The 57,432-nt window shown below is 62.1% G+C and carries 52 protein-coding genes (1 of these 52 only partly in view); 29 read left to right on the top strand and 23 right to left on the bottom strand.

What is annotated here, in order from left to right; all coding sequences use genetic code 11:
* The 3 genes in view from trxA to M5B96_RS27500 are tightly spaced (at most 30 nt apart) and all read right to left on the bottom strand, a layout consistent with a single transcriptional unit that may run on beyond the window.
* Positions 1–134: the beginning of a thioredoxin gene (gene trxA, locus M5B96_RS27510; RefSeq protein WP_248800112.1), read on the bottom strand. 739 nt of this gene lie to the left of the window's left edge; 134 of the gene's 873 nt are visible here — the first part of the coding sequence; its start codon is at positions 132–134; its stop codon lies off the left edge, out of view.
* Positions 135–164: 30 nt separating this feature from the next.
* Positions 165–851, bottom strand: a complete 687-nt coding sequence (locus M5B96_RS27505; protein WP_248800111.1) for a class I SAM-dependent methyltransferase — start codon at positions 849–851, stop codon at positions 165–167.
* Positions 848–1,306 carry a YbaY family lipoprotein gene (locus tag M5B96_RS27500; RefSeq protein ID WP_248800110.1) on the bottom strand — a complete coding sequence of 153 codons (459 nt, stop codon included), beginning with the start codon at positions 1,304–1,306 and terminating at the stop codon, positions 848–850. The genes M5B96_RS27505 and M5B96_RS27500 overlap by 4 nt, the downstream gene beginning before the upstream one ends.
* A 141-nt stretch (positions 1,307–1,447) precedes the next feature.
* Here M5B96_RS27500 and nrdR point away from each other — a divergent pair, with 141 nt between their 5' ends.
* From nrdR to M5B96_RS27445, 11 genes are all read left to right on the top strand, one after another.
* A complete protein-coding gene (nrdR, locus tag M5B96_RS27495; protein ID WP_164886258.1) occupies positions 1,448–1,912 on the top strand; it encodes a transcriptional regulator NrdR in 465 nt (154 codons plus the stop codon).
* Positions 1,909–3,048, top strand: coding sequence for a bifunctional diaminohydroxyphosphoribosylaminopyrimidine deaminase/5-amino-6-(5-phosphoribosylamino)uracil reductase RibD (gene ribD, locus M5B96_RS27490; RefSeq protein WP_248800109.1), 1,140 nt, complete (start codon positions 1,909–1,911; stop codon positions 3,046–3,048). The genes nrdR and ribD overlap by 4 nt, the downstream gene beginning before the upstream one ends.
* A 45-nt stretch (positions 3,049–3,093) precedes the next feature.
* Entirely contained in the window at positions 3,094–3,756 is a 663-nt protein-coding gene (locus tag M5B96_RS27485) for a riboflavin synthase (protein WP_248800108.1), read from the top strand.
* Positions 3,757–3,787: 31 nt separating this feature from the next.
* Positions 3,788–4,879 (top strand): bifunctional 3,4-dihydroxy-2-butanone-4-phosphate synthase/GTP cyclohydrolase II, encoded by a 1,092-nt coding sequence (gene ribBA, locus M5B96_RS27480; protein ID WP_248800107.1) that lies wholly within the window; start codon positions 3,788–3,790, stop codon positions 4,877–4,879.
* Between the two features lie 91 nt (positions 4,880–4,970).
* Positions 4,971–5,447: a 6,7-dimethyl-8-ribityllumazine synthase gene (ribE, locus tag M5B96_RS27475; RefSeq protein ID WP_248800106.1), complete on the top strand. Its 477-nt coding sequence runs from the start codon at positions 4,971–4,973 to the stop codon at positions 5,445–5,447.
* Positions 5,444–5,944 carry a transcription antitermination factor NusB gene (nusB, locus tag M5B96_RS27470; RefSeq protein ID WP_248800105.1) on the top strand — a complete coding sequence of 167 codons (501 nt, stop codon included), beginning with the start codon at positions 5,444–5,446 and terminating at the stop codon, positions 5,942–5,944. Before ribE ends, nusB begins: the two co-directional genes overlap by 4 nt.
* 18 nt (positions 5,945–5,962) lie before the next feature.
* Positions 5,963–6,928: a thiamine-phosphate kinase gene (gene thiL / locus M5B96_RS27465; RefSeq protein WP_248800104.1), complete on the top strand. Its 966-nt coding sequence runs from the start codon at positions 5,963–5,965 to the stop codon at positions 6,926–6,928.
* Positions 6,925–7,428 carry a phosphatidylglycerophosphatase A gene (locus M5B96_RS27460; RefSeq protein WP_178130030.1) on the top strand — a complete coding sequence of 168 codons (504 nt, stop codon included), beginning with the start codon at positions 6,925–6,927 and terminating at the stop codon, positions 7,426–7,428. The genes thiL and M5B96_RS27460 overlap by 4 nt, the downstream gene beginning before the upstream one ends.
* A 10-nt stretch (positions 7,429–7,438) precedes the next feature.
* Entirely contained in the window at positions 7,439–8,221 is a 783-nt protein-coding gene (locus tag M5B96_RS27455) for a transporter substrate-binding domain-containing protein (protein WP_248800103.1), read from the top strand.
* 99 nt (positions 8,222–8,320) lie between these two features.
* Positions 8,321–8,938, top strand: coding sequence for a GTP cyclohydrolase II (ribA, locus tag M5B96_RS27450; protein WP_177101683.1), 618 nt, complete (start codon positions 8,321–8,323; stop codon positions 8,936–8,938).
* Positions 8,935–9,354, top strand: coding sequence for an MFS transporter (locus M5B96_RS27445; RefSeq protein WP_248800102.1), 420 nt, complete (start codon positions 8,935–8,937; stop codon positions 9,352–9,354). The genes ribA and M5B96_RS27445 overlap by 4 nt, the downstream gene beginning before the upstream one ends.
* Before the next feature lie 236 nt (positions 9,355–9,590).
* Here M5B96_RS27445 and dxs read toward each other — a convergent pair whose 3' ends face one another.
* The 3 genes from dxs to M5B96_RS27430 all read right to left on the bottom strand — a co-directional run bounded on the left by dxs (position 9,591) and on the right by M5B96_RS27430 (position 12,728).
* Entirely contained in the window at positions 9,591–11,489 is a 1,899-nt protein-coding gene (gene dxs, locus M5B96_RS27440) for a 1-deoxy-D-xylulose-5-phosphate synthase (protein WP_248800101.1), read from the bottom strand.
* Between the two features lie 112 nt (positions 11,490–11,601).
* Positions 11,602–12,489: a (2E,6E)-farnesyl diphosphate synthase gene (gene ispA, locus M5B96_RS27435; RefSeq protein ID WP_248800100.1), complete on the bottom strand. Its 888-nt coding sequence runs from the start codon at positions 12,487–12,489 to the stop codon at positions 11,602–11,604.
* Entirely contained in the window at positions 12,486–12,728 is a 243-nt protein-coding gene (locus M5B96_RS27430) for an exodeoxyribonuclease VII small subunit (protein WP_100944400.1), read from the bottom strand. Before M5B96_RS27430 ends, ispA begins: the two co-directional genes overlap by 4 nt.
* A 745-nt stretch (positions 12,729–13,473) precedes the next feature.
* On the opposite strand from M5B96_RS27430, the gene M5B96_RS27425 reads away from it, so the two are divergent.
* From M5B96_RS27425 to vapC, 8 genes are all read left to right on the top strand, one after another.
* The gene (locus tag M5B96_RS27425) at positions 13,474–14,265 is read left to right on the top strand and encodes a YfaP family protein (protein ID WP_248800099.1); all 792 of its coding nucleotides are present in this window, start codon (positions 13,474–13,476) and stop codon (positions 14,263–14,265) included.
* Positions 14,266–14,300: 35 nt separating this feature from the next.
* The gene (locus M5B96_RS27420) at positions 14,301–16,025 is read left to right on the top strand and encodes a DUF2138 domain-containing protein (protein ID WP_248800098.1); all 1,725 of its coding nucleotides are present in this window, start codon (positions 14,301–14,303) and stop codon (positions 16,023–16,025) included.
* Positions 16,026–16,210: 185 nt separating this feature from the next.
* A complete protein-coding gene (locus M5B96_RS27415) occupies positions 16,211–16,852 on the top strand; it encodes a DUF1175 domain-containing protein (protein ID WP_248800097.1) in 642 nt (213 codons plus the stop codon).
* Positions 16,849–21,420, top strand: coding sequence for an alpha-2-macroglobulin family protein (locus M5B96_RS27410; RefSeq protein ID WP_248800096.1), 4,572 nt, complete (start codon positions 16,849–16,851; stop codon positions 21,418–21,420). Before M5B96_RS27415 ends, M5B96_RS27410 begins: the two co-directional genes overlap by 4 nt.
* Before the next feature lies 1 nt (position 21,421).
* Positions 21,422–23,068 carry a DUF2300 domain-containing protein gene (locus M5B96_RS27405; protein WP_248800095.1) on the top strand — a complete coding sequence of 549 codons (1,647 nt, stop codon included), beginning with the start codon at positions 21,422–21,424 and terminating at the stop codon, positions 23,066–23,068.
* Positions 23,069–23,071: 3 nt separating this feature from the next.
* On the top strand, positions 23,072–23,890 hold the full coding sequence (locus tag M5B96_RS27400; RefSeq protein WP_248800094.1) for a YfaP family protein: 819 nt from the start codon (positions 23,072–23,074) through the stop codon (positions 23,888–23,890).
* A 332-nt stretch (positions 23,891–24,222) separates the two neighbouring features.
* Positions 24,223–24,453, top strand: a complete 231-nt coding sequence (vapB, locus tag M5B96_RS27395) for a type II toxin-antitoxin system VapB family antitoxin (protein ID WP_248800093.1) — start codon at positions 24,223–24,225, stop codon at positions 24,451–24,453.
* Positions 24,453–24,851 carry a type II toxin-antitoxin system tRNA(fMet)-specific endonuclease VapC gene (gene vapC, locus M5B96_RS27390; protein ID WP_248800092.1) on the top strand — a complete coding sequence of 133 codons (399 nt, stop codon included), beginning with the start codon at positions 24,453–24,455 and terminating at the stop codon, positions 24,849–24,851. The genes vapB and vapC overlap by 1 nt, the downstream gene beginning before the upstream one ends.
* 87 nt (positions 24,852–24,938) lie before the next feature.
* Here vapC and M5B96_RS27385 read toward each other — a convergent pair whose 3' ends face one another.
* The 7 genes from M5B96_RS27385 to M5B96_RS27355 all read right to left on the bottom strand — a co-directional run bounded on the left by M5B96_RS27385 (position 24,939) and on the right by M5B96_RS27355 (position 34,227).
* On the bottom strand, positions 24,939–25,196 hold the full coding sequence (locus M5B96_RS27385; RefSeq protein ID WP_248800091.1) for a DUF2442 domain-containing protein: 258 nt from the start codon (positions 25,194–25,196) through the stop codon (positions 24,939–24,941).
* A 186-nt stretch (positions 25,197–25,382) separates the two neighbouring features.
* Positions 25,383–26,525: a DUF3883 domain-containing protein gene (locus M5B96_RS27380; protein ID WP_248800090.1), complete on the bottom strand. Its 1,143-nt coding sequence runs from the start codon at positions 26,523–26,525 to the stop codon at positions 25,383–25,385.
* 213 nt (positions 26,526–26,738) lie between these two features.
* Positions 26,739–27,086 (bottom strand): DUF6124 family protein, encoded by a 348-nt coding sequence (locus M5B96_RS27375; protein ID WP_248800089.1) that lies wholly within the window; start codon positions 27,084–27,086, stop codon positions 26,739–26,741.
* A 477-nt stretch (positions 27,087–27,563) separates the two neighbouring features.
* The gene (locus M5B96_RS27370; RefSeq protein WP_248800149.1) at positions 27,564–29,018 is read right to left on the bottom strand and encodes a leucine-rich repeat domain-containing protein; all 1,455 of its coding nucleotides are present in this window, start codon (positions 29,016–29,018) and stop codon (positions 27,564–27,566) included.
* Positions 29,019–29,396: 378 nt separating this feature from the next.
* The gene (locus tag M5B96_RS27365) at positions 29,397–29,744 is read right to left on the bottom strand and encodes a DUF6124 family protein (RefSeq protein ID WP_248800088.1); all 348 of its coding nucleotides are present in this window, start codon (positions 29,742–29,744) and stop codon (positions 29,397–29,399) included.
* Between the two features lie 444 nt (positions 29,745–30,188).
* Complete coding sequence (locus M5B96_RS27360) at positions 30,189–30,875, bottom strand: response regulator transcription factor (protein ID WP_191486392.1); 687 nt, start codon at positions 30,873–30,875, stop codon at positions 30,189–30,191.
* Positions 30,850–34,227 (bottom strand): ATP-binding protein, encoded by a 3,378-nt coding sequence (locus M5B96_RS27355; protein ID WP_248800087.1) that lies wholly within the window; start codon positions 34,225–34,227, stop codon positions 30,850–30,852. Before M5B96_RS27355 ends, M5B96_RS27360 begins: the two co-directional genes overlap by 26 nt.
* 317 nt (positions 34,228–34,544) lie before the next feature.
* Here M5B96_RS27355 and urtA point away from each other — a divergent pair, with 317 nt between their 5' ends.
* The 8 genes from urtA (at position 34,545) to M5B96_RS27315 (ending at position 42,270) form a co-directional block, all read left to right on the top strand.
* Positions 34,545–35,789 (top strand): urea ABC transporter substrate-binding protein, encoded by a 1,245-nt coding sequence (gene urtA, locus M5B96_RS27350; RefSeq protein ID WP_191486390.1) that lies wholly within the window; start codon positions 34,545–34,547, stop codon positions 35,787–35,789.
* 141 nt (positions 35,790–35,930) lie between these two features.
* On the top strand, positions 35,931–36,848 hold the full coding sequence (gene urtB, locus M5B96_RS27345) for an urea ABC transporter permease subunit UrtB (protein WP_191486389.1): 918 nt from the start codon (positions 35,931–35,933) through the stop codon (positions 36,846–36,848).
* Positions 36,849–36,858: 10 nt separating this feature from the next.
* Complete coding sequence (gene urtC, locus M5B96_RS27340; RefSeq protein ID WP_248800086.1) at positions 36,859–38,046, top strand: urea ABC transporter permease subunit UrtC; 1,188 nt, start codon at positions 36,859–36,861, stop codon at positions 38,044–38,046.
* Positions 38,043–38,801 (top strand): urea ABC transporter ATP-binding protein UrtD, encoded by a 759-nt coding sequence (gene urtD, locus M5B96_RS27335; protein WP_248800085.1) that lies wholly within the window; start codon positions 38,043–38,045, stop codon positions 38,799–38,801. The genes urtC and urtD overlap by 4 nt, the downstream gene beginning before the upstream one ends.
* A gap of 10 nt (positions 38,802–38,811) precedes the next feature.
* A complete protein-coding gene (urtE, locus tag M5B96_RS27330; protein ID WP_248800084.1) occupies positions 38,812–39,501 on the top strand; it encodes an urea ABC transporter ATP-binding subunit UrtE in 690 nt (229 codons plus the stop codon).
* A 107-nt stretch (positions 39,502–39,608) separates the two neighbouring features.
* Positions 39,609–40,838: a formamidase gene (fmdA, locus tag M5B96_RS27325; protein WP_248800083.1), complete on the top strand. Its 1,230-nt coding sequence runs from the start codon at positions 39,609–39,611 to the stop codon at positions 40,836–40,838.
* A gap of 29 nt (positions 40,839–40,867) precedes the next feature.
* The gene (locus M5B96_RS27320) at positions 40,868–41,212 is read left to right on the top strand and encodes an FmdB family zinc ribbon protein (protein WP_248800082.1); all 345 of its coding nucleotides are present in this window, start codon (positions 40,868–40,870) and stop codon (positions 41,210–41,212) included.
* 14 nt (positions 41,213–41,226) lie between these two features.
* Positions 41,227–42,270 (top strand): aliphatic amidase, encoded by a 1,044-nt coding sequence (locus M5B96_RS27315; protein ID WP_248800081.1) that lies wholly within the window; start codon positions 41,227–41,229, stop codon positions 42,268–42,270.
* A gap of 155 nt (positions 42,271–42,425) precedes the next feature.
* Here M5B96_RS27315 and M5B96_RS27310 read toward each other — a convergent pair whose 3' ends face one another.
* Positions 42,426–43,577, bottom strand: coding sequence for a GGDEF domain-containing protein (locus M5B96_RS27310; RefSeq protein ID WP_248800080.1), 1,152 nt, complete (start codon positions 43,575–43,577; stop codon positions 42,426–42,428).
* Between the two features lie 515 nt (positions 43,578–44,092).
* Complete coding sequence (locus tag M5B96_RS27305) at positions 44,093–44,725, bottom strand: hypothetical protein (protein ID WP_248800079.1); 633 nt, start codon at positions 44,723–44,725, stop codon at positions 44,093–44,095.
* A 398-nt stretch (positions 44,726–45,123) separates the two neighbouring features.
* Here M5B96_RS27305 and M5B96_RS27300 point away from each other — a divergent pair, with 398 nt between their 5' ends.
* On the top strand, positions 45,124–46,218 hold the full coding sequence (locus M5B96_RS27300; RefSeq protein WP_248800078.1) for an ABC transporter substrate-binding protein: 1,095 nt from the start codon (positions 45,124–45,126) through the stop codon (positions 46,216–46,218).
* A 24-nt stretch (positions 46,219–46,242) separates the two neighbouring features.
* Positions 46,243–49,968, top strand: coding sequence for an ATP-binding protein (locus M5B96_RS27295; RefSeq protein ID WP_248800077.1), 3,726 nt, complete (start codon positions 46,243–46,245; stop codon positions 49,966–49,968).
* A 333-nt stretch (positions 49,969–50,301) separates the two neighbouring features.
* Here the strand turns inward: M5B96_RS27295 and M5B96_RS27290 are convergent, their stop codons facing one another.
* From M5B96_RS27290 to M5B96_RS27255, 8 genes are all read right to left on the bottom strand, one after another.
* The gene (locus M5B96_RS27290) at positions 50,302–51,060 is read right to left on the bottom strand and encodes a helix-turn-helix transcriptional regulator (protein WP_248800076.1); all 759 of its coding nucleotides are present in this window, start codon (positions 51,058–51,060) and stop codon (positions 50,302–50,304) included.
* 228 nt (positions 51,061–51,288) lie between these two features.
* The gene (ppa, locus tag M5B96_RS27285; RefSeq protein ID WP_248800075.1) at positions 51,289–51,816 is read right to left on the bottom strand and encodes an inorganic diphosphatase; all 528 of its coding nucleotides are present in this window, start codon (positions 51,814–51,816) and stop codon (positions 51,289–51,291) included.
* A 268-nt stretch (positions 51,817–52,084) separates the two neighbouring features.
* Entirely contained in the window at positions 52,085–52,897 is an 813-nt protein-coding gene (locus tag M5B96_RS27280) for a zinc-dependent peptidase (RefSeq protein ID WP_248800074.1), read from the bottom strand.
* Between the two features lie 4 nt (positions 52,898–52,901).
* The gene (locus tag M5B96_RS27275) at positions 52,902–53,558 is read right to left on the bottom strand and encodes a DedA family protein (protein ID WP_248800073.1); all 657 of its coding nucleotides are present in this window, start codon (positions 53,556–53,558) and stop codon (positions 52,902–52,904) included.
* A 280-nt stretch (positions 53,559–53,838) separates the two neighbouring features.
* Positions 53,839–54,297, bottom strand: coding sequence for a GNAT family N-acetyltransferase (locus M5B96_RS27270; protein ID WP_248800072.1), 459 nt, complete (start codon positions 54,295–54,297; stop codon positions 53,839–53,841).
* 103 nt (positions 54,298–54,400) lie between these two features.
* The gene (gene eutC, locus M5B96_RS27265; RefSeq protein ID WP_248800071.1) at positions 54,401–55,231 is read right to left on the bottom strand and encodes an ethanolamine ammonia-lyase subunit EutC; all 831 of its coding nucleotides are present in this window, start codon (positions 55,229–55,231) and stop codon (positions 54,401–54,403) included.
* Positions 55,228–56,622 (bottom strand): ethanolamine ammonia-lyase subunit EutB, encoded by a 1,395-nt coding sequence (locus tag M5B96_RS27260; RefSeq protein WP_248800070.1) that lies wholly within the window; start codon positions 56,620–56,622, stop codon positions 55,228–55,230. The genes eutC and M5B96_RS27260 overlap by 4 nt, the downstream gene beginning before the upstream one ends.
* 259 nt (positions 56,623–56,881) lie before the next feature.
* Positions 56,882–57,432: amino acid permease (locus M5B96_RS27255; protein WP_248800069.1), on the bottom strand; the 551-nt coding region annotated here is incomplete at its 5' end.

The following is a 57,432-nucleotide window of genomic DNA, read 5'->3' as shown; positions in this document are numbered from 1 at the left end:
ATCAAGGCCTTGCAGGGCGCGCACCACTCGGCCCAGAAGTCCACCAGCACCGGCTTGTGGAACGAGTTCTCGATCACCGATTGGTCGAAATCAGCGGTGGTGGCGTCGAAGATGTAGGGGGCGGGCTGAGTCATCGGAATCTCGGAAAACAGGGAATGGAGCCACTATAAAGCCTGCGCGGGATGGCCGAAAGCATGCTGACGCCGGGCGTGGTAGAGACTGACATGGCGAAACTCCTCCGGCTCCGCCAGGTCCGGCAGGGTGAAGGCCTCGAGCATTTCCAGGCGGCGATACAACGGATGGCGGAAATCCCGCACCCGCGAATCCGCCACCAGGGCCTCCTGGCCGCGGCTGAGAAATTGATCGAGCAATGGCAGGTTCTCCCGGTCATACAGCACATCCGCCACCAGGATCAGGTCGAAGCGATCGCCCTCGGCGAAAAAGTCCGCGCTGTAATTCAGCTCCACCCCGTTGAGCGCGGCATTCGCCCGACAGGCCGCCAGCGCCAGCGGGTCGAGGTCGCAGGCCACCACTTCCAGTGCTCCGGCCCGGGCGGCGGCAATCGCCGCCACGCCGGAACCGGCACCGAAATCCAGCACCCGCTTGCCCGCCACCCAGTGCGGGTTTTGCGCCAGGTAGCGGGCCATGGCCAGGCCGCTGGCCCAGCAGAAACTCCAATAAGGCGGCTCATGCAGGATTCGCCGGGTTTCTTCCGGGGTAAAGGCGCGATCCATGTTGTGCGCGTCGATCAGCCACAACTGCAACGCGGTTCCCGGCAATTCACAGGCCACCAGTTGCGCATCGCCGAGCAACTCGCCCAAGGCGCATTGCAGGTCCGCCGGTGTCCTCATGGCGCGCTGAAGAATTGCAACTGGCCGAGGGCCTGGGTGGTCGGCTCGGTGATGGTTCGCGACGGCAGGTGCAGGATCAATTGCCCGGACTGGCTGGCCCGTCCGCGCAGCTCTACCCGGCTGCCCAGCGGGAACACCTCCGGATTGAAGCGCAACTGGAAGGGCAGCACCTGGCCGGTACCTCGGATCTTGCTGCTGGCCAGCAACTGCTGTGGGCGGCCGCGTTCATCGATCACCAGCAACGCCAGCTCCACTTCCGCGCCCGCGGGCACACCTTGCAAGGTGCCGCTCAATTCACGTTGAAAACTGGGCAGCGGGCCGAGTGCTTCATAGGGATTGACTGGTTTGCTTGTCTGCTGCTGGACCGGGACCGCCGGGGCCGGTTTGGGTGGCGGGCTGCCACAAGCGGCCAACAGGCCGGCGAGACTGAGCAAAACAAGCGGTCGTACTGACATGAACGGCTCCAACCCAAGGCGAAATACGCTGCATCTATCTGTATAAAAGGTAGTCGGGCGACTGTATACCGCAAACCCTATGGCTTGTCTTGCCACGGGGATGCGCTACCATGGCCCTCCCATTTTTTGTTGCCTGCCACCATGCACTGTCCCTTCTGCGGTGCCAACGACACCAAAGTCATCGACTCGCGTCTGGTCGCCGAGGGCGAACAGGTGCGCCGCCGGCGCGAATGCCTGGCCTGCGGTGAACGTTTTACCACCTTCGAGACCGCCGAACTGGTCCTGCCACGCCTGATCAAACAGGATGGCAGCCGCCAACCCTTCGACGAAGACAAACTCCGCGCCGGCATGCAGCGGGCGCTGGAAAAGCGCCCGGTCAGTGTCGAACGCCTGGAGGCCGCGCTGGTGCACATCAAGCACAAGCTGCGGGCCACCGGCGAGCGCGAGGTCAAGTCGCTGGTCGTCGGTGAACTGGTGATGGCCGAGTTGCAGAAACTCGATGAAGTCGCCTATATCCGTTTCGCTTCGGTCTATCGCCGCTTCCAGGACCTCAATGAGTTCCGCGAAGAGATCGACCGCCTCGCCCGCGAGCCCGCCAAAGAATGAGCCATTCGACCGAGCAGGCCGTCCTCGACGCCCACTACATGGCCCGTGCCCTGGAGCTGGCCCGCAAGGGCCGCTACTCGACCCACCCGAACCCACGGGTCGGTTGCGTGATCGTGCAGGCCGGCGCGGTGGTCGGCGAAGGCTGGCACGTGCGCGCCGGCGAACCGCATGCCGAGGTGCATGCCTTGCGCGAGGCGGGTGAAAACGCCCGTGGCGCCACGGCCTACGTGACTCTCGAGCCGTGCAGCCACTTTGGCCGTACGCCACCGTGCGCCGACGCCCTGGTCAAGGCCGGCGTGGCGCGGGTGGTCGCGGCCATGCAGGACCCCAACCCGGAAGTCGCCGGGCGCGGCCTCAAGCGTCTGGCCGATGCCGGCATCGCCGTACACAGCGGTGTGCTCGAAGGTGAGGCGCGGGCGCTGAACCAGGGCTTCCTCAAACGCATGGAGCATGGCGTGCCGTTTGTGCGGGTCAAGTTGGCGATGAGCCTGGACGGGCGCACGGCCATGGCCAGCGGCGAAAGCCAGTGGATTACCGGACCGCAGGCGCGTTCCGCCGTGCAGCGCCTGCGGGCCCAGGCCAGCGTGGTGCTGACCGGTGCCGACAGCGTGCTGGCGGACAATGCGCGGATGACCGTGCGCCCCGCCGAGCTGGGCCTCGATCCGGAGCTGACGGCCCTGGCCGAACGCCGTCCGCCCCTGCGGGTGCTGATCGACGGGCGCCTGCGGGTACCGCTGGATGCCGCTTTCTTCATGGCGGCCCCGGCGCTGGTGGTGACCTGTGTCCCAGGCGCCACCGAACGCTATCAGGCCCAGGGCCATGAATTGCTGGAGGTGCCCGGTGCCGAAGGTCACGTCGACCTGCGCCGCCTGCTGACCGAACTGGCCGCCCGTGGCGTCAACGAGGTGCTGGTGGAGGCCGGCCCACGCCTGGCGGGCGCCTTTGCCCGGCAAGGCCTGGTGGACGAATACCAATTGTTTGTCGCCGGTCAGTTTCTCGGCTCCACGGCGCGTCCATTGTTGGACTGGCCACTGGAGCGGATGGACCAGGCGCCCCGGCTGAAAATCACCGAAATGCGCGCAGTCGGCAGTGACTGGCGAGTCACCGCAATACCTGACCCGGCTCCCGGCGTATAATTTTTGGCTTGCGCCACGCGCGGGCCTGTTCTCGAGGAGGACTTCATGTTTACCGGCATTATCGAATCCATCGGCAGTATCCGTGCCCTCAATCCCAAGGGCGGCGATGTCCGCGTCTACGTGGAAACCGGCAAGCTGGACCTGGCCGACGTCAAGCTCGGCGACAGCATCGCGGTGAACGGCGTCTGCCTGACCGCCGTCGAACTGCCGGGCGACGGCTTCTGGGCCGACGTCAGCCGCGAAACCCTGGACTGCACCGCCTTCAGCCAGTTGAAAGCCGGCAGCCGGGTCAACCTGGAAAAAGCCCTGACCCCGACCACCCGTCTCGGCGGGCACCTGGTCAGCGGCCATGTCGACGGTGTCGGCGAAGTGGTTGCCCGGGAAGAAAACGCCCGGGCCATCCAGTTCCGTATCCGCGCACCGAAAGAGCTGGCCAAGTACATCGCCCACAAGGGTTCGATCACCGTCGACGGCACCAGCCTGACGGTAAACGCGGTGAACGGCGCGGAGTTCGAACTGACCATCGTCCCGCACACCCTGGCCGAAACCATCATGGCCGACTACCGTCCTGGTCGTCAGGTCAACCTCGAAGTCGACCTGCTGGCCCGTTACCTGGAGCGCCTGCTGCTGGGCGACAAGGCCGCGGAGCCGTCGAGCGGCGGCATTACCGAAAGTTTCCTGGCCGCCAACGGCTACCTCAAATCCTGACACTCAAATTTTGAAAGAAGGGGGGTGCCGCGTGGCGCTCAATACGATTGAAGAACTGGTCGAAGACATTCGCCAGGGCAAGATGGTCATCCTCATGGATGACGAAGACCGCGAGAACGAAGGCGACCTGATCATGGCCGCCGAATGCTGCAAGGCCGAACACATCAACTTCATGGCCAAGCACGCCCGTGGCCTGATCTGCATGCCGATGAGCCGCGAGCGCTGCGAACTGCTCAAGCTGCCGCTGATGGCGCCGCGCAACGGTTCCGGTTTCGGCACCAAGTTCACCGTATCGATCGAGGCCAGCGAAGGGGTGACCACCGGCATTTCCGCCGCCGACCGCGCCCGCACCGTGCAAGCGGCGGCGGCCAAGGACGCCAAGGCCGAAGACATCGTCAGTCCCGGTCACATCTTCCCGCTGATGGCCCAGCCCGGCGGTACCCTGGCCCGTGCCGGCCACACCGAAGCGGCCTGCGACCTGGCGCGCATGGCCGGTTTCGAGCCGAGCGGGGTGATCTGCGAAGTGATGAACGACGACGGCACCATGTCCCGTCGCGCCGAACTGGAAACCTTCGCCGCCGAACACAACATCAAGATCGGCACCATCGCCGACCTGATCCACTACCGGATGATCCACGAACGTACCGTTCAGCGGATTGCCGAGCAGCCGCTGGACAGCGAACTGGGGCATTTCACCCTGGTGACCTATCGTGATTCGGTGGAAGGCGACGTGCACATGGCGTTGACCCTGGGCAGCTTCTGCGCCGAAGAACCGACGCTGGTGCGGGTGCACAACATGGACCCGTTGCGCGACCTGCTGATGGTCAAGCAACCGGGGCGCTGGAGCCTGCGCGCCGCCATGGCCGCGGTGGCCGAGGCCGGCAGCGGCGTGGTGCTGCTGCTCGGGCACCCGCTGGATGGCGACGTGCTGCTGGCGCATATCCGCGAGACCGCCGAGCAGGTGCCGGCGAAAAAACCGACCACCTACAGCATCGTCGGTGCCGGTTCGCAGATCCTGCGCGACCTGGGCGTACGCAAAATGCGCCTGATGAGTGCGCCGATGAAGTTCAATGCGATATCCGGTTTCGACCTGGAAGTAGTAGAATACGTGCCCTCCGAATAAAGACTGGCTGCTCGCGGCCCTTGATTCGCGGTTCAAATATCCCTGAGGGGCGCGTACTAGGCGCGCCCCGGCTCTTTAAGAGAATTGTCGAATGACCCTGAAGACCATCGAAGGTACCTTCATCGCCCCCAAAGGCCGTTACGCCCTGGTGGTCGGCCGCTTCAACAGCTTCGTTGTCGAAAGCCTGGTGAGCGGCGCAGTTGACGCCCTGGTTCGCCACGGTGTCAGCGAAAGCGACATCACCCTCATCCGCGCACCTGGCGCCTTCGAAATCCCGCTGGTCGCGCAGAAAGTCGCGCAGAAAGGCGACTTCTCGGCGATCATCGCCCTCGGCGCGGTCATTCGTGGCGGTACGCCGCACTTCGAATACGTGGCCGGCGAATGCACCAAAGGCCTGGCCCAGGTCTCCATGGAATTCGGCGTGCCAGTGGCCTTCGGCGTGCTGACCGTCGACTCCATTGAACAAGCCATCGAACGTTCCGGCACCAAGGCCGGCAACAAAGGCGCCGAAGCCGCCCTTTCCGCCCTGGAAATGGTCAGCTTGCTGGCGCAATTGGAGGCTGTGTGATTAGCGACGAAAGCGATCGTTTCAACCCGCGCGAGCCGAAGCCTGAAGGCGCTGGCAAGCCCTCCAAGAGCGTCAAGCGTCGCGAAGCCCGTCAGCTCGCGACCCAGGCCCTGTACCAGTGGCACATGGCCAAGCAGTCGCTGAACGAGATCGAGGCGCAGTTCCGGGTCGACAACGATTTCAGCGATGTCGACGGCGCCTACTTCCGTGAAATCCTCCACGGCGTGCCACAGTTCAAGAGCGAAATCGACACCGTGCTCAAGCCGTGCCTGGACATCGAGATCGAAGAGCTGGACCCGGTTGAACTGGCGGTATTGCGCCTGTCCACCTGGGAACTGCTCAAGCGCGTCGACGTGCCGTACCGCGTGGTGATCAACGAAGGCATCGAACTGGCCAAGGTCTACGGTTCCACCGACGGTCACAAGTTCGTCAACGGTGTGCTCGACAAGCTGGCACCGCGCCTGCGTGAAGCTGAAGTGAAGGCGTTCAAGCGCTGATCCGCGCTTGACCTGTGCATGGGCGAGTTCGAGCTGATCCGCAACTTCTTCGCCGCCGCGCCCTGTGCGCAGGGCGGCGAGGGTGTTGCCCTGGGCATCGGCGATGACTGCGCGCTGCTGAGCGTCCCCGCAGGGGAACAACTGGCGATTTCCACCGACACCCTGGTGGCCGGTGTGCACTTCGTCGACCCCTGCGACCCTTTTCTGCTCGGCCAGCGCACGCTGGCTGTTGCCGCCAGCGACCTGGCCGCCATGGGCGCGATGCCCCTGGCCTTTACCCTCGCCCTGACCCTGCCGCACAACGACGCCAACTGGTTGCAGGCCTTTGCCCGTGGCTTGAACCTGATGGCGCAACATTGCGACTTGCGCCTGGTGGGCGGCGACACCACTCGTGGGCCGTTGTGCCTGACGCTGACGGTGTTCGGCCGGGTGCCCACGGGCCAGGCGCTGACCCGCGGCGGCGCGCAAATCGGCGACCTGCTGTGTGTCGGCGGCGAGCTGGGCAATGCCGCGGGCGCCTTGCCGCTGGTGCTGGGGCAGCGTACGGCGGCGCCGGCGATTGCCGAGCCGCTGCTGGAGCACTACTGGTCGCCCAAGCCGCAATTGGCACTGGGGCAGTACTTGCGCAACAAGGCGACCTCGGCGCTGGATATTTCCGACGGACTATTGGCAGATTGCGGGCATATCGCGGCGGCATCCTCCGTCAGATTGCAGGTGGAGCGCGACGCGCTGCCGTTGTCGTCGGCGTTGCAGGCCTTTCTCGGTCAGGACGGCGCCCAGGAGGCGGCCCTCAGTGGTGGCGATGACTACGTACTGGCCTTTACCCTGCCAGCCGACGAGTGGCCCGGGTTACTGGCCGCGTACCCAGCGGTACGGGTGATCGGCCAGGTACTGGGCGGGCAGGGCGTGGTCCTGCTGGACAGCTCCGGCCGCGACATCACGCCGGCGCGCCGGGGTTACCAACATTTTCCGGAGACACCGTGACAGATCATCCCAAGCAGGTCCCGGCCGAGTTCGTGCCGCCGTCGGTCTGGCGCAATCCCTGGCATTTCCTGGCCTTCGGCTTCGGTTCCGGGACCTTGCCCAAGGCTCCGGGCACCTGGGGTTCGCTGGTTGCGCTACCCTTTATACCGTTATGGCAGATGTTGCCCGACTGGGGTTACTGGCTGATGCTTGGCGTCACCATGCTGTTCGGCTTCTGGCTGTGCGGCAAGGTCGCCAACGATCTGCGGGTACACGACCACGAGGGCATCGTCTGGGACGAGATGGTCGGGATGTGGATCACCCTCTGGCTGGTGCCGGACGGTTGGTACTGGTTGCTGGCGGGTTTTGCGTTGTTCCGCTTTTTCGACATCCTCAAGCCCTGGCCGATCCGCTGGATCGACCGGCATGTCCACGGCGGCGTCGGCATCATGCTCGACGACGTGCTCGCCGGGGTGTTCGCCTGGCTGGCCATGCAAGGGCTGGTGCACCTCTTTACCTGAGGACTCAGGCATGTCTGGCTGTAGGTTGTGGGTCGTGCTGCTCTGTCTGTGGGCGGGTGGCGTTGTAGGCAATGTCGTTCAGGCGCGCGAAGAAACTTCCGCGCCTGGGCTGATCCACCTCGCCAGCGAGGAATGGGTCGACTACACCGGCGCCGACGGTCGCGGCATGGCCTGGGATGTCATGCGCGAGATCTTCGAGCCCAAGGGCGTCAAGGTGCTGATCAGCACCGAGCCCTACGTCCGGGCGATCGGGCTGGTGCAGCGCGGGGAAGCGGACGCCTGGGTGGCGGCTTATCGCAATGAGGTGGCGGGTGCGCTGTATCCGCGCTGGCATTTCGATGTCGATCATCTCTATGCCCTGGGGCTGGCCAGCAATCCGCAGCCGACCCTGGAAACCCTGGGTATCTATCGCCTGGCCTGGATGCGCGGCTACAAATACCAGGATTACCTGCCCAATATCCGCCACTACAACGAAATCGCGCGGCGCGACGGCGTGTTGTCGATGCTGGCCCATGGTCGCGCTGATTACTACATCGATGCGTTGTCCGAGGTGAGTGAGGTGCAAGGTCATGCCGCGCACCCGGAAATGTTCCAGCGCAGCCATTTGCTCGACCTGCCGCTGTACCTGGGGTTCGCCAACAATGCGCGGGGGCGTTCACTGATGGCCCTGTACGACCAGCGCATGGAGGAACTGGTCAAAAGTGGTGAGCTCCGGGCCATTTTCAAACACTGGAAACAGCCTTATCCGTTTGACGCCATGCCGCTGCCGGTGCCGACGAATCAAACCTATTGATAGTTATCATGGATAATTCAGCCTAAGCGTCTGTAGGAACCTACTGTTACAATGCGACCTCTGCGAATTTCCAGTCCTCATACTGATCAGGAGCACACGGTGCCCGTCGTTTTCGTCGCCGCTTCCAAACTGCCAACCCCTTTTGCGACCTTCACCATGAATGGCTTTCTCGAAGAAGCCACCGGCCGTGAACACGTCGTGCTGACCCTGGGGGATGTGGCGGATGGCGCACCGGTTCTTGGCCGTGTGCATTCCGAATGCCTGACCGGCGATGCCTTGTTCAGCCAGCGCTGCGACTGCGGCTCGCAGCTGGAGGCGGCCCTGCGGGCGATTGCCCTCGAAGGTCGCGGCGTCTTGCTGTACTTGCGCCAGGAAGGGCGCGGCATTGGCCTGATGAACAAGATCCGCGCCTATGAATTGCAGGATGGCGGTGCCGACACGGTCGAGGCCAACGAGCGCCTGGGCTTTGCCGCCGACCAGCGTGACTATTCCATCTGCCGGCCGATGCTCGAACACCTGGGCATCAAGTCGCTGCGCCTGATGACCAACAACCCGCGCAAGGTCAAGGCCTTGACCGAGATGGGCATCACCGTGGCCGAGCGCGTGCCGCTGCAAACCGGACAGAACCCGCACAACAAACTCTATCTGGCGACCAAGGCTGGCAAGCTCGGCCATATGATGGGCAACGAGCACCAGAGCGAGGCGGACCCGGCGTGACCCGCGGCCAGGTGAAGCGTCGGCTGTCGCTGGGCTGGTGGAAGCAGTTGGTGCTGAGTGTATTGCCGCTGTTTGTCGCCAACTGGTTTTTCGGCCAGACCGAGCCGTTGTTGCCGGTGCTGGCGATGCCGTTTTTCATTGCCGGGGTGGCTTCGATGTTTGTCAGCCTGCGCTTTTTCGGGGCTTACAAGCGCTCGCTGATCGCGACCCAGGCGGCGCTGGACAGTCCGGAAGAACCGGCGGCCTGGATCGAGCTGGCAAATGTGCGGCGCAAGGCCCTGGTGGTGGCGGCGTTACCGACCTGGATCGGCACCCTGGCGGTGTTCGTCGGGTTGGAGGCGGTGCCATTGATGCTGCTGGTGCTGTCCACGGTGGTGCTGTTCTACCTGTACCGCATTCCGCGACAGCTGGGCTGATCGACACTATCCCTTTGGCTTGGAAGGGTGCTAGGTCAAAGACGATCCTGAGCTGTACTGGGTTTTGTGGCGAGCGGGCTTGTCGGAGCGCCGCGCTCGGCTGTGCAGCAGTCGTAAAACCTGTGATTACCTTCCATTTGACACAATGAGGCTGCCGATTTTAGGGGCGCTTCGCGCCCCAGCGCGGGCAAGCCCGCTCGCCACAAGTCGCTGCGCTCCAGGAGGGCGCAAGGGGCTTACAATCCCAGCAGCTTCATCCGCCCGGTCACCGACGCTTCGATCCCCGCCACATCCAACCCGCACTCCGCCAGCATCTGCGCCGGCTTCGCGTGTTCGACGTACACATCCGGCAGACCCAGGTGCAGGATCGGCTTGAGCAGGTTGTCACGCGCCAGGAACTCGCTGACCGCCGCCCCGGCGCCGCCCATGATGGCGTTTTCCTCGATGGTCACCAGCAGCTCATGGCTGCCGGCAATCTCGCGTACCAGGGCTTCATCCAGCGGTTTGACGAAACGCATGTCGACCACGCTCGCATCAAGCTTCTCGGCGACGATCAATGCCTCGCTCAACTGCACGCCAAACACCAGCAGGGCGACCTTGCTGCCCCGGCGGCGAACCACGCCCTTGCCGATCTCGATCGGTTCCAGATTCTTCTCGATGGTCGCATTCGGCCCGGTACCGCGTGGATAACGCACCGCCGCCGGACCGTTGTACAAATGCCCGGTGGTCAGCATCTTGCGCAGTTCGTTCTCGTCGCTCGGGGTCATCACCAGCATGCCGGGGATGCAACGCAGGTACGACAGGTCAAAACTGCCGGCATGGGTCGGGCCGTCTTCGCCCACCAGGCCGGCGCGGTCGATGGCGAACAGTACGTCGAGGTTCTGCACCGCGACGTCATGCACCAACTGGTCATAACCGCGTTGCAGGAAGGTCGAGTAGATCGCCACCACCGGCTTGGCGCCTTCGCAGGCCATGCCGGCGGCGAAGGTCACCGCGTGTTGTTCGGCAATCGCGACGTCGAAGTAGCGCAGCGGGAAACGCTCGCTGAAGGCCACCAGGTCCGAGCCTTCCTTCATCGCCGGAGTAATGCCCACCAGGCGCGAATCGGCGGCGGCCATGTCGCACAGCCATTCGCCGAACACACCGGAGTATTTCGGTCCACTGGCCTTCTTCGGCGCGGCGGCCGGGGCGTCCAGGGGTTCGAGCTTGGTGATCGCGTGGTAGCCGATCGGGTCGACTTCCGCCGGGGCGAAGCCCTTGCCCTTCTTGGTCACCACATGCAGGAACTGCGGGCCCTTGAGGTCGCGCATATTGCGCAGGGTGGCGATCAGGGTCGGCAGGTCATGACCGTCGATCGGGCCGATATAGTTCCAGCCCAGCTCTTCGAACAGGGTGCCGGGGACCAGCATGCCCTTGGCGTATTCTTCGGTACGCCGGGCGATTTCCCAGGCCCCGGGCAGGCGCGACAGCACTTTCTTGCTGCCTTCGCGCATGCTCGCGTAGGTGCGGCTGGAGAGAATCTTCGCCAGGTAGTTGGACAGGCCGCCGACATTGCGCGAAATCGACATGTCGTTGTCGTTGAGGATCACCAGCATGTTGGCGTCGACTTCCGGCGCGTGGTTCAGCGCCTCGAAGGCCATGCCGGCGGTCAGCGCGCCGTCACCGATAACGGCAATCGCCTTGCGATCGCTGTTCTGCAGGCGGGCGGCGATGGCCATGCCCAGGGCGGCGCTGATGGAGGTGCTCGAGTGACCGACGCCAAAGGTGTCGTATTCGCTCTCCGAACGGCGCGGGAAAGCCGCCAGGCCACCTTTCTGACGCAGGGTGTGCATGCGCTCGCGACGACCGGTGAGGATCTTGTGCGGATACGCCTGATGGCCCACGTCCCACACCAGCCGGTCGTCCGGGGTGTCGAAGACATAGTGCAACGCGATGGTCAGTTCGATCACGCCAAGGCCGGCACCGAAGTGCCCGCCGGTCTGGCCGACCGAATAGAGCAACTCCTGGCGCAGTTCATCGGCCAGGGTTTCCAGCTCGGCTTCACCTAACCGGCGCAGGCCGGCCGGCGTGTCGGCACGGTCCAGCAGGGGCGTGGTCGGGCGCTTGCGGGGAATCTCATGGAACGTCGTGGGCATCAGGCGAATCGTTATAGGTATAGAAGAGGCGGCAGTTTACCTGATGCATCGCACGCTGCCCACGCGGAGCGTCGAAGTTGGCCGATATGCGGCCTTGGGCGCGGCGTTTGGCTCAGCTGCGCCGTTCGACGATATAACGGGCTAGGTCGCGCAACGGTTCGGCACACGCGTCAAACGGTCGCAGGGCGTGCAGCGCCTGGTCGCGCAGTTCCAGGGCGTAGGCCTTGGCCGCGTCCAGGCCGAGCAGGGCCGGGTAGGTCGGTTTGTCGCGGGCGATATCGGCACCCTGGCGCTTGCCGAGGGTGGCGGTGTCGCTTTCCACGTCGAGGATATCGTCCTGCACCTGGAAAGCCAGGCCGATGGCCTGGGCGTAGGCCTGCAGCGAGCGCAGTTCGTCCTTTTGCGCCTGGCCGCTGGCCAGGGCGCCGAGCTTGACGCTGGCTTCGATCAGCGCGCCGGTCTTGTGCCGGTGCATGTATTCCAGGGCCTTCTGGTCGAGCTTGAGGCCCACGGCACCGAGGTCGATGGCCTGGCCGCCGACCATGCCGGCCGGGCCTGCGGCCTGGGCCAGGGTGGTGACCATGCTCAGGCGGATATCGGCGTTCAGCTCGCTCAGATTCGGGTCGAGCAGGGCGCTGAAGGCCAGGCTTTGCAGGCCGTCACCGGCGAGGATCGCACAGGCTTCGTCGAACGCCTTGTGGGTGGTCGGCTGGCCGCGACGCAGGTCGTCGTCGTCCATGGCCGGCAGGTCGTCGTGGACCAGCGAGTAGGCATGGATCAGTTCCACCGCGCAGGCCGCGCCGTTGGCCTGTTCCGGCTTGCCGCCGAGGGCTTCGCAGGCGGCGTAGGCGAGCAGTGGACGCACGCGCTTGCCGCCGTTCATCACGCTGTAGCGCATGGCTTCATAGAGGCGGGCGAGTTCGGCGCTGGGGGCGCTGAACAGGGTGTCGAGTGCGGCGTTGACCCGGGCCTGGCTGCTGGCCTGATAGGCTTTGATCATTCTGCTTGTTCCGCGTCGAAGGGTTCTTCGGCCAGTTCGCCGTCGCGTTCGAGGAGGATCTGCACCTTCTGCTCGGCCTGGGCCAGGGCACCCTGGCAGTCGCGGGTCAGGCGGATGCCTTGTTCAAAGGCGGTCAGCGAGTCTTCCAACGACAATTCGCCGTTCTCCAGGCGTTCGACCAGGGTTTGCAGGTCGGCAAGGGATTGCTCGAAGTCCAGGGAAGCTTTTTTGCGGGCCATGGCGGCGATCTCGGTAGGCGTTGAACGGGCGCGACACTAGCAGACAGCGGGTTTCGGGGCAAATGCGAGGGGCTACCACTCGCTTTGTCCTGAACAGAATAGTGGATCGTTTTCACGCTCTCGGGATGATCACTGTCGTGATCGTGACAGTGCGATACATACCCATGATTGTTTGTGGATACGGCATTGCTGTATTCAAGTCAAAATTTGACAACCTACCTGCCGTGTTCCTGAAGCAATTGAAGGAGGAACTCTTCGATGAATGATGAACTGGAGCAATTCCAGAAGGACTTGCCGGTCTCGGTTCTGCATATGAAGTCGAGTTAACGCGGCGCGGGTCACCAGGGCGACATTGATCGCCGCTGTCGAGGTTCGGACAAAGGTCGGTTTGTCCGAGAGTGATTTCGCCAAGCTTCGGCCGGCGACTCCGGTTGTTTTGTAAGGGGCATCGTGTATCTGTTTCTCGTCGATATGAAAACTGCAAGTCGATCGGAAAACACTGTTTGGATAGTGGCCTTTTGCCTTGTTTTACAAGGCTTTCCGGGGTTCACACGAGGAACCTGATTTATTTGCTGAGCCACCTCACAAATACCGCTTTGTCTCCATTGTCTAACAACCTTCGAATCGCTAACCTCTGCCGCTTCCCCTACCTGTCATCGACAGGTCTTCTCTGACCGATACCGTGTCGGGAGTGCGCTGTGGATCTTGCGCAGGGTTTCTATGATGCATGGCAAGGAGGCTGTTGATGCGCCGGTTTTTTCCCATCCTGATCGCCCTCTGGGCCACGACCGCCTGGGCCGAGCCCTCGGCCGAGCTTCGGGAACCGACCGGCGGCTGGCGTTATGCTGGTCTTCTCGACCGCAAGGATGCGCCGCAGGTGGCCTACCCCACGCCGCCCATCGACCGTGGTATCCAGCGCAGCCGCACGCCCATCGAAGGCCGGATCAATCCGCCCTCCGGGCCGCGTGAGCCGCATATCCTGTCGGTCAACGGCAACCCGCTGAATCTCTACACCGACGACGCCGGCCGCTTCGTCCGGCCCTATGCCTTCGGCGCCGGCTCCAACAGCGTCGAAGTGCGCAGTTCCACGGGCAAGTCGCTCAAGCGCGTGCAGTTCTACGAAGCCAACAAGCAGATCACCCCGGCGCGTATCCGCGTGGTCCTCGGCTGGGACGACCCCAAGGCCGAACTCGACCTGCACATCATCACCCCCGACGGCCAGCACGCCTTCTACGCCCATCCGGCGTTGACCAACGGCGGCGGCCTCGACCCGGACGGCGTCGACGGCCCCGGCCCGGAAATGTTCACCATGACCGCGCCGCTGCACGGCACCTACCTGATTTATGTGAACTACTGGGGCAACTACAGCGCCAGCGACGGCTATAACTTTACCGAGCGCGCCAACCAGAACGAGGTCATCACCTCGCAGATCAACCTGGTGCTCAACGAAAACACCGTCGATGAAAAGCGCGAGAGCTTCACCGTGCCCCTGCGTGCCATCGGCGACCTGCTGCTGGTCAAGACCTTCAACTATTGAACATCCCGCTCCACGGATGAATGGGCTTTGCGAACATGAGCGATAACACAGCTTCCCCGGACGCCGCTGTACCGGCTGCCCCTCAACCTGCCGGCTCGCGCCGTTGGCTGGGCCTTGTGCTCGGGCTATGCGTGGCCGCTACGGTGGCCGGCGGCCTGGGCTGGTTTTTCCACCACAAGCCGGCCGCCCCGGCGCCGGAGCTGGCCCTGGAAAAACTCGGCGTGAGCCGCCCGGACGCGCTGCTGGAAACCGCCTCGCTGAGCCAGTTGCCCAAGGACCTGCTCAGCGTGCCGTTCCTGCGCGACACCCTGACCGAGGATTTCGTCTTCTATTACGAAACCCACGGTGATCGTCTCGGCCTGATCGGCAGCCTGCGGCGGATCATCTACGAGCATGACCTCAAGCTGCAGGACAACCTGATCGAGCAACTCTTCGACCAGCCGGCGGATATCGCCCTGTGGCGTGGTGCCGACGGTCGGCTCAAGGACTTCCTGCTGGTGATGGACCGCGGCGGCCTGGCCAAGCTGCTCGAACCCCTGGCCCATGTCGCGCTGGACGACACCCAACTGACCAAGGTCGGCGAAGTGAAAGTCGCCGGTGACAGCGTGCCGCTCTATCGCCTGGCCTACAACGCCAGCAAAGCCCTGTTGTTCGCCTCCCGTGGCGACAAGCTGGTGGTGCTGTCCAATCCGGAGCGGCTCTATGAGCAAACCAGCGACGACAGCGAATTGTCCCCGGGCGAGGTCTCGACCCAGGCCCTGGCGGCGTTGCTCAACGGCGACAAACTGTTCCCCGAAGCCTTCGGTCTCAAGCCCCGTGAAACGGTCGTGAAGCAGCGCATCTCGATTGCGTCCAGCGTCCTGGCCATGGGTTACCAGCGCTTTATCCCCAACTTCGCCGGCCTGCGCCTGGATATGGACGACAAGGGCTGGCACAGCTTCCTCGCCCTGGATGAGCAGGACAAAGCCGCCGACTTCGACTTCAAGCCGATCTGGCAAGCCATGCCGGTGGGCGCCAGCGCCTGCGTCGCGCTGCCGTTGGCCGCCGAGCAGCAACAACCGCTGCTGGTCAAACTGGGGGCCGACGAGGCCACCGCGAAGAAACTCACCGAGCATATGAGCGGTGCCGCCGGCCTTTGCTGGTACGCCGACTCGCGCCTGTACACACCGTTGCTGGTGGCGAACCTGACCAAGGACAATGACAGTCTCGACGCCGACCTGGGCAAGCTGTTCGGCTCGATGGTCGGGAGCAAGGAAAGCAATGTCGACGGCGGCCTGTTCCCCATCGACGAGCAGCACAAAGACAGCGTTCACCAATGGAAGCGCCAGGTCAGTTCGACCTTTGGCCAGTACGCCGCCAAGGAAGCCGAGAACCCCGACGCCATCACCGGCAAGGGCTTCTTCCGCGTGAGCCTGGCGCGACACGGTTCGACCCTGTTGTTTTCCCTGGATGACAAGCTGGTGGACAAGGCCCTTGGCACCCTAGACAAGCACTTCCCGCCGCTGGCCGACGTGCTGCCCAAGGACGTGCTGATGCCGGTCTACCTCGGCCCGGACTCCCTGGCGCAACTGATGCAGCAGGAAACCCTCGACAGCCTGCCGCAGGACATGGAGCCGGTGTTCCGCAACGCCGCGCAGACCCACCTGATTCCCAAGCTGCAAAAGCTCGCCGGTTTCGGCAAGTACGCCCTGACCCTGCCGGAAGGCAGCGAGCCGGACGGCCACTGGCAGTGGTTGCCGCTGCAATGGCGCGCGATGTGACGCCTATGTTCGCGATTGGCACGGCGCTATCGGGATGGCAACGCTGCACCACTGTGGCGAGTGGGCTTGCCCACGTTCGACTGCGCAGCAGTCGCAAAACCGGCCAACGCATTCCGTCAGATCGACCTCGCTTGCAGGTTTCAGGGCTGCTGCGCACCCCAGCGTGGGCAAGCCCACTCGCCACAATGGGGGGGCGTGCCCGGAAAGGCCTGTGCGTGCTGGCGCTGCTGTTCAGCGTGCCCGCGTTCGCCCTGGAAACACCGCCCCTGGACGTCGAGCAATCGCAGGTGTTCCGCGCCTGGTTCGTGCGTATCGCCCAGGAGCAACTGACCCAGGGCCCGAGCCCGCGCTGGTACCAGCAGGACTGCGCCGGGCTGGTGCGTTTCGCCGCCAACGAAGCGCTGAAAACCCATGACGACAAATGGTTGCGGGCCAATGGCCTGTCCAACCGCTACCTGCCGCCCGAACTGGTCCTCAGCGAGGGCCAGCGCAACCTGGCCCAGCAATGGCAACAGGGCGGCGGCAAGGTCGGGCCCTACGTCAATGCGATCAAGCTGATCCAGTTCAACAGTCAACTGGTCAGCCGCGACCTCAACCAGGCGCGGCCCGGCGACCTGCTGTTCTTCGACCAGGGCGACGACCAGCACCTGATGATCTGGATGGGCCGCAACATCGCCTATCACACCGGCACCACCACCCCCACCGATAACGGCATGCGCTCCGCCAGCGTGCAGCAACTCATGACATGGAAGGACACCCGATGGATACCCGATGCAACGAACCCCAACTTCATCGGCGTCTACCGGCTGAACTTCCTCTCTCGATGAACGGGTCTCCCATGAAGCGTCTGTTTTCCCGAATGGTTTTCGCCCTGGCCGTGCTGCTGCCGGTTGTCGCCGCTGCCGCCGATGACTCGGTGCCGCCGAGCAACTACACGCCGGTGGCCGGCGAGAGTTTCTTCCTGCTGGCCGACAGTAGCTTCGCCAGCGACGAGCAGGCCCTGGTCCGCCTCGAAGCGCCGGGCCGCGACTACCGGCGTTTCCGCATGGAGCCTTACGGCGGTGCGGATATCCGCGTGTACCGCATCGACCAGCCGCTGGAATTCCTCAAGCGGCAGAAGAACCTGCACCGGGTGGTCAGCGACGGCCAGTTCAAGGGCGAAGGGCTGTCCAACACCCTGGCCTACCTGTGGGACAACTGGTACCGCAAATCCCGTCGCGTGATGCAGCGGGCGTTCTCCTACGAGTCGCGCAAGCAAGTGACCGAGGAAGTACCGGAACTGAAAATGGGCCAGGCCATCGCTGCGCCGACCCCGTACGACAATCATCCGCAATACGCGCCGCTGCCCGGCCTGCCAATGGTCAGCCAGTTCCGCTACCCGCTGTGGGACGCCAAGCCGATCCAACCGCCGAAGGGCGTCGACCTGGCCGGCTCCTCCAGCCAGTTCATCAGCGTTGCTCCCGGTAACGTCTATATCCCGCTGGGCAAACTCAAGCCGGGTTTGTACCTGGTGGAAGCGCTGATCGGCAAATACCGCGCGACCACCGTGGTGTTTGTCTCCAACACCGTGGCCGTGAGCAAGATCGCCGGCGACGAACTGCTGGTCTGGGCGGCACGCAAGCATGAAGGCAGCTCGGTGCCCAAGGTCAAGGTGCTGTGGACCGACGGCCTGGGCGTGATGAGCAGCGGCGAGACCGATGCCGATGGCCTGCTGCGCCTCAAGCACGTCAGCCCGGAGCGCTCGTTCATGATCGGCGAGGACGACGAGGGCGGTGTCTTCGTCTCCGAGAACTTCTATTACGACAGCGAAATCTACGACACCAAGCTCTACGCCTTCACCGACCGGCCGTTGTACCGGCCGGGGGATTGGGTGTCGATGAAGATCGTCGGTCGCGAATTCAAGAACGCCCGCGACTCGGTCAACCCGACCACCGCCCCGGTGCGCGTCAGCGTGCTGGATGCCACCGGCACCACCTTGCAGACCCTGGACCTGAACCTGGACGCCAAGTCCGGGACCCAGGGCCGTTTCCAACTGCCGGACAACGCCGTGGCCGGCGGTTACGAACTGCGTTTCAACTACCGCGACCAGACCTACAGCAGCGCCTTCCGCGTCGCCGAGTACATCAAGCCGCACTTTGAAATTTCCATGGACCTGGCCAAGCAGGACTTCCGCACTGGCGAGCCGATCAAGGGCAAATTGCTGTTGCTTTACCCGGACGGCAAGCCGGTGGCCGATGCCCGCGTGCAACTGAGCCTGCGTGCCCAGCAACTGTCGATGGTTGACAACGAGCTGCAATACCTCGGGCAATTCCCGGTGGAACTGACCAGCACCGAACTGACCACCGACGACAAGGGCCAGGCCGTGCTTGACCTGCCGGCGGCGGAAAAACCGAGCCGTTACATGCTCACCGTGTTTGCCAGCGATGGCGCGGCGTATCGGGTCAAGACCACCAAGGAAATCCTGATCGAGCGTGGCGCGGCCCGCTATCGCCTGTCGGCGCCGCAGCGCTTCAGTGCGACCGGCGAGAAGGTCGCGTTCGGCTATGCCAGCGAGTCCACTGTTGCCCAGCCCAATGCCGGCACGCCGAGCACCTATAGCTGGGTCCGCCTGGAAGACCAGTCCACCGGTGGCGGCAAGCTGGCGGCCAACGACAAAGGCTTCAGCGTCACCTTCGACCGTCCCGGCACCTACAACCTGTCGCTCAAGGACGATCACGAGCGCATCCTTGGCGCCACTGGCCATTCGGTGACCGGCGATGGCGTGAAAGCCGTGCCCGGCACCGTGGAAATCCTCCTCGACAAGCCCGAGTACCAGGCCGGTGATGAAGCCCTGGCGCTGATCACCTTCCCGGAGCCGGTCACCGACGCGCTGCTCTCGCTGGAACGCGACAAGGTCGAAGCTACCGCATTACTGTCCAAGGGCGGCGATTGGTTGCGCCTGGAAAAAATCAGCGACACGCAATACCGTGCGCGGATTCCGGTGAAGGACAACTACGCTCCCAACCTGACCTTCTCGGTGCTCTACACCAAGGGCGGCGAATACAGCTTCCAGAACGCCGGCCTCAAGGTCACCACGCCGCAGATCGAGGTGGCCATCGCCACCGACAAAGAAAGCTACCAACCGGGTGACACCGTCTCGGTGGACCTGACCACCCAGTTCGCCGGCAAGCCGATCCCGGCGCACCTGACCGTCAGCGTGGTGGATGAAATGATCTACGCGCTGCAACCGGAAGTGGCACCGAGCATCGACCAGTTTTTCTACCACCCACGGCGCAACAACGTGCGCACCAGCGCCAGCCTGTCGTTTATCAGCTACGACGTGGCATTGCCGGGCAGCCCGGGCGCACCGGGCAAGGCCAACCGCAGCGAACGTGGGGTGAAAGTGCTGGAGCGGCCGCGCCGTGAAGACGTCGACACCGCTGCCTGGCAGCCGGAGCTGGTGACCGACGCCAACGGCAAGGTGCGTTTCACCTTCCGCATGCCGGACTCCCTGACCCGCTGGCGCATCACCGCCCGGGCCATCGCCGATGCCGGGCAGGTGGGGCAGAAGAACCAGTTCATCCGTTCCGACAAACCGCTGTACCTGAAATGGAGCGGCCCGACCCACTTCCGCACTGGCGACCAACCGAAGCTTGGCCTGTTCGCTTTCAGCCAGGCCGACAAGCCGGTCAAGGCCGAACTGGTGATTCGCTACGCCGGTCAGGAACAGCGTCTGCCGCTGTCGCTGAACAAAGGCATCAACTACATCCCGCTGCCGGCGACCCCGCTGAGCAGTGGCGACTGGAGCGCCGAGCTGCAACAGGATGGCAAATCCCAGGATGCCCTGGCGGTACGCTTGAGTGCAGTGGGTGACGGCTGGCAAGTGACACAAAGCCAGAACCTCAGCGTAGCCAGCGGCGACACCCCGCTGAGCCTGCCGGCGGACGCCAGCGATATCCGCCTGCGTCTCGACGACAGCCCGCAAGCGCTGTTCCGCGCCAACCTCGATGATCTGCTCAGCTACCCCTATGGCGGCGTTGAACAGACCGCCAGCCAGCTGCTGCCGTTGAGCATCGCCTACCCGGCGCTGTCGGCCAACGCCCAGGTGCGCGACCGTCTGCGTCTGATCATGCAGAACAGCCGCCTGCGGCTGGTCTCGATGGCCGGGCCGGATGCCTGGTTCACCTGGTGGGGTGAAGATGTCACTCCGGATGCTTTCCTGACCGGTTACGCCTATTACGCCGACTGGCACGCCAGCAAGGCGCTGGGCATCAGCCTGCCGCCGGATCACTGGCAGCGGGTGCTGGATGTCTACGGCAAACAGGCCGCCGTCACGCCATTGCTGCAACGGGCGCTGGTACTGTCGTTCGCCAAGGACATGCAACTGCCGGTGAACACCCTGCTGAGCGGCCTGATGGACGAACTGGCGAAAGCCGGCGAGGGCGCCGACGCCAACCTGATGGACGATGGCCAGGACAGCGTGATCATGAGCGCACCGGATTCGGCCCTGGGCCTGGCCAGTGCGCGAGTGCTGACCGCCGCCCTGGCCCGCCAGAGCAAAGTCGCCTTGCCGGATGCGTTCAGCAAGCAACTGCCCGCGGCCGAACAGCGCCTCGGTGCCAGCTCGCAACCGTTCGCCAGCGCCTTGAACCTGTCGATCAAACCGTTCAACGCCGACCTGGCCCAGGACCTGTTGCAACGTCTGTTGCCGCAGCAATCGACCCTGGAACGTGCGCTGGCCCTGACCTGGCTGCAACGCAGCGTCGAGCAGACCCCGAAAACGGTCACCCTGATCCCGGGCGAAGGCTGGCAAGCGCGTCAGGGCGGGACCGGTGAAAACTACTGGCAATGGCAGGGCACGGGTGTGCCGAGCGTGCTGACCGTGAGCGGTGCACAGGAGCGTCCATTGCGGGCCAAACTGAGCTACCTCAGCCAGCAGAAAGTGCCGGACGACCTGCCGGTGCAGATCAAGCGTCGCTTGCTGGAACTGGTGCCGGGCGACGACGCCTACACCTTCAGCCTCAAGGCCGTGGGCGACAAGCCGTTGTCCAGCGACAGCCTCTACCTGGACGAAGTGATCCTCAGCACCAAGAGCCCCAAACCGTTGCGCTACGGCATGCTCGAAGTGCCGTTGCCGCCGGGTGCGGACGTTGAGCGCACCACCTGGGGCGTCAACCTTGCCGGGCTGGCCGGTGCTGAAGCCACGCCTTTGGAGAAGGCGCATTTCGAACCGGGGCAGATGGCTTACGGTGTACCGGTCAACAGCCTCAACGGTGAAGTGCGCCTGCGCCACCTGATCCGCTTCTCGCAGAAGGGCCAGTTCAAGTTGCCGCCGGCGCGTTTCAGCCAGATCTATGCGCCAGAGCACCAGGCCCAGGAGCAGAAGCCGGCGCTTGGGCAGATCACAGTCGAATAACATGACCCGCCCACTGGCTTGGTTACTGTTGTGTATCGTTCCTCTGCTGGCGACGGCAGAGGAAGCGCCCTTGCGCCTGGCCTGGAAAACCGCAGGTGGTTATGAACTGGTGCAGTTGAACACCACCCAGGTGCTCAACCGCGAGCCGTTGCCGGCGGATCTGCAAACGCCGTTGGGCAGCCTGTGGAAACTCTTCGTCTATGCCTGGTTGGTGGACACCGACCAGAAAGAGCCTGCCTACGATTGTCATGGGCAGGATCACGAGGAAGTCTATTGCTGCACCCCGGGCGGCAGTATTGCCCGGGATGCTGCCTTGGTCCGTTCCTGTGGTTTGTACTTTGATCCCAAGCGTTTGAAGATCGATGACGGTCAATGGCGCGCCTACTGGCAGGCACGGCAGGCGCCCGCTTGGCTACTGAGTTTCAACCAACTGCAACCGCAAACCCGTGTCCCCGTGGTGCAATTGTTGGAAGCGCTGCGCACGCTGCCCGCTCAGGACTCGGCGCGCAAACTGCTGCTGGACGTGGTGCTCAATGCCGCCGATGGTCAGGCGGTGGGGCTGCTCGGCGGGCGCGTGCGGGTCAAGACCTGGAGCTGGCTCGGCGACCAGGATGCGCACTCACGCCAGGGCGGTTTTGCCGGTTGGTTGGAAGACGGCACGCCGCTTTGGGCTGGTGGTCGCGGTACCAGCCAGATGGTGCTGCGGCACTACTCGGATGTGCTGGGTAGCTTCTTGCCATCGCCTTCGTCCGAAGATGCCGGGCGTTGCGTGCAGGTCGATCTGTTTTCCCGTTATCCGCTGAAAGGTGTTACCCGTGCTGATGGCCAAGCCGCTCCCAACGGTGCCTTGCAAGGCCACTATCGGGTCGACTTCGCCAATGGCAACCAGTTGGATATCGAAAGCGCGGGCGAACTCTTCCTGCTGCTGAACGCCGGTCAGCCGCAGTTGGTTGCGCGGCTGGACCGTGAGGAATACGTCGCCCGTGTCCTGCAACGTGAAGCCAAGACCGAACCGGTCGAAGCCGCCAAGGCCCTGGCCGTGGCGATCCGCACCTACCTGTTGCAGAACGCTGGCCGTAGCGGCGACTGCCTGAGCATTGACGACAGCAGCGGCCGTCAGCGCGTTGCTCCACGTCCGGCCACCGCCGAAGCTCGGGGTATCGCGGCCTGGACCAGCGACCTGGTGCTGGCGGGCAGCCCGGTGACTTACCACTCTGATCAGTCGGGCCCGGACAAGCTGTCCTGGCAACAGGCGGTGGAACAGGCCAAGGACGGCGAGCGTTACGACCAGATTCTCCAGCACGCTTATCCGCGTGCGAGTTTGAGCCGCTGGGACAACCCGGTGGCTTCGTGTAAGCCGTTGCCGGCAGCGCAGGAATGGCTGCTGAAACAGCGTCGCGTCTGGCGCCAGCGCCTGGACCAGGAAGTCGGCTATAACGAATTGAGCCAGTTTGCGGTCTGTCGGGTGTCTTACGGTCGGCCTTATGTCGACCGCGAGCGCCAACGCATCTATGTGCGCGGCGTGCTGACCCAGCAGGACCGACTCGACCTGACCCATGAATACCTGCACCTGGCGTTCGAGGCCCATCCGAACGGCCAGGACGAAGATTACGTCGAAGGGCTTGCCCGTCACCTGTTACTGGAATAGGCCATGAAATTGCGCATCTCCACCGTTGTCCTGTTCCTCGGCGCCCTGGTTGTGCTGAACGCGGCCCATGCCGACAGCGGCATCCAGCTGGACACGCCCAAGGGCGGCTGGCATGCCGGCTCGCCGGACGGCGAACACTTCCGCCAGACCGTCAACTACCCGGCCTCGTCGGTTAACACCCCTGCGGGCCAGGCGGATACGGCGCGGATCCGGGGCATGATCAAGGGCGCGCCGAAGAGCGCCAGGATGCCGGGGAATCTGATCGTCAATGGCGTGAGCATGCCGTTGAAGATCGATGAGTCGGGGAATTTTGATCGACCGTTTTCGTTTCCCACTGGCAGTAATAGCGTTGAAGTGCGCAGCCCGGATGGGCAGCAGCGCAAGCGGGTGCAGTTTCTCAATGTGGGCGGCGGGGCGACCCCGGCCAAGTTGCGGATTCTGTTGTCGTGGGATACGGACGGCACTGACCTGGATTTGCATGTGGTGACGCCGGATGGTGCGCATATCTGGTACGGCGACCGGGTCGCTCCGAATGGTGCGGCGTTGGATGTGGACGTGACCACCGGCTACGGTCCGGAGATTTTCTCCATGCCCGCACCGATCAAAGGCCAGTACCTGATCTATGTGAACTACTTCGGTGGTGGTTATCGCAGTGACGATGACGAGAGCGGCGGGCAGGAGAATGCCGTGCAGCCACTGACCACGGCGAAGGTTACGGTGATTACGGAGGAGGGGACGGTGAACGAGAAGATGGAATCGTTCATCGTGCCGATGCGGGCGCCGGGGGAACTGACGTTGGCGAGGCGGTTTAGTTATCCCTGAGAATGCTCAGGTCCTGGCCTAACGTGTCTCTGTTTTGCGGTTTTGACGACACGTGGTGGGGATATGTCGCTGACGGCAACATGAGGGAAGAACGTGTCGCTGAAATCTCGTTTCAGCGACACGTCGGAAACTTCGTTCTTGTCTGGTCCCAAATGCTGATGCTCAACGAGGATGTTGGGCGACAGACAGTCTCGGTGTGATGGGTAACGATGCTTGGCCCAATGAAACGGGAGTCCAGCGAGTCCATTCAAGAAAAATTTGGATATACCGTTGACATATCCCTTCACTGTTTTACAGTGGGATATACGTAAGGCATATCCCTGAGGTGTCACATGGAGCAAGGTTCCGTATTTCAGAGCAATCGTAGCCAGGCTGTGCGCTTGCCAAAGGCCGCTGCGCTACCTGACGACGTAAGGCGTGTTGATGTTGTCGCTATCGGCAGAGCCCGGATTATTACCCCTGCGGGTGAGTCGTGGGATAGCTGGTTTGATGGCGAGGGGGTAACCGCTGATTTCATGGCTGATCGTGAGCAACCAGTTGAGCAGGAGCGGGAGTTGTTTTGATGCTCAAGTTCATGCTCGACACCAACATCTGCATTTTCACCATAAAGAACAAACCCCAGCATGTGCGCGAGGTATTCAAAGCGCACAGTGGGCAGCTGTCCATCAGCACCGTGACATTGATGGAGCTGATCTACGGCGCGGAAAAATCGCTGAATCCAGAGCGGAATTTGGCGGAGGTAGAGGGCTTTGCGGCGCGCTTGGATGTCTTGAAATACGATCAGGGCGCGGCCGCGCATACGGGCCAGCTTCGTGCCGAGTTGGCCAGAGCTGGCAAGCCTATTGGTCCCTACGACCAGATGATTGCCGGACACGCCCGTTCACAGGGCCTGATTCTGGTCACAAACAACCTTCGTGAGTTTGACCGGGTACCAGGTCTGCGCGTGGAAGACTGGATGTAGGAAAAACGTCATGATTTACCTGTGGATGAAGTCGCCGACAGTGGTCCCTTGAACTCACTGTCCAATACTTCGGTGAAGTCTTTGGTCTCAGCCTTCAGGTAATCCTGTAAAGAGGTACAGCGTGTCAGCGCCGACCTGAATATCCAGGTCCGCCGATTCAACGGTCCAGCCACCGTCGCTAATGGCCGCGCAGGCGAACGCATCAGCATCGCTCGATGGCTTCAAGCCTGGGTAGTGCTTGATATCGTCGTTCATATCCAGGTTGAAAACCTGTCCGTCCATGAAGGTCAGCTTCAGTGTGAAACCTGGGTGTGCTTGCACGGCCAGCAGGCGAGGGCGTTTCATGGCTGCCATTTTTTCCGTTCTGTCCGATTATCCATGCCAAGGCCTCCGTGAGAGAGTCACTGATGACTCGAGCTTTTTAAGCAGGTCGCCCATCGGTCCCGATTAGTCGGGGTCTGATGGGCGACCATGGAAGTCACCATGGAAGTCACAGCCAAACTGACTCCGTGTGATTGGTCGGCTGGAAATTCAGCCAACGTAGTTTCGAAAGCTCGCTCTGAAATCCAAAGGCTTCAGGTACAGATGATCCGACAGATCGCCGCGCAGAATGAAGAGCTTGGGCGCGTTGCGCAGTTCAAACACTCGGTAGAGAAAGAACTGTTGATCCATCTCTTTTGAGAACTGCAGCTCGTTGTGGCTGATGATGAAGGGCGCCGCTATTCCATTGTTGGTGGTTTTGACTTCGATGTACCGATGGTCCACCGGTGTATCGAACGACAAAATATCGAACCCGGCACCGTCGCCTCGGGTGTCCGATATCCATTCCAGTTGCTGAATCAGATCCGGGTAGCCAGCCTCCTGCAACCGCTGGTGCTCGTAGCCGATGACCCATTCTTCTCCGCTGCGGCCCAGTTGCCGGTTGGCTTCGTCACGTGCCGCGAAATTGAGCTTACGGGGTATGCGGATGCGCGATGTGGCTTCGGATACCTGAAGTAAAGCTTCCTTCTTGGGCGCATCCACCAGCACGGTGCTGGTGTAGGTCTTTTCCCCGGGCGCTTTTACTTCCTCCAGTGCATCGACAACTTTATGCATGACGCTGCGGTTATCTGTGACATAGGCCTGAACCGCTTGGCGCAGTAAAAGCTGGCTGTTACCTCGTGGCTTGTAGCCCTGAATAAATGGCAATTCCAGGCCAGCCAAAATGGCGCTGATGTTCGAATGCTTGAGTTCCACCGAACCTTTGCTTCGTCCGTTGAGTCGGGCGCGTAATGCGCTGTTGTGTTCGGTTTTGTTGTAGGGGCGCTGTTCAGCTTCAAGCCGCAGCATTTCAAAGTAATCGGCTACGGTCGCATCGACTTCGTCCTGCGACCAGTCCTCTCCGATTCGGATCACATCGAACCCGAGCGACTGCAATTTGGCCGCGACGGTCGCTTCGTTTTCCACAAGCGCTGTCGCGCTCAGTGGGCCGTCAGATGGGAATTGCACGCCGTAGGCAACCGCCACAACGGCTTTGATATCGCACTGTTCGCCATTTCGTGGGTTGCGCGCCAGGAAGTACCTCGATTTTCCGAAGCCATACCGCTTCAGAAAGGCAGAGCGTCCCAGGGTTGAGAACTCGTCAAAGGCGGCTTGGACGGCGGCGGGGCTTTGCAGTCGGGAGAGCTCATTCATTTCGCATCATGCGCCACTATGTAAGTCAAATCCTGTGAATTTGCAGGAGAGTCTCACATAAAAAACGAAGTCTTAGAAATGGCTGTCCAGAGAAGGAGAAATATCCTGTTAGCTCGACGAAAAATCTTACGAGCACCTGATGGGGAGAGCTTTGTAGTCGTCAGCAAAAAGGGGAGCACTGCTCCCCTCTAAATCGCACTGGGCTTGTACCCGTCAGTTTGTTACCCCAGCGGACTGGTCCTCAATCACGGAATCAACTTGTCGTTGAGCCAACTCGATCAGATGCACGACACCCATCGCCACTTTGCGATTCGCACCGCTTAGGTTGTCTGCATTTTCATAAGCAGTGGCGGCAGCGGAGTCCAGTATTGAGCTCGCGTTGACGAGGGCTTCTTCTCGGCTTTGTGGCGCCGGGGGCTTGCCTTGTATTCCTGCGATACCAGGGCGTTTTGGACCGCCGCCCTGAGGCAATATGTAGTACGCCAAGGCGCGATCAGCGGCTTGGGGGTCAATGCTTTCGATTCCGGAGGTTCCCGGTGGGTTGGGTGTGACTTTGTACATGGCAAATCTCCAATCTCACGGATGGAGCCGTCACCAGTATCGCTACCAAACGATTGGGGTGGCGGCTGTACACAGGTTGGTAGACCGGAAGATTGGAGAAACCGGCGCGCCCGAAGGTGCCCTGCGCACAGCCACCATAAAATGCAGGCAATAAAAAACGCCTCATTCCAAGGGGGCGCTGTGCGCCAATCTATACCGGGCTACCAAACCCGATCACTGATATGCAGTGACGGACTGAAGACTAGTCATCGAAATTAGCAGGCGCAAGCGCTCAGGATTTTCTAGGAAACTTCATTCAAAGGAAAGCGAGTTGTCTTGCAGGCACTGCAAGATCACTGAAAAAACGCAGCTGATTTGACGGTGTTAAAACGCTGAAAGGGCAGTTGGCCGGGAGCGCGAACTCTCCTGCTGGGCCCTCGATTTTCCAGGTGCTTAGGACTGATACGACTCAGTGGTTATGTGGATTTCCACGACCTGTCAAATACCGGGCCCAGTCACGTGGGCCGGCAATCTGGCCAAGCGGTCCCATCCTTCTGCGCTGATCCCTGAGCAGTTCGGCAACCACAGTTTTTGTAGCGGCAACTGCTCCAACACGGACACCACGGCTGAAGTGAGCTGCGATTCTCCCGGACCCGCCGCGAGTGTCAGATCTCGCAGTGGCAAATGCGCCAGGTGGGCCACTCCGGCGTCGGTGAGCCAAGGACTTTCATATAAACCGAGTCGTTGCAGCGGTAGATCGCGCAAGCAAGCCAGGTCGGCATCGCGTAGATCCAGACCGCTTATCTCAAGTTGCTCCAACGGCAATCCCAATTCGACGAGCATTCGCAAAGCCTTGCCGTCGATGCCGCGACAAAAACTGAGATTAAGCCTCTTCAGCGGCAGACCGGCCAGTTGTTTCAGCTCTTTCCCGGTGATGTCGTTCAATGAAAGGTCCAGCGATTCCAGGTCCAAACCGCGCAGGTCGGACAACGTATGCGCGTCGATACCTTGCACATCGGAGAGCCCCAGGCGTTTCAGTGGAAACGCGTGCAGCACATCGAGCCTCTCGATCATTTGCTGTGAAGATTTGAGATCCAGATCGGCGAGTGGCATGCCTTCCAGCTCCGCGATGTCGTCCTCGCAGATATACGAAGATTGCAGCGAAAGCCGTTCGATCGGCAGGTCTCGGATGGCGTGAAGCATGGCGTCGGTTGCGTAACAGTAATCGAGGCTCAGCGAGCGCAATGCGGTCAGGCTGTGGAGCCAGGAAGGCTCCTTCAGGATTGCGCCATTCCAGCCGAGCGATAGCTGTTCGAGTGGATGATGCCCCAAGTGCTGCATTCCATGTGAGGTGAGTTCCCCTGCGCGTTCGAATGTGAGTGAGCGCAACTTGAGTCGTGACAGCCCGAGCAGGCCGTCGTCGGTGACCTCATCACAACGGTTCAACGACAGCTCCTGCAGCGCGCCACTGCCGAGTTGCTGGAGGAAACGGTCGTCGAAGTCCTCGCCGTAGGTTTCCAACTTCAGCCGGCGCAACCGTTCGAGTGACGGGAGGCTGGTGGCGTTGTCATCGCGCGAAAAACCGGTGATTTCCAATGTTTCGAGGGCTGTGGCTGGCAAACGTTGCCACACAGTCTGATCGCAGCTGAAATTCGGGCTGTTGAGTACCAGGGTACGCAGTGGCAGCCCAGCCAGGGCATCAAGCCAGTCAGGCTCGGCATTCTCCAACACGATATGGTCTACGGGCAGTCCACGAAGCTGCGACAACAATGCCTTGGGGCGATTGCTATGCGCGGTGGCGTTCAACTGCGCAACTGCGGCGATAGCGGCCGGATCGCACAGGCCGGCAGCGACTCGTAATCCATCCAGTGAAGCCTCTCCACTGTCGAGCAAATCGCGATAAAGCGAAGCGCGCGCGGCAATGTCATCGGGTGCGGCAGAGAGTTGGGCCATCAGGGCGTTGCGGTTCAGCACAATTGACGAGTCCGAGGTGAGTGAGCCGAAAGGATTGATGGAAGTATTAGCCAGTGAAGTCAGCCAGGTGTCCAGAGGCATGCGTGAAAAAAGGGGAGCAAGCTTCAATGCCAGTCGCTCAGGGAAGCTTGAAGCGGAGCGCGGTCTTGTGGCGAGTGGGCTTGCCCACGCTGGGGCGCGAAGCGGCCCCGAAACCAGCGAACGTAGCCTATCAGGGAGACCGAGTATGCCGATTTTGCGACTGCTTCGCAGCCGAGCGCGGGCAAGCCCGCTCGCCACAAATTTCAGTCAGTTAAGATCGCTCTTAACTGACAGGCATTAGGAGCAAGCTCCCCCTGTATGTCGCGCTGCTTTCCGTCAGCTTGTTACCCCTGCGGGCTGCTCTTCAATCACTGAATCCAGCTGCCGTTGAGCTAACTCGATCAGATGCACCACACCCATTGCCACTTTGCGACTGGCGCCCGTGAGGTTGTCCGCATTCTCATAGGCGGTGGCGGCAGCGGAGTCGAGGATTGAGCTGGCGTTGACGAGGGCGTCTTCTCGGCTTTGCGGGGCAGGGGCTTGGTTCTGTGTTCCTGTGACATCGGGGCGTTTTGGACCGCCGCCTTGAGGCAGTATGTAGTACGCCAAAGCGCGATCAGCGGCTTGTGGGTCGATGCTATCGATACCGGATGTTCCCGGTGGGTTGGGAGTGATTTTGAACATGCTGCGTGACTCCTAGTCGGTCAGTACGGAGCCGCTACTATCGCTACTAAACGATTCAAGGGTGGCGGCCGAACGCAGGTTAGTAGACCGGTGACTAGGCCCGGCGCACCCGAAGGCGCCCTGCGCACGGCCACCATAAAGCGCAGGTCGAAAGACATCGCCTTGCTGAAGGGGGCACTTTGCGCCTAGTCAAACGGCGGGCTACTAAACCCGATCACTGATGTGCAGTGACGACTGAAGACTAGCCACCGAAATTGGCAGGCACAAGCGCTCAGGATTTTCTAGGAAACTTCATTCAAAGGAAAGCGAGTTGTCTTGCTGGCGCCGCAAGATCACTGAAAATGAATTTTCTCATCGCCATTCAGCGCGCCATAGCCACATGTGAAGTCACTGGACTGGATGCTGTCGATCATTTCCGTGACGTCACGAAAATGATCGAAGCCGCTACATCCGCCGATGCTCAGTCATTGCCGAAAGCACCACCGACGTCGCCGCCGTCCTCGTCTCCACCCCCAGCTTGATATACACATGCTCCAGATGCTTGTTCACCGTACGCGGGCTCAAATCGAGGATGGTGCCGATGTCGCGATTGGTTTTTCCACAGGCTACCCAGCGCAACACTTCCACCTCACGGCCCGTCAGTTGAAAGCGCGCCGATAGCACCTGGCTGGCCGGTTCATCATTCAAACTCAAGGCCGCCACTGGCTGCGACGCCGCACGCGCCGAATGCAAAATACGTGAAGTCCGCAGATGCGCCGCCACCCGAGCCAGCACCTCATCGATCTGAATCGGCTTGGTCACGTAATCGCTACCACCCACCTCAAACCCCTGAACCACATGCCGACTCTCCGTCAGCGCCGTCATGAACAGCACCGGAATATCAGCACTCTCCGGTTGTGCCTTGATCCGCCGACAGGTCTCAAACCCATCCAACCCCGGCATCATCGCATCCAGCAGAATCAGGTCCGGGCGCCGGCGCTCGATCCGGTTCAACGCACTCAACCCATCCAGCGCCACCAGCACCATATAACCGGCATCGTTAAGCGCGTCGGAGAGCAGGGCAAGATTGTCCGGGGTGTCATCCACAATCAGCACGACACCGGGTTCAGCGACTGTGGTCAGTGCATTCATCTTCTGCCTCCTTGAGGGTGCGGTTGATTTCGTCCAGGCGAAAGTTCTTCAGCAGCTTGCGGATCGACCCGATAAACGCCGCCGTGTCGGGTGCCTCGGCCTGGATGCTGTCGAGCTTTTCCTGCAGGCCACGGACATAGCCGATGGCGCTGAGTTCTCCGAGGGCGACAAGGTCAGGGTGTGAGGGCAAGACCCAGGGTTCGGGGAGTGCTGCCGGCGCCGGCTTTTCACGCCGCACCCAATGCAGGTCAAGTTGTCTCTGAATCCGCTCCAGTAACTCCGGGGTACGCACCGGTTTGGCCAGATAGTCATTGCAGGCGCTGGCCAGGTTGCGCTCATCGCTGAAAGCATTGGCCGAGATCACGATGATCGGCACCGTGGACAGCGCATTGCGGCGGATCAGGCGGCTCGTCTCCCAGCCATCCATGGTCGGCATCGACAGGTCCATCAGAATCAGGTCCGGCCCCAGCAACGCCACCTGACGAATCGCTTCCTGCCCATTGCTGGCCTGCACCACCTCGAAGCCCAGCGGCGTGAGCATGCCATTGAGCACCTTGCGATGGTCGACATGATCGTCCACCACCAGCACCCGGCGCCGGGGCCCCTGGTAGCCGATGATGTCGTGCTCGACATGGACCACGGCCTGGGGCGCGCGCACCTGGGACAGAAACAGCCGCACCTGGAAGCAGGTGCCCTTGTCCTGCTGACTCTTGACCTGCAACTCGCCGCCCATCAACGAAGTAAGCATGCGGGTGATGGTCAGACCGAGGCCGACGCCCTTGTCCTGGCGCATCAGGTCGCCACGTTCGAACGGCTGGAAGATCCGCTCGATATGTTCGGGGTCGATGCCGATACCGGTGTCGATAATCTCGAAGGTCGCCGTTTCACGCATGTAACTGACCCGCAGGCAAACCTCGCCGCTGTCGGTGAAATTGACCGCATTGCCCAGCAGGTTGATCAGGATCTGCCGCACACGTTTCTCATCGCCACGCACCACCGCCGGCATCTTGCCGATCAGTTCCAGGCGAAAGCGCAGACCTTTCTCCTGGGCCTGCGGAGTGAACATCAGTTCCAGGTCATGGATCAGTTCCGGGAACGGAATCTCCGTCAGTTCCAGGCGCAGTTTGCCGGCCTCGATCTTGGCCACGTCGAGCAGGCCGTCGATCAGCGACAGCAAGTGCGAGCCACTGCGCAGGATGGTCGCCAGGGCATCCTGGTGCTGCTCCGGCATGGCCGCGTCGCGCTGCAGGTTCTGGGTAAAACCGAGGATGCTGTTGAGCGGCGTGCGCAGTTCATGGGACAGCCCGGTGATATAGCGACTCTTCGCCGCGTTGGCCGCCTCGGAGGCTTCCTTGGCATCCTGCAACGCCTGGTCGGTCAGACGGTGGGCGGCGATTTCCTGCATCAGCAACTGGGTCTGGCGGGTCGACTCTTCCTGGGCCACATGGCGACTTTCGCGGGTCAGGACGATCCACCAGGCGAGGATCGCCGCCAACATCGAGAGGGTCAGGAAGGCCTTGAAAAACGCCTGGTACAAGGTCGCCGAATGGGGCAAACCCTGGGACGCCTGGCCGTAGATCAGCGCCAGGGCGCCGCTGAGCATCAGGATCAGCACCAGCAGCAGACCGAGGTAATGCATCAGCCGGGTGTGCAGGCGCGGGACCAGGGTGCTCGGCAGCAGCCAGCGCAACAGCGATTCGAACTGCGCGGACAGGCGCCCCTGGGGTTTGCAACGGTCGCCGCAACGCGCATCCAGCGAACAGCACAGCGAGCAGATGGGCGTGCTGTAGGCCGGACAGAACGCCATGTCCGCGCTTTCGAACGGGTTGCTGCATAGGCCGCAGGTGATCTGTGTGCTCGGCTCTACCGGGCGCAGCAGCAACGGGTCGCTGCTGCGGGCGATGTAGTAGCGGCTGCCGGTAGCCCAGGCCAACAGCGGGACCATGATCAGCGCGGTACCGAGAGCGACAAAGGGCGGCGCGGCCTGGGCCAGGGCGCCGAACAGGCCGAAGTGGGCGAGGATCGACAGCAGCGAGGCAATCAGCATCGAGCCGACACCCACCGGGTTGATGTCGTAGAGGTGCGCGCGCTTGAACTCGATGTGTTTCGGCGACAGCCCCAGCGGCTTGTTGATCACCAGGTCAGCGACCACGCAGCCGATCCAGGCGGTGGCGATATTGGCGTAGAGGCCGAGCACCTGGTCGATGACATCGAACACCCCCAGCTCCATCAGCATCAGCGCAATCGCCACATTGAACACCAGCCAGACCACGCGGCCGGGATGGCTGTGGGTGACCCGGGCGAAGAAGTTCGACCAGGCCAGCGAGCCGGCGTAGGCATTGGTCAGGTTGATCTTCATCTGCGAGACGAACACGAACAGGACCATGGCGCCCAGAACCCATTCCGGCGAGGAGAACACATAACTGAAGGCCACCAGGTACATCTGCGTCGGCTCGGCGGCACGCTCCATGGGGATTTCGTGTTGCAGGGCGAGAAAGGCCAGGAAGGCGCCGCCGGCCATCTTCAGGGCGCCGGGGATGATCCAGCCGGGGCCGGCGCAGAGCAGCGCGGCCCACCAGCGTTTGCGGTTGGCCGCGGTTTTCTCCGGCAGAAAGCGCAGGTAGTCGACCTGTTCGCCGATCTGCGTCACCAGCGACAGGGCCACGGTGCAGGCCGCACAAAATTCCAGCAGGTTGAAGTCGCCGCCGCTGGTACTGCGGCCGAGGAAGCTGGTCCAGTCGCTGAAAGCCTGGGGATTTTTCACCAGCACGAACAGATAGGGCAGTACCAGCAACACCAGCCACAACGGTTGGGTCCAGAGCTGCAGGCGACTGATCAGCGTCACCCCATAGGCCACCAGCGGGATCACCAGTACGGAGCAGATCACATAGGCGAAGGCCAGCGGGATATGGAAATACAGCTCCAGGGCCAGGGCCATGATCGCCGCTTCCAGGGCGAAGAACAGGAAGGTGAAGCTGGCGTAGATCAGCGAGGTGATGGTCGAGCCGATATAGCCGAAGCCGGCGCCGCGGGTCAGCAGGTCCATGTCGACGCCGTAGCGGGCGGCGTAGTAGCTGATGGGCAGGCCGGTGAAGAAGATCACCAGGCTCACCGCGAGAATCGCCCAGAAGGTGTTGGTGAACCCATAACTCAGGGCCAGCACCCCGCCGATCGCCTCCAGAGCGAGGAACGACACAGCGCCTAAAGCGGTGTTGGCGATACGCAGCTCCGACCACTTGCGAAAGGACTTCGGCGTATAGCGCAGGGCGTAGTCCTCCATGGTCTCGTCGGCGACCCAGCTGTTGTAGTCGCGACGGATCTTGGCGATGCGCTGGGTGCCGGGTGGTAGCACGGTGTAGGACTCCTGCGGTCAAGGCGCTCCGTGCCTGGCGTTGTAGTGGTGAAAAATTGAGCAATTTTCATGCCCCAGGCTGCCGGGCCGCACCAGTGATTACCCGTGCGTGCGCCTGCGCGTAAGGCTGTCAGGTGGCACGGACCTGGGGCGCTAGCCTGCGCCAGCTTGGTGCGAATTTCCCTACGTCAAATGACGTATGCCTTTACGTCAGGCTGCGTATACCGGCCACTGCTCCTCGCCGCCATGCTGATGCCATCACCGTTGCTGGCCGCCCCCGAGGCGAACCCGCAGCGCCACCGCAGAGGAGTAGCAGCATGGAACCACGATTGATCCGCACCCAAGGTCTGTTGCCGCGCCGTCTGGCGCTGGGAGCGGCGGCCCTGTCGTTACTGGCCGCCAGTGTGTTCAGCCAGGGGGTCATGGCGGACGAGGCCAATAGCACCGGCCTGGCCGTGACCCCGACCGAAGTCACCGTCGGCCAGTTGCACTCGGCCACCGGCACCATGGCGATTTCCGAAACCGGTTCGATCCAGGCCGAACGTCTGGCCATCGAACAGATCAACGCTTCGGGCGGCATCCTCGGTCGGCAGATCAAGGTGATCCAGGAAGACGGCGCCTCCGACTGGCCGACCTTCGCCGAGAAGGCCAAGAAGCTGCTGGTCAACGACAAGGTGGCAACGGTGTTCGGCTGCTGGACCTCGGCCTCGCGCAAGGCCGTGCTGCCGATCTTCGAGAAGGAAAACGGCCTGCTCTACTACCCGACTTTCTATGAAGGGCTGGAGCAGTCGAAGAACGTGATCTACACCGGCCAGGAAGCCACTCAGCAAATCCTCGCCAGCCTCGACTGGATCGCCAAGACCAAGGGCGCCAAGACTTTCTACCTGGTGGGTTCGGATTACATCTGGCCACGCACCTCGATGAAGATCGCCCGCAAGCATATTGAAAACGTGCTGCACGGCACCGTGGTCGGGGAGGACTACTACCCGCTGGGCAACACCCAGTTCGGCTCGCTGATCAACAAGGTCAAGCTGAAGAAACCTGATGTGGTGTTTGCCGCCGTGGTCGGTGGTTCCAACGTGGCGTTCTACAAGCAACTGAATGCGGCGGGCGTCAATTCCTCCAAGCAGACCTTGCTCACCCTGTCGGTGACCGAAGACGAACTGCTGGGTATCGGCGGCGAGAACATGGCCGGTTTCTATGCCTCGATGAAGTACTTCCAGAGTTTGGACAACCCGAACAACAAAGCCTTCGTCGAAGCCTTCAAGGCCAAGTACGGCAAGGACGCGGTGATCGGCGACGTGACCCAGGCGGCTTACCTCGGCCCGTGGTTGTGGAAGGCGGCGGTGGAGAAGGCGGGTAGCTTCGATGTCGACAAAGTGGTCGCGGCCTCGCCAGGCATCGAGTTGAAAACCGCGCCTGAAGGCTACGTGAAAGTGCACGAAAACCATCACCTGTGGAGCAAGACCCGCATCGGTGAAGTGCAGCCCAATGGTCAGTTCAAGGTGGTCTACGAGTCCGGTCTGATTGAACCGAATCCGTTCCCTAAAGGTTACCAATAACGCTCGACCGCTATCGCCAGCAAGCTGGCTCCTACAGAGGCCGGGTACGACGAAACCTTTGTTGTGGAGCACCTATCTGTAGGGGCTGGCTTGCCGGCAATGCGGTTTTTTATTTCTACCTCCCAACAGGAGACCATCATCATGGAATGGCTATCGGAATTTGGTGCCATCGCGGCCATGCAGGGGTTCAACGGCTTGTCCGTGTTCTGCGTGCTGCTGTTGATGGCACTGGGGCTGGCGATCATCTTCGGGCAAATGGGGGTCATCAATATGGCCCACGGCGAGTTCCTCACCATCGGTGCCTACACCACCTATGTCTGTTCGAGCCTGACCAGCCATTTCGCTCCGGCGTTCCAGCCCTACTATTTTTTCTTCGCCATCGCCCTGTCTTTCCTGGTCGCCGGCGCCATCGGCTGGCTGGTGGAGTGGGCGATGATCAGCCGCCTCTACAAGCGCCCGCTGGACACGCTGCTGGCCACCTGGGGCCTGTCCCTGGTCATGCAGCAGACCTTCCGTTCGGTGTTCGGCGCCCGTGAAGTCAGTGCCACGCCACCGGAGTGGCTGATGGGTTCGTTCAACCTCACCGACGCCATCGAGATCCCGCGCAACGGCCTGTTCATGATGGCCCTGACCTTGTTGCTGACGGCGGGGATTTTTGTCCTGCTCTACCGCTCGCGCTGGGGCCTGCACGTACGGGCCACGGTGCAGAACCGGCTGATGAGCCGGGCCGTGGGCATCAATACCCGCAAGGTCGATCGCATGACCTTCGCCCTGGGTTGCGGGGTGGCCGGGGTGGCCGGCGCGGCCTTCACCACCATCGGTTCCACCGGGCCCACCGCCGGCTCGCAGTACATCGTCGACACCTTCCTGGTGGTGGTTTTCGGCGGTGCGCAAAGCCTGTTCGGCACCATCGCGTCGGCCTTCGTGATTGCCCAGACCCAATCGATCTCGGAGTTTTTCCTCAGCGGCTCGATGGCCAAGGTGCTGACCCTGTCCGGGGTCATCCTGATCCTGATGCTGCGCCCCCAAGGGCTGTTCTCCATCAAAGTGCGCAAGTAGAGGCGAGCCGATGAACGTTCTAGACAAGATGCTGGCGGGCAAGCCGAACCTGCTCGGCGTGGCGCTGTTGGCGCTGCTGATTTTCGTGGTGTTCCCTCTGACCCTGGATGCCTTCCGCCTGAACATGGTCGGCAAATACCTGACCTACGCGTTTGTCGCCGTCGGCCTGGTGTTGTGCTGGGGCTATGGCGGCATTCTCAGCCTCGGGCAGGGGGTGTTTTTCGGTGTCGGCGGCTACTGCATGGCGATGTTTCTCAAGCTCGAAGCCTCCGATCCGCTCAGCACCAAGATCCAGACCACGCCGGGCATTCCGGACTTTATGGACTGGAACCAGATCACCGAACTGCCGTGGCTCTGGGTGCCGTTTCACAGTTTCAGCTTCACGCTGTTGGCGGTGATCCTGGTGCCGGTGCTGCTGGCTTTTATCATCGGCATGGCGCTGTTCAAACGACGGGTCGGGGATGTGTATTTCTCCATCGTCACCCAGGCCATCGCGCTGATTCTCACGGTGCTGATTGTCGGCCAGCAGGGCTTGAGCGGCGGGGTCAATGGCATCACCGATCTCAAGACCCTGCTCGGTTGGGACCTGCGCAGCGACAGCGCCAAGCTGCTGCTGTACTTCATCAATGCGGGATTGCTGTTCGGCTGCATTTTCATCGGTCGTTTTGTCCTCGCGTCCAAGCTGGGCCGCTTGCTGATGGCGATGCGCGACAAGGAGGAGCGGGTGCGCTTCTCCGGTTATGACGTGGCGACCTTCAAGATCTTCGTGTTCTGCATTGCCGCCGGTTTCTCGGCGATTGGCGGCGCGATGTTCGCCTTGCAGGTGGGCTTCATGTCACCGTCGTTCGTCGGCATCGTGCCGTCCATCGAGATGGTGATCTTTACCGCGGTCGGCGGGCGTATGTCGTTGCTCGGCGCGGTGTACGGAGCCTTGCTGGTGAACTACGGCAAGACCTATTTCTCCGAGTCCTTTCCCGAGCTGTGGCTGTACCTGATGGGCGGACTGTTCATTGCCGTGGTCATGTACTTCCCCAATGGGTTGGCCGGACTTTGGGACAGCCATGGTCGCCAGGCCCTGAGTCGATTGCTGCGGCGTTCTTCTGGCTCACAACCGCTGGTCGCGTCGGTGCCGCAAGCGCTGCTTACCGAAGCGAAAGCCCCGGCCCCTGAACGTCCTTCCCTGGAGACACAGCCATGACCGCCATCGGTTTTCAGATGAATAAACCGGTGCTCGCCATCGAAGGGCTGACGGTGTCCTTCGATGGTTTCAAGGCAGTGGATAACCTCAACCTGTATATCGACCGCAATGAGGTGCGGGTGGTGATCGGGCCCAACGGCGCCGGCAAGACCACGGTGCTCGACCTGATCTGCGGCAAGACCCGCGCCACCAGCGGCAGTATCCAGTTCGACGGGAAAGAGCTGACCAAGATGCACGAGTACAACATCGTTCGCGCCGGGGTCGGGCGCAAATTCCAGAACCCGTCGATCTACGAAAACCTCACGGTGTTCGAGAACCTGGAGATGTCCTATCCGGCGGGCCGCAAGGTGTTCAGCGCTTTGTTCTTCAAGCGCAGTGCGGCGGTGATTGCCCGGGTGGAGGAGGTGGCCCGGGAGATCTTTCTCGGCGACTTGCTGGAGCAACAGGCCGACCTGCTTTCCCACGGCCAGAAACAGTGGCTGGAGATCGGCATGTTGCTGATGCAGAACCCCGACCTGTTGATGCTCGACGAACCGGTCGCCGGGATGAGCGTCAACGAGCGGGTGCAGACCGCCGAGTTGCTCAAGCGCATCAGCCAGGGCCGTTCGGTGCTGGTGATCGAGCACGACATGGAGTTCGTCAAGAGCATCGCCCACAAGGTCACGGTGCTGCACCAGGGCAAGGTGCTGGCCGAGGGCAGCATGGAGTCGGTGCAGAACAATCCGAAAGTCATCGAAGTCTATCTGGGCCACTGAGGAAGCAGGCATGTTCAACGTCAACAAGCTGTCCTGTGGCTACGGCCAGAGCCAGATCCTCCACGACCTCGACCTGGTTGTGGCCAAGCAGGAAATCGTCGCCGTGATGGGGCGCAACGGCATGGGCAAGACCACGCTGTTCAAGAGCCTGATGGGCATTCTCCCGCAGTGGGGCGGGCAGGTCAGTGTCGATGGGTGCGAGGTCTCCAGCCTTGAGACCCATGAGCGGGTCGAGCACGGCATCGCCTATGTGCCCCAGGGACGGATGATCTTTCCCAGCATGACGGTGCTGGAAAATATCCAGACCGGCTTGCCGGCTTCGGCCCGGGGCCAGGTGCCGGAAGACCTCTATGCATTGTTCCCGGTGCTCCACGACATGCGCTCGCGCAAGGGCGGCAACCTTTCGGGCGGGCAACAGCAACAACTGGCGATTGCCCGGGCGCTGGCGACCAATCCCAAGGTGCTGTTGCTGGACGAACCTACCGAGGGCATCCAGCCGTCGATCATCAAGGACATCGCCCGGACCCTGAAGGAGATCCGCAATTTGCGGGATTTGACCATCGTGGTTTCGGAGCAGGTGCTGTCCTTCACCCTGGAAATCGCCGACCGCTTCCTGGTGATCGAGAAGGGGCGTTTCGTCATCGAGGAAACCCGCGACAAGGTCGACGAAGCGACCATCAGCCGCTACCTCTCCGTCTAGACACCGCCGTCCTGTGGGAGCTACGTCATCCGACGTATTGGCCGATTCGCGCCGCCATTCGAGACTGCCAGCAACGCTGTACATCCCTACTGTCCAGGAGCTTTGCCATGACCGATACCTTGATCAAAGTCGACCTCAACCAGCCCGCCACCGAGAACGAGCAGATCCACAACCGCTGGCATCCGGATATCCCGATGGCCTGCTGGGTCAAGCCGGGGGATGACTTCATCCTCGAAACCTACGACTGGACCGCCGGGGCGATCAAGAACAACGATGACGCTTCCGACGTGCGCGATATCGACCTCTCCACCGTGCACTACCTCTCCGGCCCGGTCGGCGTACACGGCGCCGAACCCGGTGACCTGCTGGTAGTCGACCTGCTGGACATCGGCGCCAAGGCCGACTCGCAGTGGGGCTTCAACGGTTTCTTCTCGCGGCAGAACGGCGGCGGCTTTCTCACCGACCATTTCCCCAGCGCGCAGAAAGCCATCTGGGATTTCAAAGGCATGTTCACCAGCTCGCGGCATATCCCCGGGGTCAACTTCGCCGGCTTGATCCACCCCGGCCTGATCGGTTGCCTGCCTGACCCGGTGATGCTCGCCGACTGGAACCGTCGCGAGCAGGAACTGATCGACACCAACCCGACCCGCGTACCGCCCCTGGCCAACGCGCCACTGGCCGCCACCGCGCATATGGGCAAACTCAAGGGCCAGGCCCGCGATGACGCCGCCACCACCGGCGCCCGCACCGTGCCGCCGCGCGAGCATGGCGGTAACTGCGATATCAAGGATCTGTCCCGCGGTTCGAAGATTTTCTTCCCGGTCTACGTCAATGGCGCCGGCTTGTCGGTGGGCGATTTGCACTTCAGCCAGGGCGACGGCGAGATCACCTTTTGCGGCGCCATCGAGATGGCCGGCTGGGTGCACATGAAGGTCGAGCTGATCAAGGGCGGCATGGCCAAGTACGGGATCAAGAACCCGGTGTTCAAGCCCAGCCCGATCACCCCGAATTACAAGAACTACCTGATCTTCGAAGGCATCTCGGTGGACGAGAGTGGCCAGCAGCACTACCTCGACGTCAACGTCGCCTACCGCCAGGCCTGTCTCAACGCGATCAACTACCTGACCAAGTTCGGCTACTCCCCGGCCCAGGGTTATGCCTTGCTGGGCTCGGCGCCGGTGCAGGGCCATATCAGCGGCGTGGTGGATATCCCCAACGCCTGCGCGACCTTGTGGCTGCCGACCGAGATCTTCGACTTCGATATCAACCCCGACGCCAACGGTCCGATCAAGCACCTGGACGGCAGCATCGACCTGCCCATCGCGCCCGATCTGTAACACGCCATCAACGCTCCGGAGGACCCAACATGCCGACCTACGAATACCAGTGCCAGGCCTGCGGTACATTCACGATGTTGCGGCCGATGAATCAGCGCCATGAGCCTTGCCAGTGCCCCTATTGCGGCGGCGCTGGCGGTGGCCTGCAGTTATCGGCACCGGCCTTGAACTGCCTGTCGAGCAGCCAGCGCCAGGCCATCGCCACCAACGAGCGCAGCGCTCACGCCCCGCAGACCGTCGCCGAGTTCCAGCAGCGCCGCCATCCCAAGGGCTGCGGTTGCTGCGCGCCAAGCAAACCGGTGGCGCCAAGCAAGGCCAATCCCCTCGGACTCAAGAGCAAGACCGGGCCTCGGCCCTGGATGATCAGTCACTGACAGAGGTGTTCTTCATGCGCCATGGCGATATTTCCAGCAGCCCGGATACCGTCGGTGTTGCTGTCGTGAACTACAAGATGCCGCGCCTGCACAGCAAGGCCGAGGTCATCGACAATGCCCGCAAGATCGCCGAGGTGATCAAGGGCATGAAACAGGGGCTGCCGGGTATGGACCTGGTGGTGTTCCCCGAGTACAGCACCATGGGCATCCTCTATGACCATGATGAGATGATGGCCACCGCCGCGACGATTCCCGGCGAAGAAACCGCGATCTTTTCCGCGGCCTGCCGCGAGGCCAATACCTGGGGCGTGTTTTCCCTGACCGGCGAGCGCCACGAGGAACATCCGCACAAGGCGCCCTACAACACCCTGGTGCTGATCGACAATCAGGGGCGGATCGTCCAGCGCTATCGCAAATGCATTCCCTGGTGCCCCATCGAGGGTTGGTACCCCGGCGATCGCACCTATGTCTGCGACGGCCCCAAGGGCATGAAGATCAGCCTGATCATCTGCGACGACGGCAACTACCCGGAGATCTGGCGCGACTGTGCGATGAAGGGCGCGGAACTGATCGTCCGCTGCCAGGGCTATATGTACCCGGCCAAGGAGCAACAGGTGCAGATGTCCAAGAGCATGGCCTGGGCCAATAACTGCTATGTCGCGGTGGCCAACGCCGCCGGTTTCGATGGGGTGTATTCGTACTTCGGGCACTCGGCGATCATCGGTTTCGATGGCCGGACCCTGGGCGAGTGTGGGGAAGAGGAAATGGGCATCCAGTACGCCCAGCTGTCGATCTCGCAGATCCGCGATGCCCGGGCCAACGATCAGTCGCAGAACCATCTGTTCAAGCTGCTGCACCGTGGCTACACCGGGATCTACGATTCCGGCGATGGCGACAAGGGCATCGCCGACTGTCCGTTCGAGTTCTACCGCACCTGGGTCCTGGATGCGCGCAAGGCCAGGGAGAATGTGGAGAACATCACCCGGCGCACGGTGGGCGTGGCGGATTGTCCGGTCGGGCAATTGCCTCACGCTGGTAAAGAAAAGACCGCGGGCTGAAGCATGTCATCGATCCAGCAGGTCTGCGCCTTGGAACAGCCCGAACTGGAATCGGCGATTGCCGATTGCCAGCTGGCCGGCACTGGGGGTGGGCAGATGATGGTTACGCTGCGGGATCGGTGGCTGCGGGTATCTCCGTAGGGACGCACGTCCGGCTAGCAAGCCACCTCCACCCGATTGCGGCCTTTTCCCTTGGCCTCATAAAGCGCCTCATCCGCCACCGACAGCAACCGCGAAAGCTCGTACCCCGACTCCTCCGTGGCCACCAGCCCGATGCTCACACTGAGAAAACCGGGCTCCAGCAGCGTCAGCCCGGCAAACGCGGCGCGAATTCGCTCCGCCACTGCCAATGCGCTGGCTGCGTCGCTGTCGCCCAGCACACAGGCAAACTCTTCGCCGCCAATGCGCCCGAACACATCCGCCGGGCGCAGGATCTGTGTCGTTACCCGGCCGAAGGCGATCAGCGCCTGGTCGCCCACCGCATGGCCGAAGGTGTCGTTCAGGTGCTTGAAGTGATCCAGGTCGCAGAGCAGCAGTGCCGCCGCCGTCTTGCGCCGTTTGCAGTCGGCCAGCAGTTTTTCACTCTTGAGCATGAACGATCGCCGGTTGCCGATGCCGGTCAGGGGATCGCTATAGGCCGCCGCCTTGAGCTGGCGTTCGGCGCGCTCCTTGACCATGGCCAGGGTCACGTAGCCGATCCCGACTATGTAGAGCATGGATTCGAACAGCATGAAGGAGAAGAACGGCACACCTTCGCCGCTGCCCGCGTTTGCCTGCTCCAGGCCGATGCCGGTATCGGTAAAGATCCGCACGCAGTAGAACAGGGTATTCAGCGCCGTCAGGGTCAACGCGGGCAGATAGGACGCTTCGAGGCTGTGCCGGCTCCGCCAGAACTCCAGCAGGGTCAGCCCGCCGTAGCCGGCTGCCAGCGCCGAGTAGGCGGCCACCCGCAATGGCAGCGATTCGAAGAAGCCTGGCAGCAGGCACAGCGCCAGCCAGGTCGCCGCACCCGCGAGCATGCCCGGCACTGAAGGCGGGCGTCCGGCAAACACGCGCATGGCGGTCCAGTTCATGGCAGCGCTGAGCAACAGGACCACGTTGCCGACCACCAGCGGCACAAAGTCGACGCCCAGGCCACGCAAGCTCACCAGCAGGATGCCGAGGGACGCCAGCAACATCATGCTGCCCAGGTAGGCGAGGCAGCGTTCGCGGGTTTCACGCAGCCAGGCGTGCAGGCTCAGCAGCCCCATCAGGCAGAAGATGAAGACCGAGACCAGCAGCAGGGTCGGGATGTGCAGCAGTGTCATGTTCAGGCAACCCAGTTCAGCCGGTGACCGGGGATCGCCCGGGACGGCGGCGGTGGGTGCCAGGGCACACCGCGAGTTGGAAAGCAGGATTTGGCACGTGAGCGAGCATCTTGGCAATCTCTCGGCGGGATTGTAGCGGGATCTCCGAGGGGGTGCCTGCTTGTTGAGCGGGCCTTAGCGCCAAGATCCTACAGATAGTGTTGAGTTGTCTGGCATCCAATGCGGGCACTTTCTTTTGGCCTCGACCGTAAGCTTCGGCAACTGGGCCGAACACCTGATTTTCTGTTCCTGTCGGTCCCTCTCAAGGAGTGAATGACCGTTGAAGGAACGTGCCGAAGCGGCGGTGCTGCAGGCCATCCAGGACGAACGCAGCTTTTTGCCAACGCGTTCCATACCCATCCGGCAATTGGCAAGGGTGCGCTTTATGGCGCCTGGGGATCGGGAAAGGAGCATGGTGGAATCCCGCGTCCGAACGTGAGGTTTAATGAACTCAATGTGTCCCCCAGTGGAAAGAGTTACCCAGGTGGCCCGCAAGTACGTGCTGTAAAGCCGGAGGAGTTTCCCAAGTGACGGATGAACAGAAAGACACCCAGGGGTATGGGGCTTTTTTGAAAGCCAATGAGGGGCGAAGTCTCTCGAAATTCGAATATCTTTATATGGTGATGAGGACGAACGCCATAAGTAATGATTTTTATCTGTTTTTTAGCAAGCTGTTTCATCCGACTATTTTTGTAAAAGATGGGAGCTATTTTATAGAGGAAAATTTCGAGGAGGAGCTTGGTGAGGTCTATGTCACTTTGTGTAAGGCCTGAGTCATGAAAGTGACGGTATACATCGCGAAGGCTGAACCAAAAAACACGAGAGATAAAGGCATGAGCGATACACCTGGCCAAACCGCACTCCGATCTTGCCCGTGAGTCGCTGATGCCACCGGCGGAAAATTCCGAGTTGACGAGATAGCCTCCGATCCGCAGGCCCATATTGTGATTGTCGCCAACAATGCCGACGAGCCGCCGTTCCTGACGCTGATTCCGACTGAATCCGAGCACAAAGTCATGGCCAGGATTGCCCTTGAGGCCGCCACGGACGGGATCAAGCTGCCCGGCGACAACCCGCATTCGCTGGCAGTCCGCGAGAACGATAGTCACGCCTGCCTGCCGCTCAACGCCAAGCACTTCGGTACACGGGCCATCCACTATTTGCGGAAAGAATCCAGGTTGACGTCATTTTCCCAACGCGGCGGGAGCGTTGAGACTATGCTCAGCCCTAATGTAAACACTGCACTTTTTCCAGTTGTCGGCCGTCCAGGAAGGAGTCCGTATGTATTTAGCGCTTCATATCCAGCTATACCCCATTGCCTTTATCGATAGCGCCTCCCGGGATCCGGCCAGCAGGCGGTACCACTATTTTAGCCGCATAGTGCCGATCCCCCACTGACGCTGCAATTCTGGTGATCGAAGAGCGACCTGCTTCAAACCGGATCCAGCAGTCGTTCGAGGCGGTCGGCAGGTGCCGGTGGTAAATCCCAAGCCCGATGGAGAACAGCATGAACGCCAAATCGATCGAGAAAATCTTGCGCCGCTTCGTCGGCGGCCTGACCGGGCTGGCGATGCTTGCCGCCATTACGGCCCAGGCTGCCGACGGCGGCATCGCCAATGGCCCTACCGCAAGCAAACGCATCGCCTTCAGCAACTCCTACGCGGGCAGCGATTTTCGCAAGGTGATGGTGCGCAACTGGCAGGAGGTTGCGGCCACAGCCAAAAAGGATGGCTTGATCCAGGAGGCACCGGTGGTCAGTGCCAACAACTCGGCGTCGGAACAGGCGGCGCATATCCAGGATCTGATCGTCCAGGGCGTCAACGCCATCGTCATCCTGGCCGCATCCGACACAGCCCTCAATGGGGTGATCCAGGATGCCTGTAACGCCGGTATCGTGGTGGTGGTCATGGCCAGCCTGGTGACCGAGCGCTGCGTCTATACGGTGGACTACGACTGGTCCGCCATGGGCCGCGTGGAAATGGACTATATCGCCGAGCGCCTCAAGGGCAACGGTACGCTGCTGGAGATCCGCGGTATTGCCGGCGATGCCACCGATCAAAACATCAGCGACGGTATTCACAAGGCTGCTGGCGACTACCCGGGTCTGAAGTTCGCCAAGACCGTGTACGGGAACTGGACGGCTTCCGTCGCACGCAAGGAGGTGGCGCTGGCGCTGCCGTCGCTGCCGAGCATCGATGCCGTCGCTACTCAGGGCGGTGACGGTTATGGCGCGGCCCTGGCATTCAAGGCTGCGGGACGCCCCTTGCCAATCATCGTGATGGGCAACCGTCAGGACGAACTCGCCCTGTGGAAACAGGAACGCGATGCCAACGGCTATGAAACCGTCTCGGTTTCTGCCTCCCCGAGTGTTTCCCAGGTGGGTTTCTGGGTGGCCCAGCAGATTCTGGCGGGTAAGCAGGTGCCGAAGTTCGTCGAGGTACCGCTGGTACGTATCGATGCGAAAGACCTGGATACCTGGCTCGCCACCATGCCGGTGGGTGCCGCCGCCAATCCCTCCTACAGCCAAGCCTCCGTCGTGGCGATGATCGACGCCGCCACCAACCATACGCCGATGCCTCTGCCGAAGGTTGCGAAGCCGTAGCGGGGAGTGAGGAGGCGAGGCTCCATGTTGGCATTCAAACCCGCCAGGGACAGGCCTATTGCCGTCAGGATCGGGCTGGCGGTCGCCGCACTGGTGCTCCTGATGCTGACGGTATCGCTGGTGGACCTCTACGGGCTGCGGGGCATGGAACGTGCGGTGGATTCCGCCAGCCATTCCGCGGAGATCCTGGCCTCGGTCAACGCGGCCACCGGGCGGGTGGAAAACTTTATCGCCACCCGTGACCAGGAAAGCCTGTCCCAGGCCGAAGCCATGGTGGCGACCGCCATCGCCGGCCTCACCACGATTCCGGCGGCGGAGGCGGAGTCGCTCAAGGGCAGTCTGGAGAGACTTGCCGAAGCGATCGCCACCTTGCGGGCGGCGACCCTGACCATGGATGGCGAAACGGAGAACATGACCGACCATTATGGCCGAATGCGAGAGGCGACGATCCTCGTCGAACAGGGTATCGCCGATGGGCTGAAGGGGCTTGACTCCCGCATCGCCGATCATGAGGTGCGGGTCAGCAACATCGAAAGCGCCCATCGCATCCTGGATATCCTGCGCAACGGCGAACGGGTCGTCGTCGCCAATGTGGCCAAGGTATTGGCGACCGATGATGGGGCCGCCGCCACCGGAGCGCGCGCCGCCTGCGCGGCCCTCCCGCCCGTGGTCGAGCAATTGCGCGAGGTGATGGACGCGTCGCAGGCGGGAGAGACCCTGGATCAGTTGACCGCCGCGGTCGCCGCAGCCAGGCTGGCGGTCGAGCACCTTGGCGAGGCCCCCAGGCTCCGGGGCAGCGAGACCTTGCAGCATCTCGCCGTTGTCGGGGATACGCTCGAGCGTCTTGAGGCGATGCTGGGCGAAGCGAGCGAACACGTGGCTCATGACGCAAACGACATTCAGGCCGCAACCGGTTTGCTGCACAATGCCTCCGCGTTGTCCAAGCGTTTCGCCGAGCGCGTCGCCACCCTGGAGGCGCAGACCCTGTCGTTCCGCCTGTCACCATCGGCCGAGGTCGCCGGCTTCGTCGGCGACCTCCTCGATGAGCTCTCCCGGCTCTCCCGCGTTCTTCCCTCGCCCGGAGGATTGCAAACCCAAGCCGCGCCCCTCTCGGTCTACGACCAGATTGCTGGCTACCGGGCAGCATTCGTCAAGTTCCATCAGGCGAGCGACTCTTTGAGCGCCGCGCGCGATCAGGTGCGCAACGAGGCGCGAAGTGCCGGCCAACTGGTCGCGCGCTTCGCCGGCGAAGCGCGCTCCGACGCAGTGGTCCACAATGATCGCGGCATGCTGGCAACGGTGATCGCCGGCACCGTCGCCATCCTGCTGGCCGGCGCCATTGCCTGGAGCACGTCGCGCTTTGTCGCGCAACCCATCGTGGTCCTGGCCTCGGTCATGCGCCGGCTTGCGGCCGGCGACCTGAACGCCGAGATCGCCAGCGCCGAACGCGGCGACGAGATAGGGATCATGACCCGCGCCGTCCGGGTGTTCCAGGAAAATGCCCTGCGTATCCGGGTACTGGAGGCCGAGGCCGAAGCGGAACGACAGCAGGTCCAGGCCTCTTTGGAGAGAATGGTCGCCGAACGGACCGACGCACTGCACCAGCAGACCGAGGTGCTGGAGGCGCAGGCCGTCGAACTCATTCAGGCGCGCAACCAGGCCGAGGCGGCGAACCAGGCAAAGAGCGATTTCGTCGCCACGGTCAGCCACGAACTGCGCACCCCCCTGACCCTCATTCTCGCCCCTCTGGAGCAGCTTACGGCGGCGGGCGCGCCGCCGACGGACTGGCATGCGCAACTCGACCGCGTCCAGCGCAACGCGCTGCGCTTGCTGAACCGGGTGAACGACATTCTCGATTTCTCCAAGGCCGAAGCGGGCAAGTTTGAGTTGTGTCCGGCGCCAGTTGACTTGAACAAGACGGTTGGGGTGCTGGCCGACGATGCCGCCATGGTGGCCGAGGGCAAGGGCTGCACCTTGACCTGGTACATCGATCCCGCGCTCGGCACGGTGTTCCTGGACCCCCGGCACTTCGAGAAGATACTTCTCAACCTGGTGAGCAATGCCATCAAGTTCACGCCCGCTGGCGGCAGCGTGCACTTGGCGGTGACTCCGCTCGATGGCGAGCGCTTTGAACTCGCGGTGCAGGACTCGGGCATTGGCATTGCGCCTGACAAACTAGCGCTGCTGTTCCAGCGGTTTTCCCAGATCGACAACTCGGCCACGCGCCACTACAGCGGCACAGGCATCGGTCTCGCCCTGGTCAAGGATCTGGTCGAACTGATGGGCGGTGAGGTCGGCGTCAACAGCGAACCCGGACGGGGTTCGTGCTTCTTTGTTCGATTTCCGCTGGGGGCAGAGCAAAACACCGTGCCGGCCGAAGCCGGCAATCTGCACGAGCGGTCGTCAGCGAGCACGACAAGCAGTACCGAGCAACGCCACCTGCGTTTCGACGACGGCCACTCCGGCAGTAGCAACGAGCGACCTTCAACGGACGAGGCTACAGGCGACGAGCCGCATCCGGAACAGGCCTTGCGATCCCGAGTACTGCTGGTCGACGACAGTCCGGAAATGCTCAGCTACCTCAGCGAGCTTTTGCACAACGACTACGTCGTCGCCACCGCAGCGGATGGAGAGCAGGCCTGGGCACTCCTGCAGCGTCGCTCCATCGATGTCGTCGTCTCGGATGTGATGATGCCGAAACTCGACGGCTTTGGTCTGACCGCCAGAATCAAGTCCAGCGCCGGTTTCGCCCATTTACCCGTGATCCTGTTGACCGCCCGCGGCGGCAGTGAGGCCAGCGTCTCCGGGCTGGAGAGCGGCGCCGACGACTATATCGCCAAACCCTTCTCGCCGCTGGAGCTCAAGGCTCGCATACGCGCGGCGCTACGCATGAGCCAGATACAAACTGAACTGCATGCAAAATCCCGTCAGGCTGGCATGGCCGAGATCGCCAATAATGTGCTGCACAACATCGGTAACGTGCTCAACAGCGTGAATGTCTCGGCCGATGTGATCAGTAGCCAGATGCGCGCCTCCAAGACGCAGGGACTGACCAGGGTGGCTCATCTGATGAACGAACACGTCCATGATCTGAGCGATTTTCTCACCGGCGACCAGAAAGGAAAGATGTTGCCCGAATACCTGCTCAGACTGGCAGTGGTGGTGACGGCGGAGCAGCAGGGCATCATCGAAGAACTGGAGCAGCTTACCAAGGGCATCAACCATATCAAGAGCATCGTCGCTGCCCAGCAGTCCCATGCCGGTAACGTCAATGTCGTCGAGACAGTGCCGGTCGAGGAATTAATCGATGATGCCCTGCGCATGAATGCCGGATCACTGGCGCGCCACGAGGTGACGGTGGTCAAGGAGGTTGCCGACTTGCCCCTGCTGCAGCTGGACCGGCATCGGATACTGCAGATTCTGCTGAACCTGATCCGCAACGCCAAGCAGGCATTGGACGCCGTGGTTGATCGCAGCCCGAGTATCACGCTCGGCGCCGCCCTCGCCGACGGGCCAGTATTGCGCATCACGGTGGCCGACAACGGCGACGGGATTACGCCGGAAAACCTGGTTCGCATTTTCTCGCATGGCTTCACCACGCGTAAGAACGGACACGGTTTCGGCCTGCACAGCTGCGCGCTGGCCGCGCAGGAAATGGGCGGTAGCTTGACTGTGCACAGCGACGGGGCTGGACAGGGCACGACCTTCACCCTCGATATTCCCGTTGATGCCGAGTATCGAGCAGAATGAGCGCGAACTGGCAGGTGATGACGCATCCGCAGCGGATTTCAGAAGATAGAATACCTTTCAAACAGGCATTAAAAAGCCGGCTTGTGGCCGGCTTCTCGGGGACGGGTTTGACTTATTTTTGGTAAGCCTCACTCGCCTTCAAAACGTACATCCAGAGCAAATCTGGTTGTGGGACACCGCGCAGTTGTCTCGCGCCGTGTCGTGGGCAATCTGGCCTGCTGCAAGCAGGACGCTACCCAAATGTGCCGCGCAGGATACCGGCATTTACGACAGATTCCCAGCGAAAAGCACACGCCAGAGCTGTCGTTTTCAGACAACAGGGGATCTTGTCCCCTATTTCGATGGCACCGGCGGCCGTCGCTTGTTCAGCGTCGACCACCAGAACACCCAACCCAGTATCCGCACGCTCTGTGCCTCGAGCTGCTCCGCGCTGAACACTTCGTCCGGATACTCGGCACTATTGTGGCTACGCAGCCGCAAGGCCCCCGCCGGCAGGCGGTAGACATACTTCACCCGCAACATGCCGTCGTGCTCCAGTGCGTACATCTCGCCGTCCACCACCTGGGTCAAGCTGCGGTCGATGGCAATGGTGGAACCGTCCTGGATCTTTTCCGCCATGCTGTTACCGGTCATGGGCGCGCAGATCGCCTGGTCCGGCTCGACGCCCATGGCCTGGAGGATACGATAGGGCAGGCGTACCTTGCGCCCGGGCATGATTGCAACCTGGGTCTGGCTCGACCCGTGGGCCGCTGGCGTCTCCTTGTACAGCGGCACCTGCACGTCGTTGCGCTCGGTGGCCGCGAGATCGTCGCGAGCTGAGTAAGGTTCCTGATCATGGGCGGGCAGATGCTCGCGTTCACCCTCCGCCTCGGCGGCCGAACCACACGGGTGCTTGGCCCCGTCGCCGGTGCGCAGCCAGCGGCTATTGACGCACAACAGCTCGGCTATCTCGTCCAGTCGCGCCATGGGTATGCCGCGCTTGAACCAGTTGTTGACGTGCTGCGGTGTCACTTGCCGGTTGGCTGCGAAGTCCGAAGCAGATAGGTGGCACTCCCGCAGGAGGGCCCTTAAGCGATCGCCTGATGTATTCATGAATACGGAGTTTACTGGCGTGCTACACCTGTTTAAATAAACGAGGTGTTCAAAAATTGTTCCGAAAAGCACACGAACTGATTGGGCTTGTTCAGAGCTCCTACACTCAAATAGCTGAATCTGAATCATTGTGTTTATTCATTAAAACTCTTGTTTGTTTATTGGTAAACGAGCACAAAAAAACCCCGGCAAGCCGGGGTTCTTCAATTCGCGCCAGGGCGCGGCGGATCAGCCCTTGTAAGCGGCGACCGACTTCAGGATTTCGGCACGGGCGGCTTCGGCATTGCCCCAACCTTCGATTTTCACCCACTTGCCTTTTTCGAGATCCTTGTAGTTCTCGAAGAAGTGCTTGATCTGCTCCAGCAGCAGCGCTGGCAGGTCGGTGTATTCCTTCACGTCGACGTACAGCTGCGACAGCTTGTCGTGCGGCACCGCGAGGACCTTGGCGTCGCCGCCGCCGTCGTCGGTCATGTGCAGGATGCCGACCGGACGGGCACGGATGACCGAGCCTGGCGCAACCGGGTACGGGGTCACGACCAGCACGTCGAGGGGGTCGCCGTCGTCAGCCAGGGTGTTGGGGATGAAACCGTAGTTGGCCGGGTAGAACATCGGGGTGGCCATGAACCGGTCAACGAACAGGCAATCGCTGTCTTTGTCGATTTCGTATTTGATCGGCGCGTGGTTGGCCGGAATCTCGATCGCGACGTAGATGTCGTTCGGCAGGTCTTTACCAGCCGGAATCTTGCTGTAGCTCATTGGGCGATGCCCCCGTTGGTTGATCAGAAAACTTGGCCGGTTTGACCAAAAAGTGGCGGGATTATAGGCATATTCCGGGGGCGATGCCACGGGTCACAGGACGTGCGGAGGCGCCGCGGAATTCTGGGAAACGAGCCGGCGCGCGATGGTAATCACTGTGGGACATGTGGGAGCGGAGCTTGCCCGCGAAGCTTTTAGCGGTCTTGAGGAAGTCTTCGCGGGCAAGCTCCGCTCCCACAAGGGCAAGGCTGTGGCCGGGATTTCGGCGTTAGTCTTTAGTCTGATACCGCGGGTCGTGGGCTTGCAGATGCCGCAGCCGCGCCAGTGGGTCCTGGCGGTAGAACGCGCGCAATTGCTCATAGACCTGTGGGTAGGCCGTGGCCAGGATATCCGGGGCACTGAAGAAATATTCGCTGGTCACCGCGAAGAATTCCGCCGGGTTTTCCGCGGCATAAGGATCAATCGCGGTGTCGGCATCGGGGTTGCGGTCCAGCTGGCGATTGAGGTCGTCGTAGGCGTGTTGCATGACCTTGGCCCAGTCGCCCACGCGCATGTCGCCGTGCAAGGGTGGCAGGCCGTTGGCGCTGCCGCTGAGCATGTCGAGCTTGTGCGCCAGTTCGTGGATCACCAGGTTGTAGCCTTCCCAGCCGCCGCTGGCCTGTACGCCGGGCCACGCGAGGATGATCGGGCCCTGTTGCCAGGCTTCGCCGCTGTGCTCGGCATCCCATTCGTGCTCCACGCCGCTGGCGTCGCGATGGCGCTGGGGGCTGAGGAAGTCGTCCGGGTAGAGGACGATTTCATGGAAACCCTGGTACCAGTTCAACTCCCCCAGGTGCAGCAGCGGCAGTTGCGCCTGGGCCGCCAGCAGCAGGCGGCGCTCCTGGTCCAGTTCCACGCCCGGCAAGGCACTCAGGTGCTTGTCATCGAGGAACAGCACGCTGTGTTCGCGCAGCCAGCGATCCTCGACGTCGCTCAGGCCGTCGAGGAAACTCAGGTGTTCGCGGACCCGTTGCCAGGTTTCATCGGCAACCGGATGGCGGGCCAGGGTTCGCCGACGACGCCAGGCACTCAGCGACCACACGGGATCAGTGGGTGCCGGCTTTGGACGCGGCGTTGCCGAAGCGGCTGCGAAGCACGCCGATGATCATCGGCAGCAGCGACAGCAGGATGATGCCGACCACCAGCAGCGACAGGTTTTTCTTGATGAACGGTACGTTGCCGAAGAAATAACCCAGGGTGACCAGGCCGCCGACCCAGAGCACAGTGCCCAGGAGGCTGAACAGGAAGAAGCGTGGGTAGGGCATTTTGCCTACGCCGGCGACGAACGGTGCAAAGGTCCGCAGGATCGGCAGGAAGCGCGCCAGGGTCACGGTCTTGCCGCCATGGCGGTCGTAGAAGTCGTGGGTCTTTTGCAGGTAGTCGCGACGGAAGATCTTCGAGTTCGGGTTGCTGAAGAGTTTCTCGCCCGCCGTTCGGCCGATGATGTAGTTGGTGCTGTCGCCGAGAATCGCCGCCAGCATCAGCAGGCCGGCCAGCAGCACCGGGTCCATGCCACCGCCCGCGGCCACCGCGCCGGCGATGAACAGCAGCGAATCACCCGGCAGGAACGGCATCACCACCAGGCCGGTTTCGCAGAAGATCACCAGGAACAGGATGGCGTAGATCCAGGGCCCGTAGTTGTTCACCAGCATGTCGAGGTAGACATCGAGATGCAGGACTATGTCGATCGGGTTGAAATCCATGGGTGGCACCTGTGTGAACGGTCCGACTCGGCGGACCCGTGCAAGGAAAATAGATATACGTAGTTAACTACAGGGAATGTAGTTTTTTCGTACATTCCGTGGGAAAGCGGGATTATAAGAGTTGGGGAGATTTCTGCCTGCTGAGTTTGTAGCGGGGGATGTCGAGCAAAGGCTGTGCGCAAGTCTGCGAGAGCGCCGGTGATCGCGATGTGAGGTTCACCAACGCGATCGCTGCGGTGCGGCGTCCCGACAAGCCAGCGCCTACAGGCGCGTATGGCGGTTATTTGTCGTCGATCGGCAATACGTAGTTCTTGAATTCGCTGTCTTCGCGAAAACCAATGGATTCGTAGGTTTTCTGTGCCACCAGGTTGTTGCTGCTGGTGGACACGCGCAGACGAACGGCGTGGGTCTCACGGGCCATTTTCTTCGCCATGCGCATCAGGTTGTCGGCCACCAGCTGGCGGCGGGCATCCTCGGCGACGTAGATGTCGTTGAGGATCCACACCCGCTTGAGCGAGAGCGAAGAAAAGCTTGGATACAATTGGCAGAAACCGAGCAGCTTGCTGTCGTCATCGTCCGGCAGGGCCAGGTAAATCACCGACTCTTTGCGCCGTAGGCGTTTTTCCAGGAAGTTGCGCGATGAATCAGGGAAGGGCAAGGCACCGTAGAATTCACGGTATTTGACGAACAGGGGCGTCAGCAGGTCCAGATGTTCCAGGGTCGCTTGAGTAATCCGCATAGATCAGGCCTCAACTTCGTGGATATGACGGCAAACGGTTCACTCGGGCAGCCGCAGCGTCGATGCTGCCCAAAGCGCGGGAAAAGCGCAATCCGGATGACGGTCATTCTTGGGGCGGGCTCAGTAGGAAGTTGCCGTTTGAATGGACATCCGATTCACTCTCCAGCGTTTGCACTTGAGCCTCGTCCTTGAGATTGACCCCCGATAATTGTCGGCGGCAGGCTTCTTTCATCAGGTACAGCAGTTTGTGCGCGGCCATGCCGTAACTCATGCCCTCCAGGCGTACGTTGGAGATGCAGTTGCGGTAGGCGTCGGTCAGGCCGACTTTTGGATTATAGGTGAAATACATACCCAGGCTGTCCGGCGAGCTCAGGCCCGGGCGCTCGCCGATCAGGATCACGGTCATTTTCGCCCCGAGCAATTCGCCGATTTCGTCGGCCACCGCAACCCGGCCCTGTTCCACCAGGATCACTGGCGACGTCGACCAGCCTTCGGCCTGGATCTGTTCCTCCAGGCGGGCGAGGAAGGGCAGGGTGTGCCGATGCACTGCCAGCGCCGACAGGCCGTCGGCAACGATAATGGCCAGGTCAACCCCGCCCGGGTGGGCGGCCGCATGTTCCTTGAGCAACTGCGCCGAGGCGGCGTTGAGCTTGCGGCCCAGGTCCGGGCGTTGCAGGTAGCTGTGGCGGTCGTCGGCGGCACTGTGCAGCAGCAAGGTTTCCCGACCGCGCTCGGCGAGTTGCGCACTCAAGCCGGTGTGGTCGAACGGCAGGTGCACGGCGTCGCGGGCCTGGGCGTGGGCGAACTGGAAATCCAGTTGCGCGCTGGTGGTCAGGCTGGTGCCGGTGCGACCCAGGGCGATACGCGCCGGGGTCAGGCGGCGCAGTTGCAGCCAGGGGTTGTCGTTGTCGATTTCGTTGGCCATGTCGTTCATCCGAGCTGCGCCAGCGCCTGGCGAAATGCCGGGGGCAGGCTGTTGCCGAAATGCACCTTGCCATCGGCCTGGGTAAAGATGCCCATCTTCGCCAGCCATTGCTCGAACTCCGGCGCGGGCTTCAGGCCCAGGGTCTGGCGGGCGTACAGGGCATCGTGGAACGAGGTGGTCTGGTAGTTGAGCATGATGTCGTCGGAACCGGGAATGCCCATGATGAAGTTGATCCCGGCCACACCCAGCAGGGTCAGCAGGGTGTCCATGTCGTCCTGGTCGGCTTCGGCGTGGTTGGTATAGCAGATGTCGCAGCCCATGGGCACGCCCAGCAGCTTGCCACAGAAGTGGTCTTCGAGGCCGGCGCGGATGATCTGCTTGCCGTTGTAGAGGTATTCCGGGCCGATAAAACCGACCACGGTGTTGACCAGGAATGGCTTGAAATGCCGGGCCACGGCGTAGGCGCGGGTTTCGCAGGTCTGCTGGTCGACGCCGAAGTGGGCGTTGGCCGACAGCGCGCTGCCCTGGCCGGTTTCGAAATACATCAGGTTCTGCCCGAGGGTGCCGCGATTCAGGCTCAGGCCGGCGTCATAGCCTTCCTGCAGGACGTTCAGGTTGATGCCGAAACTGGCGTTGGCCGCTTCGGTGCCGGCAATCGACTGGAACACCAGGTCCAGCGGCACGCCGCGGTTGATCGCCTCGATGGAGGTGGTGACATGGGTCAGCATGCAGGCCTGGGTGGGGATTTCGTAACGCTTGATCACGGCATCGAGCATGTTCAGCAGGTCGCAGATCGAGCTCAGGCTGTCGGTGGCCGGGTTGATGCCGATCATCGCGTCGCCGTTGCCGTAGAGCAGGCCGTCGAGGACGCTGGCGGCGATGCCGGCCGGATCGTCGGTGGGGTGGTTGGGTTGCAGGCGGGTCGACAGCCGGCCGCGCAGGCCCAGGGTGCCGCGGAACTTGGTCACCACGCGGATTTTTTGCGCCACCAGCACCAGGTCCTGGACGCGCATGATCTTCGACACGGCGGCGGCCATTTCCGGGGTCAGGCCCGGGGCCAGGGCGCGCAGGCTCTGTTCGTCGGCGGCGTCGCTGAGCAGCCAGTCGCGCAGGCCGCCGACGGTCAGGTGGCTGACGACGGCGAAGGCCTGTTTGTCATGGGTGTCGACGATCAGCCGGGTGACTTCGTCGGATTCGTAGGGGATCAGCATTTCCTCGAGGAAATGCTTGAGCGGAATATTGGCCAGGGCCATCTGCGCCGCGACCCGTTCGCCGTCATTGAGGGCGGCGACGCCGGCCAGGAAATCCCCGGAGCGGGCCGGGCTGGCCTTGGCCATGACGTCCTTGAGGCTGTCGAAGCGATAGGTCTGGGCGCCGACGGAATGGGCGAATGTGGCCATGGTGCGGTGTCCTCTTGAGTCTGAACGGTTTCTGTGGAAGCAGACAACCAATGTGGCGAGTGGGCTTGTCGGAACGCCGCACCGCCACGCTCGGCTGCGTAGCAGTCGTAAACGCTGAGCGTCCGTTCTGCCTGATACAGCGCAGTCGCTGGTTTCAGGGCCGCTTCGCGACCCAGCGGGGGCAAGCCCCCTCGCCACAGGGGTGGCGTCGTAATTTTGTAGTGCGGGGCGCCCGGATTGACGCCCCGTGCTGGTGCAATCAGTTACCTGTGAGCATAGCGTCCGCCGGCGCGTCCGAGCGCTGGCTGGCGGTCAACTGGAAGTAGATAAAGCCCACCGCCATGAAGCCAAGGAAGATCAGGCCGATCAGGGTGTTGAACCAGGCCATCGCGATCAGGCAGACCACCGCCAGGACCAGGGCGATCCCCGGGACGATCGGGTAGCCTGGCGCGCGGAAGCTGCGTTCCAGGTTCGGCTCGGTTTTACGCAGCTTGAACAGGCTCAGCATGCTGATGATGTACATCACGATGGCGCCGAATACCGACATGGTGATCATCGCCGCCGTCAGGCTCATGCCTTGCAGGTTGACCAGCCCGTCGCTGTAGATCGCTGCGATGCCGACCACGCCGCCGGCCAGGATGGCCCGGTGCGGGGTCTGGAAACGTGACAGTTTGGCCAGCGAACGCGGCAGGTAACCGGCCCGGGCCAGGGCGAAGAACTGCCGCGAGTAGCCGAGGATGATGCCGTGAAAGCTCGCCACCAGGCCGAACAGGCCGATCCACACCAACATGTGCATCCAGCTGGAGTTAT

The sequence above is a fragment of the Pseudomonas sp. MWU13-2105 genome (assembly GCF_023242315.1).
In the GTDB taxonomy this organism is placed as follows: Bacteria; Pseudomonadota; Gammaproteobacteria; order Pseudomonadales; family Pseudomonadaceae; genus Aquipseudomonas.
Note: the sequence above shows the minus strand (reverse complement) of the source record. Positions and strands in the feature narration are given on the sequence as shown.

Bases quoted from the DNA above. Each gene is read 5' to 3' on its own strand.
- M5B96_RS27505 (WP_248800111.1), bottom strand. From the start codon at position 851: ATGAGGACACCGGCGGACCTGCAATGCGCCTTGGGCGAGTTGCTCGGC.
- M5B96_RS27500 (WP_248800110.1), bottom strand. From the start codon at position 1,306: ATGTCAGTACGACCGCTTGTTTTGCTCAGTCTCGCCGGCCTGTTGGCC.
- nrdR (WP_164886258.1), top strand. From the start codon at position 1,448: ATGCACTGTCCCTTCTGCGGTGCCAACGACACCAAAGTCATCGACTCG.
- ribD (WP_248800109.1), top strand. From the start codon at position 1,909: ATGAGCCATTCGACCGAGCAGGCCGTCCTCGACGCCCACTACATGGCC.
- M5B96_RS27485 (WP_248800108.1), top strand. From the start codon at position 3,094: ATGTTTACCGGCATTATCGAATCCATCGGCAGTATCCGTGCCCTCAAT.
- ribE (WP_248800106.1), top strand. From the start codon at position 4,971: ATGACCCTGAAGACCATCGAAGGTACCTTCATCGCCCCCAAAGGCCGT.
- thiL (WP_248800104.1), top strand. From the start codon at position 5,963: ATGGGCGAGTTCGAGCTGATCCGCAACTTCTTCGCCGCCGCGCCCTGT.
- M5B96_RS27455 (WP_248800103.1), top strand. From the start codon at position 7,439: ATGTCTGGCTGTAGGTTGTGGGTCGTGCTGCTCTGTCTGTGGGCGGGT.
- dxs (WP_248800101.1), bottom strand. From the start codon at position 11,489: ATGCCCACGACGTTCCATGAGATTCCCCGCAAGCGCCCGACCACGCCC.
- ispA (WP_248800100.1), bottom strand. From the start codon at position 12,489: ATGATCAAAGCCTATCAGGCCAGCAGCCAGGCCCGGGTCAACGCCGCA.
- M5B96_RS27430 (WP_100944400.1), bottom strand. From the start codon at position 12,728: ATGGCCCGCAAAAAAGCTTCCCTGGACTTCGAGCAATCCCTTGCCGAC.
- M5B96_RS27425 (WP_248800099.1), top strand. From the start codon at position 13,474: ATGCGCCGGTTTTTTCCCATCCTGATCGCCCTCTGGGCCACGACCGCC.
- M5B96_RS27420 (WP_248800098.1), top strand. From the start codon at position 14,301: ATGAGCGATAACACAGCTTCCCCGGACGCCGCTGTACCGGCTGCCCCT.
- M5B96_RS27415 (WP_248800097.1), top strand. From the start codon at position 16,211: ATGGGGGGGCGTGCCCGGAAAGGCCTGTGCGTGCTGGCGCTGCTGTTC.
- M5B96_RS27410 (WP_248800096.1), top strand. From the start codon at position 16,849: ATGAACGGGTCTCCCATGAAGCGTCTGTTTTCCCGAATGGTTTTCGCC.
- M5B96_RS27405 (WP_248800095.1), top strand. From the start codon at position 21,422: ATGACCCGCCCACTGGCTTGGTTACTGTTGTGTATCGTTCCTCTGCTG.
- M5B96_RS27400 (WP_248800094.1), top strand. From the start codon at position 23,072: ATGAAATTGCGCATCTCCACCGTTGTCCTGTTCCTCGGCGCCCTGGTT.
- vapB (WP_248800093.1), top strand. From the start codon at position 24,223: ATGGAGCAAGGTTCCGTATTTCAGAGCAATCGTAGCCAGGCTGTGCGC.
- vapC (WP_248800092.1), top strand. From the start codon at position 24,453: ATGCTCAAGTTCATGCTCGACACCAACATCTGCATTTTCACCATAAAG.
- M5B96_RS27385 (WP_248800091.1), bottom strand. From the start codon at position 25,196: ATGAAACGCCCTCGCCTGCTGGCCGTGCAAGCACACCCAGGTTTCACA.
- M5B96_RS27380 (WP_248800090.1), bottom strand. From the start codon at position 26,525: ATGAATGAGCTCTCCCGACTGCAAAGCCCCGCCGCCGTCCAAGCCGCC.
- M5B96_RS27375 (WP_248800089.1), bottom strand. From the start codon at position 27,086: ATGTACAAAGTCACACCCAACCCACCGGGAACCTCCGGAATCGAAAGC.
- M5B96_RS27370 (WP_248800149.1), bottom strand. From the start codon at position 29,018: ATGGCCCAACTCTCTGCCGCACCCGATGACATTGCCGCGCGCGCTTCG.
- M5B96_RS27365 (WP_248800088.1), bottom strand. From the start codon at position 29,744: ATGTTCAAAATCACTCCCAACCCACCGGGAACATCCGGTATCGATAGC.
- M5B96_RS27360 (WP_191486392.1), bottom strand. From the start codon at position 30,875: ATGAATGCACTGACCACAGTCGCTGAACCCGGTGTCGTGCTGATTGTG.
- urtA (WP_191486390.1), top strand. From the start codon at position 34,545: ATGGAACCACGATTGATCCGCACCCAAGGTCTGTTGCCGCGCCGTCTG.
- urtB (WP_191486389.1), top strand. From the start codon at position 35,931: ATGGAATGGCTATCGGAATTTGGTGCCATCGCGGCCATGCAGGGGTTC.
- urtC (WP_248800086.1), top strand. From the start codon at position 36,859: ATGAACGTTCTAGACAAGATGCTGGCGGGCAAGCCGAACCTGCTCGGC.
- urtD (WP_248800085.1), top strand. From the start codon at position 38,043: ATGACCGCCATCGGTTTTCAGATGAATAAACCGGTGCTCGCCATCGAA.
- urtE (WP_248800084.1), top strand. From the start codon at position 38,812: ATGTTCAACGTCAACAAGCTGTCCTGTGGCTACGGCCAGAGCCAGATC.
- fmdA (WP_248800083.1), top strand. From the start codon at position 39,609: ATGACCGATACCTTGATCAAAGTCGACCTCAACCAGCCCGCCACCGAG.
- M5B96_RS27320 (WP_248800082.1), top strand. From the start codon at position 40,868: ATGCCGACCTACGAATACCAGTGCCAGGCCTGCGGTACATTCACGATG.
- M5B96_RS27315 (WP_248800081.1), top strand. From the start codon at position 41,227: ATGCGCCATGGCGATATTTCCAGCAGCCCGGATACCGTCGGTGTTGCT.
- M5B96_RS27310 (WP_248800080.1), bottom strand. From the start codon at position 43,577: ATGACACTGCTGCACATCCCGACCCTGCTGCTGGTCTCGGTCTTCATC.
- M5B96_RS27300 (WP_248800078.1), top strand. From the start codon at position 45,124: ATGAACGCCAAATCGATCGAGAAAATCTTGCGCCGCTTCGTCGGCGGC.
- M5B96_RS27295 (WP_248800077.1), top strand. From the start codon at position 46,243: ATGTTGGCATTCAAACCCGCCAGGGACAGGCCTATTGCCGTCAGGATC.
- M5B96_RS27290 (WP_248800076.1), bottom strand. From the start codon at position 51,060: ATGAATACATCAGGCGATCGCTTAAGGGCCCTCCTGCGGGAGTGCCAC.
- ppa (WP_248800075.1), bottom strand. From the start codon at position 51,816: ATGAGCTACAGCAAGATTCCGGCTGGTAAAGACCTGCCGAACGACATC.
- M5B96_RS27275 (WP_248800073.1), bottom strand. From the start codon at position 53,558: ATGGATTTCAACCCGATCGACATAGTCCTGCATCTCGATGTCTACCTC.
- M5B96_RS27270 (WP_248800072.1), bottom strand. From the start codon at position 54,297: ATGCGGATTACTCAAGCGACCCTGGAACATCTGGACCTGCTGACGCCC.
- eutC (WP_248800071.1), bottom strand. From the start codon at position 55,231: ATGAACGACATGGCCAACGAAATCGACAACGACAACCCCTGGCTGCAA.
- M5B96_RS27260 (WP_248800070.1), bottom strand. From the start codon at position 56,622: ATGGCCACATTCGCCCATTCCGTCGGCGCCCAGACCTATCGCTTCGAC.